This window comes from Streptomyces sp. NPDC023723, assembly GCF_040639815.1.
In the GTDB taxonomy this organism is placed as follows: Bacteria; Actinomycetota; Actinomycetes; order Streptomycetales; family Streptomycetaceae; genus Streptomyces.
On sequence record NZ_JBFAAP010000015.1, the window covers coordinates 115344 to 165135 of the forward strand.

Here is a 49792-nt window from a genome sequence, read left to right on the forward strand (position 1 = left end):
CGGGCGCCACCCATGGGCAACGGGCGCCACCCTCTGGGCCAGGTGTCCGGTTAGGCTCTGGCCAGGACGACCTTGATCCAGGACGACCTCGATTCAGGACGACCTCGACCGACAGGAGGCCGGGATGACGGCGCCGGGACGCAGGAGCAGTACCTTCACACGGCTGCTGCGGCACGGCTTCACGGACGCCTCCGCCGCCGAGCGGCTGCTGGACAGCGTGGAGCTGACCCCCGTACGCAACGACCCGGTGCTGCTCGACGCCCTCGGTGCCACCGCCGACCCCGACCTCGCGCTGCTCGCTCTGGTGCGGCTCCTGGAGGCGCAGCCCGCGCCCGCCGGGCGCCGCGAACTGCTCGACACGCTGACCGCGTCCAAGCCGCTGCGCGACCGGCTGCTCGGTGTGCTGGGCGCCTCCGAGGCGCTCGGTGACCACCTCGCCCGGCACACCGGGGACTGGCGGGCGCTGGTCACCTACGAGCCGCGGGACCTGCACCCGGGGGTGGCGGAGTTCGAGGAGTGCCTCGGCGGGGCCGCCGACCCGGTCGCGCTGCGGGTCGCCTACCGGCGCTGCCTGCTGTCGCTGGCCGCCCGGGACGTGTGCGGCACGATCGACGTCGCCGAGACCGCCGCCGAGCTGGCCGACCTCGCCACCGCCACGCTGCGGGCGGCGCTGCGGATCGCCGCCGGGGCCGCGCCGGAGGACGCCGCGCTGTGCCGGCTGGCGGTGATCGCGATGGGCAAGTGCGGTGGTCACGAACTGAATTACGTGTCCGACGTCGACGTCATCTTCGTGGGCGAACCGGTCGAGGGGGCCGACGAGACGGCGGCGGTGCGGGCGGCCACCCGGCTCGCCTCGCATCTGATGCGGGTGTGCTCGGAGACCACGGTGGAGGGGTCGATCTGGCCCGTCGACGCCAATCTGCGGCCCGAGGGGCGCAACGGGCCGCTGGTGCGGACGCTGAGCAGCCATGTCGCGTACTACCAGCGGTGGGCCAAGACCTGGGAGTTCCAGGCGCTGCTCAAGGCCCGGCCGGTGGCCGGCGACCTCGCGCTGGGCGAGGAGTACGTCGCCGCGCTCCGGCCGCTGGTGTGGCAGGCCGCCGAGCGGGACAACTTCGTCACCGACGTGCAGCAGATGCGGCGGCGGGTCATCGAGAACATCCCGGTCGCCGAGGTCGACCGGCAGATCAAACTGGGGCCGGGCGGGCTGCGGGACGTCGAGTTCGCGGTGCAGCTGCTCCAGCTGGTGCACGGGCGGGCCGACGCGTCGCTGCGCAGCGGTACGACGCTGGACGCGCTGAAGGCGCTGGCGGCGGGCGGGTACGTGGGACGGGTGGACGCGGCTCAGCTGGACGAGGCGTACCGGTTCCTGCGCTCCCTGGAGCACCGCATCCAGCTGCACCGGCTGCGGCGGACCCATCTGGTGCCCGAGGACGAGGCCGATCTGCGGCGCATCGGGCGGTCGCTGGGGCTGCGCACCGAACCGGTCGGCTCGCTGCTGCGGGAGTGGCGGCGGCACGCGGCGGTGGTGCGGCGGCTGCACGAGAAACTGTTCTACCGGCCGCTGCTCGACGCGGTGGCCGCGCTGGCGCCGGGGCAGGCGCGGCTGAGCCCGGAGGCGGCGCGGGAGCGGCTGGTGGCGCTCGGGTACGCCGATCCGGCGGCCGCTCTGCGGCATCTGGAGGCGCTGGCGTCCGGGGTGACCCGCAAGGCGGCGATCCAGCGGACGCTGCTGCCGGTGCTGCTGGGGTGGTTCGCGGACTCGGCGGATCCGGACACCGGGCTGCTGAACTTCCGGAAGGTGTCGGACGCGCTCGGGAACACGCCCTGGTACCTGCGGCTGCTGCGGGACGAGGGGGCGGCGGCGGAGAACCTCGCGCGGGTGCTGTCGGCCGGGCGGCTCGCCCCTGACCTCCTGATGCGGGCGCCGGAGGCGGTGGCACTGCTCGGCGAGGGCGACGGGGGCGGACTCGCGCCGCGCGGCCGGGAGCAGCTGGAGGCGGAGATCCTCGCGGCGGTCGGGCGTGCGGAGGGGGCCGTGCAGGGGGTGACGGCGGCGCGCGGAGTACGGCGGCGGGAGCTGTTCCGTACGGCGGCGGCGGACATCGTGGCGTCGTACGGCACGGAGGCGCAGCCGGTGGTGGCCGATCCCGGGGCGCTGGTGGACCGGGTGGGGGCGGCGGTGTCGGACCTGACGGCGGCGACGCTGGCGGGGACCCTGCGGGCGGTGGTGCGGGAGGGCTGGGGCGATGAGCTGCCGACCCGGTTCGCGGTCATCGGGATGGGGCGGTTCGGGGGGCACGAGCTGGGTTACGGGTCGGACGCGGACGTCCTGTTCGTGCATGAGCCGCGGGACGGGGTGGGGGAGCGGGAGGCCGGGGAGGCCGCGAACCGGGTGGTCGCGGAAATGCGCCGGCTGTTGCAGGTGCCGAGCGCCGATCCGCCGCTGATCGTGGACGCGGATCTGCGGCCGGAGGGGAAGTCCGGGCCGATGGTGCGGACGCTCGGGTCGTACGCGGCGTACTACCGGCGGTGGTCGCTGGTGTGGGAGTCGCACGCGCTGCTGCGGGCGGAGCTGGTGGCGGGAGACCCGGAGCTGGGGCGGCGGTTCCTCGAACTGGTCGATCCGCTGCGGTACCCGAAGGCGGGGCTGGGCGAGGACGCGGTGCGGGAGATCCGGCGGCTGAAGGCGCGGATGGAGTCGGAGCGGATGCCGCGCGGCGCGGATCCGAAACTGCACGTGAAGCTGGGGCCGGGCGGGCTGGCGGACGTGGAGTGGACCGTGCAGTTGGCGCAGTTGCGGCACGGGCACGAGGTGGCGGGCCTGCGGACCACGCGGACCCGGGCGGCGCTGGTCGCCGCGCGGGAGGCCGGGCTGGTCGGGGAGGAGGAGGCGCGGATCCTGGACGAGGCGTGGGTGCTGGCGACGCGGGTGCGCAACGCGGTGATGCTGGTGCGGGGGCGGGCCGGGGACACCTTCCCGAGCGAGAGCCGGGAGCTGGCGGCGGTGGGGCGGTACCTGGGGTACGGGGACGGGCACGCCGGGGACATGCTGGACGCGTACCGGCGGTCGGCCCGGCGGGCCCGGGGGGTCGTGGAGACGTTGTTCTACGGGGGATGACGACCGTGACGGGGCCGGTGCGAGCGTCACGCGGCAGGTGCGGGGGCGGGTCGAAGGTGCGGGGGTGCGGCGAGTCCGCCGCGGGACGGGCGGGCTTCCGTCGGCCGACCGTCCCGCCTCTCGCGCCCGGCTAAGCGGCGGACCGCGCCGCACCCCCGCACCCCGCTCCGCCCGGTGGGCGAGTGCGGGTGTGTTCCAACGGGGAGGGCGGGCGCGGCGGCACCCCGGCAGTGCCGGGCCGCGCCCCCGGGAGGCGCGGAGAGGGCGTCCCGTCAGCGCCGGGCCGCGCGGCCCGGCGCCGGGACAGTCGCGGTGCCCCGCGAAACCCCCGGCACCCGCGGCAGCGCGTACGGCACCTTCCCGTACCACGCCGAAGCCACCAGGAACCCGAAGCACAGGCACAGCACACCCCCCACCGCGTCCAGCCAGAAGTGGTTGGCCGTCGCGACGATCACCACCAGCGTGAGCGCCGGGTAGAGCAGCCCCAGGACCCGCACCCACGGCACCGAGGCCAGCGCGAAGATCGTCAGCCCGCACCACAGCGACCACCCGATGTGCATGGACGGCATCGCGGCGTACTGGTTGGACATGTTCTTCAGGTCGCCGGACGCCATCGAGCCCCACGTCTGGTGGACCATGACGGTGTCTATGAAACCGCCGCCGTTCATCAGGCGGGGCGGGGCGAGTGGGTACAGGTAGTAACCGGCCAGTGCGACGCCGGTGGTCGCGAAGAGGGCCAGCCGGGTCGCCGCGTACCGGCCGGGGTGGCTGCGGAAGAGCCAGACCAGCACGGCCAGGGTGATCACGAAGTGCAGGGTGGCGTAGTAGTAGTTCATGCCCACGATCAGCCAAGTCACCGAGTTCACGGTGTGGTTGACCGACTGCTCGACGGCGATGCCGAGTTGGTGCTCCAGGCGCCAGATCCAGTCGGCGTTGCGCAGTGCCTGGCCGCGCTGTTCGGGTACCGCGTTGCGGACCAGTGAGTACGTCCAGTAACTGATCGCGATCAGCAGGATCTCGAACCACAGGCGGGGCCGGCGCGGGGTGCGCAGCCGGCTGCCGGGACCGGGCCGGGCCGGGGCCGTGACCGGCTGCGGAACGGCCTCTTCGCGCCCTTCCGTCGTCGTCACGGTCGTGTCACCCATAGGCACAGAGTCTGCCAGAAAAGCCCTCTTGGACCGATCATCCCTCCGTCGGGTTCTGGACGCACGTTCTACGCCGGTCGGAGGGTGCCCGCTCCGCCCTGAGAAGGAGTCAGTCGCGCCGGCGGCCCTGGGGCGCCGAGGCCGTCGAGCCGCGGACCACCAGCTCCGGCATGAAGACGAACTCGCTGTGCGGGGCCGGGGTCCCGCCGATCTCCTCCAGCAGCGTGCGTACGGCGGCCTGGCCCATCGCCGGGACCGGTTTGCGGACCGTGGTGAGCGGCGGGTCGGTGAAGGCGATCAGCGGGGAGTCGTCGAAGCCGACCACCGAGATGTCCTTCGGGACGTCCAGGCCGCGCTGCCGGGCCGCCCGTATCGCGCCCAGCGCCATCATGTCGCTGGCGCAGACCACGGCGGTGCAGTCCCGTTCGATCAGGGCGAGGGCGGCGGCCTGGCCGCCCTCCAGGGTGTACAGGGAGTGCTGGACGAGTTCGGATTCGATCTGCGCGGTGGGCAGGTTCAGCAAGTCCTGCACGGCCCGGACGAAGCCCTCGATCTTGCGCTGCACCGGGACGAAGCGCTTGGGGCCGAGCGCCAGGCCGATGCGGGTGTGGCCGAGGGACGCCAGGTGCGTGACGGCCAGGTTCATCGCCGCGCGGTCGTCGGGGGAGATGAACGGGGCCTGCACCTTCGGGGAGAAGCCGTCCACCAGGACGAACGGCACGCCCTGCGCGCGCAGCCGCTCGTAGCGCTGCATGTCCGCGTTGGTGTCGGCGTGCAGCCCCGAGACGTAGATGATGCCGGCCACCCCGCGGTCGACCAGCATCTCCGTCAGCTCGTCCTCGGTGGAGCCGCCGGGGGTCTGGGTGGCGAGCACCGGGGTGTAGCCCTGCCGGGTCAGCGCCTGGCCGATGACCTGGGCCAGCGCCGGGAAGATCGGGTTCTCCAGCTCCGGGGTGATCAGGCCGACCAGGCCCTCGCTGCGCTGGCGCAGACGTACCGGGCGCTCGTAGCCGAGGACGTCCAGCGCGGCGAGTACGGACTGACGGGTGGTGGCGGCGACGCCCGGCTTGCCGTTGAGGACGCGGCTGACGGTCGCCTCGCTCACCCCCGCCTGGGCGGCGATGTCGGCAAGCCGTGTGGTCACAGGGGTGGACTGTACCGGGCGGTGCGCCGCTTGCCCACCGATCGGTCGCCGTGGGCGACTTGTCGGACGCCCCCGCGCGGGCTGCTGCGTCATCGCGCTCCCTCAAGATATTGACAGCAAGAACTTGCAGAGTCTTGCACAACCGGCCGCCGAGTGGTCGACCCCCGCAAACAAGCGTCTCACGGCGGTCGCCGACAGGTCACACCCGAATAACGGCGGAGACTTCTTGCACTTTTTTTCTGCAAGGTCTTTCGAAACGCTTTCATCGCTGTTACGTTCTCGTCGCCCGGCGGCGGCGATGGCGCGGTCGGCAAGTCGACAGGAGCGGCGGACGGGACCGCCCCTGCGTACCCGGGCTTTCACCCTCAAGGAGAACTCATGCGGCGTGGCATAGCGGCCACCGCGCTGGTGGCGTCCCTCGCCCTCGCGGCGACGGCCTGCGGCGGGAGCGACAGCGGCGACTCGGCCGACGGACCGGTGACCATCACCTACTGGGACACCTCCAACGCGACCAACGAGGCGCCGACGTACAAGGCCCTGGTCAAGGAGTTCGAGGCGGCCAACAAGGACATCAAGGTCAACTTCGTCAACGTCCCCTTCGACCAGGCGCAGAACAAGTTCGACACCGCCGCCGGCAGCAAGGGCGCGCCCGATGTGCTGCGCGCCGAGGTCGGGTGGACGCCCGCCTTCGCCAAGAAGGGCTTCTTCCTGCCGCTGGACGGCACCGAGGCCCTCGCCGACCAGGACAAGTTCCAGAGCAGCCTGATCGAGCAGGCCCAGTACGAGGGCAAGACGTACGGCGTTCCGCTGGTCACCGACACCCTCGCGCTCGTGTACAACAAGGAGCTGTTCGAGAAGGCCGGGGTCGAGGCGCCGAAGACCTGGGACGACCTGAAGCAGGCCGCCGCCACCATCAAGGCGAAGACCGGCGTCGACGGGTACCTCGGCTCGACGGCCGGGTACTACGGCCAGCCGTTCCTGTACGGCGAGGGCACCGACACCGTGGACGCCGCGGGCAAGAAGATCACCATCGCCTCCGCCGAGGCGAAGAAGGCGTACCAGACCTGGCTGGGCCTGTTCGACGGCAAGGGCCTGGGCAAGGCCGACACCACCGCCGACGCCTACGCGCACAAGCAGGACGCCTTCGTCAACGGCGAGGTCGCCTCGATCATCGAGGGCCCCTGGGAGATCACCAACTTCTACAAGGGCTCCGCCTTCAAGGACAAGAGCAATCTGGGCATCGCGACCGTCCCGGCCGGGTCGACCGGTGAGGCGGGGGCGCCGACCGGCGGCCACAACCTGTCCGTGTACGCCGGCTCCGACGAGGCGCACCAGCAGGCCGCGCTGAAGTTCGTCAACTTCATGACCTCCGCGAAGTCGCAGGAGACCGTCGCCCTGAAGAACTCCACGCTGCCGACCCGGGACGACGCCTACACGGACAAGGTGAAGGCCGACCCGGGCATCGCCGGCTACCAGGGCGTGCTGGCCGCCGCCCAGCCGCGCCCCGCGCTGCCCGAGTACAGCTCCCTGTGGACCCCGCTCGACGACGAACTGCCGCTGATCGCCAGCGGCAAGAAGTCCCTGGACGAGGGGCTGGGCGACGCCGAGACCGCGTTCACCAAGCTGGTGCCCGACTTCAGCAAGTGAGCCCGGGTGACCGCCGGACCACCCGTCCCAGGGGGGAACGGGGACCCGGCGGTCACCGGCCCAGGTGCCGAACCCCTTGATCCGCTTGATCCGCAGGATTCCGAGAAGGTTGTCGAACCATGACAGTCACCATCGACCGCGCCACCGGCAGGCGCCGCGGTGACCAGGCGCCGCGCCCCGGCTGGGGCACGCGACTGAAGAACGGCTACCAGAAACACTGGTACGCCTACGCCATGATCGCCCCGGTCGTCGTCGTGCTCGGCGTCCTGGTGCTGTACCCGCTGGCCTACGGCTTCTACCTCACCCTCACCGACGCCGACAGCCTCAACTCCGCGCGCACCATCGGCGTCAACGAGATCGAGGCCACCTACAAGTTCGTCGGGCTCGACAACTACGCCGACATCCTGTGGGGTGAGACGGCCTACGACCGCTTCTGGTCGCACTTCATCTGGACGGTGGTGTGGACCGCCGCCTGCGTCACCCTGCACTACTGCATCGGCCTGGGCCTGGCCCTGCTGCTCAACCAGAAGAGCCTGCGCGGGCGCACCTTCTACCGGCTGATCCTGGTGCTGCCCTGGGCCGTGCCGACCTTCGTGACCGTGTTCGGCTGGCGGTTCATGCTCGCGGACAGCGGGATCATCAACTCCGCGCTGGAGACGCTGCACCTGCCGACGCCGCTGTGGCTGGAGGACACCTTCTGGCAGCGGTTCGCCGCCATCATGGTCAACACCTGGTGCGGGGTGCCGTTCATGATGGTCTCGCTGCTCGGCGGGCTCCAGTCGATCGACGCCTCGCTGTACGAGGCCGCCGAGATGGACGGCGCGAACGCCTGGCAGCGGTTCCGGCACGTGACGCTGCCGGGGCTCAGGTCGGTCAGCTCGACCGTGGTGCTGCTGGGCATCATCTGGACCTTCAACCAGTTCGCCATCATCTTCCTGCTGTTCGGCAACACCGCGCCGGACGCGCAGATCCTGGTCACCTGGGCCTACCAGCTCGGCTTCGGACAGCAGCCGCGCGAGTTCGCGCAGTCCGCCGCCTACGGCATCCTGCTGCTGGCCGTCCTGATCGTCTTCACCTCCTTCTACCGCCGCTGGCTGAACCGCGATGACCAGCAGCTCGCGATCTGAGGCATCCACCATGACCACCACCACCGTCACCCCGGCCACCGGTCCGGCGGAGCAGGCCGACGCCGCGCGCGGCCCGGCGCGGCGCGGCCGGCGCGGCGCGGGCAACGCCCTCGCCGCGCACGGCGTCCTGATCGTCGCCTCCCTGATCGCCCTGTTCCCCATCGCCTGGCTGGTCTTCCTGTCCCTCGGCCCGGACAAGGACGACTACCTGCACCCCGGCGGGATCTGGGGGAAGATGACGTTCGCCAACTACTCGTTCGTCCTCCAGAACACCAACTTCTGGGAGTGGCTGAAGAGTTCGCTGATCGTCTCGCTGGGCACCACGGTCATCGGCGTCATGGTCGCCGCGACCACCGGGTACGCCGTCTCCCGGATGCGGTTCCCCGGCTACAAGAAGCTGATGTGGGTGCTGCTGCTGACGCAGATGTTCCCCATCGCCGTGCTCATCGTGCCGATGTACCAGATCCTGTCCGAGCTCCAGCTCATCGACAGCTATCTCGGCCTGGTCCTGGTCTACTGCTCGACCGCGGTGCCGTACTGCGCCTGGCTGCTCAAGGGGTACTTCGACACCATCCCGTTCGAGATCGACGAGGCGGGGCGGGTGGACGGGCTGTCACCGTTCGGCACGTTCTTCCGGCTGATCCTGCCGCTGGCCCGGCCGGGCCTCGCGGTGGCCGGCTTCTACAGCTTCATCACGGCCTTCGGCGAGGTCGCGTTCGCCTCGACGTTCATGCTGTCCGACACCAAGTACACCTTCGCGGTCGGGCTCCAGAGCTTCGTCAGCGAGCACGACGCGCAGCGCAACCTGATGGCCGCGACCGCCGTGCTGATCGCCATACCCGTGTCCGGCTTCTTCTACCTCGTGCAGAAGAACCTGGTCACCGGCCTCACGGCGGGCGGCACCAAGGGCTGAGCCGCCCTCAACGGCTTCTTCGACGGGGCGGTCGCGGTGCCCTCCGACCCCGCAGCACCGCGACCGCCTCCTTCTCCTCGTCCCCATCCACGCTTCCCTGTTCCCGTCACGCCTCAAGGACGACATGAGCCAGCAGCACTCCGCAGCCCAGGCCCCCACTTCCCGGACCGCATCGGCCGTCGCCACCGTCACCCGGCGCCGCGACTGGTGGCGCGACGCCGTCATCTACCAGGTGTATCCGCGCAGCTTCGCCGACAGCAACGGCGACGGCATGGGCGACCTGGAAGGCGTCCGCACCCGTCTGCCCTACCTCCGCGACCTCGGGGTGGACGCGGTGTGGCTCAGCCCCTTCTACGCCTCGCCGCAGGCCGACGGCGGCTACGACGTGGCCGACTACCGGGCCGTCGACCCCATGTTCGGCACCCTGCTGGACGCCGACGCGCTGATCCGCGACGCCCACGGACTGGGCCTGCGGATCATCGTCGACCTGGTGCCGAACCACTCCTCCGACCAGCACGAGTGGTTCAAGCGCGCGCTCGCCGAGGGCCCCGGCTCCCCGCTGCGGGACCGCTACCACTTCCGGCCCGGCAAGGGCGAGCACGGCGAACTGCCGCCCAACGACTGGGAGTCCATCTTCGGCGGTCCGGCCTGGACGCGCACCGAGGACGGTGAGTGGTACCTGCACCTGTTCGCCCCCGAGCAGCCCGACTTCAACTGGGAGCACCCGGCGGTCGGCGACGAGTTCCGCTCCATCCTCCGCTTCTGGCTGGACATCGGCGTGGACGGCTTCCGGATCGACGTCGCCCACGGCCTGGTGAAGGCGGCGGGCCTGCCCGACCTGGGAAACCACGAGCAGCTGAAGCTGCTGGGCAACGATGTCATGCCGTTCTTCGACCAGGACGGCGTGCACGACGTGTACCGCCAGTGGCGGCTGATCCTCGACGAGTACAGCGGTGAACGCATCTTCGTCGCGGAGGCTTGGACCCCGACCGTCGAGCGCACCGCCAACTACGTCCGCCCGGACGAGCTGCACCAGGCGTTCAACTTCCAGTACCTCGGCACCCACTGGGACGCCGCAGAACTGCGCGGCGTCATCGACCGCACCCTGGAGGCGATGCGCCCGGTCGGCGCCCCCTCCACCTGGGTCCTGTCCAACCACGACGTCACCCGCCACACCACCCGCTTCGCCAACCCGGCCGGCCTGGGAACCCAGCTCCGCCTGCCCGGCGACCGCGAACTGGGCCTGCGCCGCGCCCGCGGCGCCACGCTGCTGATGCTGGCCCTGCCCGGTTCGGCGTACGTCTACCAGGGCGAGGAACTCGGCCTCCCGGACGTCACCGACCTCCCCGACGACGTGCGCCAGGACCCCGCCTACTTCCGGGGCGCCGGCCAGGACGGGTTCCGCGACGGCTGCCGGGTGCCGATCCCGTGGACCCGTACCGGATCGTCGTACGGCTTCGGGGACGGCGGGAGCTGGCTGCCGCAGCCGGCCGGCTGGGGCGAGCTGAGCGTCGAGGCGCAGACCGGGGTGGCCGGCTCCACCCTGGAGCTGTACCGCGCGGCCCTGGCCGTCCGCCGCGCCCAGCCCGACCTGGGCGCGGGTGACGCGGTGGAGTGGCTGCGCGCCCCGGAGGGCGTACTGGCCTTCCGGCGCGGCGAGTTCGTCTGCGTGGCCAACACCACCGGCGAGTCGGTCACGGTGCCGGTGCACGGGCGGGTGCTGCTGGCCAGCGGCGAGGTGACCGAGGCGGACGGCGAGGCGAAGGTGCCGGCGGACACCACGGTGTGGTGGACCCGGGCCTGACGGCCCTGCCCTGCCGTGGGCCCGCCGCTCCGCACGGGGCGGCGGGCCCACGGCCTACGATCTGACGATGACGTCCGGGGAAACGGTGACATCGGAGGAGCGGGCCGTCGCGGCCGTGGTGGGCGCGGCGGTGGGCGACGCGCTGGGCGCCCCGTTCGAGTTCGGTCCCGCGGGGGCCTTCTCCGAACGGTTCCCCGGGCCGGGGGCCGGCGAGATGTGCGGCGGCGGTGGCTGGGACCCGGGGGAGGCCACCGACGACACACAGATGGCCGTCCTGGTGGGGGAGTCGCTGCTGGCGCGCGGCGGGCTCGATCTCCCGGACATCTTCGACCGCTTCCGGCGCTGGGCGGCGGCCGACCCCAAGGACATCGGGCTCCAGACCGAGGACGTGCTGACCAACGGCATGCCGTGGGACACGGCCGCGGCCGCGCACTTCCGGGTCAACCAGCGCGCGGCGGGCAACGGCGCGCTGATGCGGGCGGCCACCTCCGCGGTCCACTTCGCCCGGGCCGGGCAGGCGGCCACCATGGACGCCGCCCGGCGCGTCGCCGCCCTCACCCACGGCGACCGCGCCGCCTGGGAAGGCACCGCCGTCTACCACGAACTGATCCGGCAGGCCCTGGCGGGCGGTGACCCGATCGCCGCCGTTCCCGAGGCGCTGGCCCTGGTCCACCCCGACCACCGTCCGCGCTACGCCACCGTCCTGGACCCCGGCTGGCACCCCGACGACGCGACCGAGTTCAACGGTGCCGTCTGGCCCTGCCTGGGGTCGGCCGTGTGGGCGGTGCGCAGCACGGACGGGTTCGCGGCAGCGGTCCGCGCGGCGATCGACCTCGGCGGTGACACGGACACCGTCGCCGCGGTGACCGGCGGGCTGGCCGGCGCCGTCCACGGGCTGGACGCGATCCCCGCCCGCTGGACCGAGCCGCTGCACGTGCCGCTGCCGGGTTTCGGCGGGCGGGTGCTGCGGCTCGACGATCTGATCGGGCTGGCCCGGCGCCTCGGCGACGGCCCCGGCGGAAATCCTGCCGCGACTTCCGCCCGACCACTGCCCTTTCCGGCCGCGGGCCCTTAACATCTGCGTCACCGCAAGGTTTCAGAAACCTTGCAGCAAGAACCTTCAACGAAGAAGGGTCCCCCCATGGCACGCAGATCCCTCCTCCTCGGCGCCGCCGCCCTCACCACGGCCGCCCTTGTCATGAACCCGTCCACACCGGCCCAGGCGTCGCCCCCCGGCACCAAGGACGTCACCGCCGTCCTCTTCGAGTGGAGCTTCGCCTCGGTCGCCAAGGAGTGCACGAACACCCTGGGCCCGGCCGGCTACGGCTATGTGCAGGTCTCCCCGCCCGCCGAGCACATAGCGGGGTCCCAGTGGTGGACCTCGTACCAGCCCGTCAGTTACCGGATCGCCGGTCGGCTCGGGGACCGGGCCGCCTTCCAGTCCATGGTGAACACCTGCCACGCGGCCGGCGTCAAGGTCGTCGCCGACGCGGTCGTCAACCACATGTCCGCGGGCAGCGGCACCGGCACCGGCGGGTCGTCGTACACGAAGTACAACTACCCCGGGCTGTACTCGTCCCCCGACTTCGACGACTGCACCGCGCAGATCAGCAACTACGCCGACCGCGCCAACGTCCAGAACTGCGAACTCGTCGGCCTCGCCGACCTGGACACCGGCGAGAGCTATGTGCGCGGCGCCATCGCCGGGTACCTCAACGACCTGCTCTCCCTCGGCGTGGACGGCTTCCGGATCGACGCCGCCAAGCACATCCCGGCCGCCGACCTCGCCAACATCAGGTCCCGGCTCAGCAACCCGTCCGTGTACTGGAAGCAGGAGGTCATCTACGGCAGCGGGGAGGCCGTCCAGCCCACCGAGTACACCGGCACCGGGGACGTGCAGGAGTTCCGGTACGCCTACGACCTCAAGCGGGTCTTCAACAACGAGAACCTCGCCTACCTGAAGAACTACGGGGAGGGCTGGGGGTACCTGAGCAGCGGCGTCTCCGGTGTCTTCGTCGACAACCACGACACCGAGCGGGGCGGCTCCACCCTCAACTACAAGGACGGCGCCAACTACACCCTCGCCAACGTCTTCATGCTGGCCTGGCCCTACGGCGCCCCGGACGTCAACTCCGGCTACGAGTGGTCCAGCACGGACGCCGGGCCGCCCAACGGCGGCACGGTGAACGCCTGCTGGCAGGACGGCTGGAAGTGCCAGCACGCCTGGCCGGAGATCAAGTCGATGGTGGCGTTCCGCAACGCCGTGCGCGGTGAGTCCGTCACCAACTGGTGGGACAACGGGGGCGACGCGATCGCCTTCGGCCGGGGCGCCAAGGGCTTCGTCGCCATCAACCACGAGAGCGGCTCGCTGGCCCGGACCTACCAGACGTCCCTGCCCGCCGGGACGTACTGCGACGTCCAGCGGAGCACGACGGTGACCGTGAACGGCTCCGGCCAGTTCACCGCCACCCTGGGCGCCAACACCGCGCTCGCCCTCTACGCGGGCAAGTCGAGCTGCTGAACGGCGGCCCCGGGCAAGGGTCGTGAAATGTCTTTCCGTTACTTTCGCGACCCTTGCTGCAAGCCTTGCGGCGGGGCTACCGTCTCGCCGGGGTCGGACCCGCGAACGAGCCGCCAGCAGCAAGGAGTTCCCTCCGGTGATACCGAGAATCCCGGCGCCAGGCAGGCGCCGACCCTCCCGTGCCCGACGCGTCGCGGCCGTGGCCGTCGCCGCCCTCACCGCGACGCTGGTCCAGCCGCTCGCCGCCACCGCCGCGAGCCCGCCCCCGCCCCCGTCGGACGCGACGCTCGCGAAGACCGCGGCCCGCAACGACCTCACCCGCGAGCAGTTCTACTTCGTGCTGCCGGACCGGTTCGCCAACGGTGACACCGGCAACGACCGGGGCGGCCTCACCGGGTCCCGGCTCGCCACCGGCTACGACCCCACCGACAAGGGCTTCTACCAGGGCGGCGACCTCAAGGGCCTGACCAAGAAGCTCGACTACATCAAGGGCCTGGGCACCACCTCCATCTGGATGGCGCCCATCTTCAAGAACCGGCCCGTGCAGGGGACGGGAACCGACGCCTCGGCCGGCTACCACGGGTACTGGATCACCGACTTCACGCAGGTCGACCCGCACTTCGGGACCAACAAGGACCTCGAAACCCTCATCACCAAGGCGCACGCCAAGGGCATGAAGGTCTTCTTCGACATCATCACCAACCACACCGCCGATGTCGTCGACTACGAGGAGAAGTCCTACGGCTACCTGTCCAAGGGCGCGTTCCCGTACCTGACGAAGGACGGCGAGCCCTTCGACGACGCCGACTACGCGGACGGCGACCAGCGCTTCCCGGCCGTCGACGCCGACTCCGCCCCCTACACCCCCACGGTCACCAGCGACACCAAGGTCCCCGCCTGGCTCAACGACCCCACCATGTACCACAACCGCGGCGACTCCACCTGGGCCGGCGAGTCCGCCACCTACGGCGACTTCAACGGCCTCGACGACCTGTGGACCGAGCGTCCCGAGGTCGTCAGCGGCATGGAGAAGATCTACCAGCGCTGGGTGCGGGACTTCGACATCGACGGCTTCCGGATCGACACCGTCAAGCACGTCAACATGGAGTTCTGGACCCAGTGGGCCACCGCGCTCGACGCCTACGCGGCCAGGCAGGGCCGGGACGACTTCTTCATGTTCGGCGAGGTCTACTCCGCCGACACCTCCGTCACCGCCCCGTACGTCACCGAGGGCCGTCTCGACGCCACTCTCGACTTCCCCTTCCAGGACGCCGCCCGCGCCTACGCCTCGCAGCGCGGCAGCGCCCAGAAGCTCGCCGCCGTCTTCGGCGACGACTACAAGTACACGACCGGCCGGGCCAACGCCTACGAACAGGTCACCTTCCTCGGCAACCACGACATGGGCCGGATCGGCTCCTTCCTGAGGCAGGACGACCCGGACGCCACCGACGCCGAACTGCTGAAGAAGGCGAAGCTCGCCAACGAGCTGATGTTCCTCAACCGCGGCAACCCGGTCGTCTACTACGGCGACGAACAGGGCTTCACCGGCGCGGGCGGCGACAAGGACGCCCGCCAGCCGATGTTCGGCTCCCGCACCGCCGACTACCTCGACGACGACCAGCTCGGCACCGACCGCACCCACGCCGAGGCCGCCTACGACACCAGCACCCCGCTGTACCGGCAGATCAGCGCCCTCGCCAAGCTCCGCGGCGCCAACCCGGCGCTCACCGACGGGGTCCAGACCGAGCGGTACGCGGCCGACGGCGCCGGGGTCTACGCGGTGTCCCGCACGGACGCCACCACCGGCATCGAGTACGTCGTCGCCTTCAACAACGCGGCCCAGGAGAAGACGGCCACCTTCGCCACCGGCTCCGCCCGGACGGCCTTCCGGGGCATCTACGGCACCGACGCCACCGCCCGCACGGACGCCGGCAAGAAGCTCACCGTCACCGTCCCGGCCGGCTCGGCGGTCGTCCTCAAGGCCACCGGCGAGCTCCCCGCCCCCGCCGCCGGGCCCACCGTCAGCCTCACCGCCCCCGACCCCGGCGCCACCGGCACCGTGGCGCTGACGGCGGACGTCACCGGCGGCCGGCTCAACCGGGTGGTCTTCGCCGCCCAGACCGGCGACGGCAAGTGGCGCACCCTCGGCTCCGCCGACCACGCCCCCTACCAGGTCACCGACACGATCGACGCGGACACCCCCGCCGGCACCGCCCTGCGCTACAAGGCGGTGGTCGTCGACTCCGCCGGGCGGACCGCGAGCGCCACGGCCGCCTCCACCACCGGCACCCCGCCCACCGCGCAGCCCCCCACCGCCACCTCCCGGGACTACGCGATCGTCCACTACCAGCGCCCGGACCGGAACTACGCCGACTGGAACCTGTACGCCTGGGGCGACCTGGCCGACGGCGAGGCGACCACCTGGCCGGCGGGCCACCCCTTCACCGGCCGGGACGCCTACGGCGCCTTCGCCTACGTCAAACTGAAGCCCGGCGCCGCCAGTGTCTCCTTCCTCGTCGTCGACAAGGACGGCACCAAGGACGTCGCCGCCGACCGCACCATCGACGTCACACGGACCGGCGAGGTCTGGATCAAGCAGGGCGAGGAGCAGGCCGTCACCGAACGGCCGGACTACCCGGCCCAGGACACCACCAAGGCCGTACTCCACTACCACCGCGCGGACGGCGACTACGACGGCTGGGGACTGCACGTCTGGTCCGGCGCCGCGAACCCCACCGACTGGTCCAAGCCCCTTCAGCCGGTGGACACCGACTCCTACGGCGCGGTCTACGAGGTACCGCTCACCGAGGGTGCCACCAGCCTCAGCTACATCCTCCACAACGGCGACGAGAAGGACCTCCCCACCGACCAGGCCCTCGACCTCACGGCCAACGGGCACGAGGTGTGGCTGATGAGCGGCGCGGAGCAGTATCTGCTGCCGCAGCCGGCGGGTTCGGCCGCGGCCGTCGACCTGTCCACGTCCAAGGCGGTCTGGATCGACCGGAACACCGTCGCCTGGACCGGCTCGGACGCCGCCGCCTCCACCCAGCTGCGCTACTCCGCCACCGGCTCCTTCAAGGCCGAGAACGGCGTGCTGACCAGCACCGACGAGCGCTGGCTCCGGCTGACCAGGACCACCCTCACCGACGCCCAGCAGGCGAAGTACCCGCACCTGAAGGAGTACACCGCCTGGTCCGTCGACCCCCGTGACCGCGACCGGGTCCGCGAGGCCCTGCGCGGCCGGCTCGTCGCCTCGCAACTGGCGGCCAATGGTGGCGTCGTCGCGGCGACCGGAGTGCAGCTCGCGGGCGTACTCGACGACCTGTACGCGGGGGCCACGGACGCGGACCTCGGCCCGGTCTTCGACCGCGCGGGCCGCCCCACCCTGTCGGTGTGGGCGCCCACCGCGCAGAGCGTCTCCCTGGAACTGGACGGGAGACTCAAGGCCATGCACCGGGACGACACCACCGGCGTCTGGTCCGTAACCGGCCCGAGGTCCTGGCGGAACAAGCCCTACCGGTACGCCGTGACGGTCTGGGCACCCGACGCGGGCGAGGTCGTCACCAACAAGGTGACCGACCCGTACTCCGTCGCCCTCACCGCCGACTCCGAGCGCAGCCTCGTCGTCGACCTCGCCGACCAGTCGCTCGCCCCGGCCGGCTGGACCACGTACCAGAAACCGAAGGCCGTCGCCCCGCGCGACGCCCAGATCCAGGAACTGCACGTCCGCGACTTCTCCGTCGCGGACCCGACGGCGTCCGACCCCGGCACCTACCTGGCCTTCACCGACCAGGACAGCGACGGCTCGAAGCACCTGCGGGAACTGGCGGAGGCCGGCACCTCGTACGTGCACCTGCTCCCCGCGTTCGACATCGCGACGATCCCGGAGCGGACGTCCGACCAGGCCACCGTCGACTGCGACCTCGCCGCCCTGCCCGCCGACTCGGCGAAGCAGCAGGAGTGCGTGGCGAAGGCGGCGGCCAAGGACGCCTACAACTGGGGTTACGACCCGTACCACTACACGGTCCCCGAGGGGTCCTACGCCACCGACCCGGACGGCACGGCCCGGACCGTCGAGTTCCGCGAGATGGTCAAGGCGCTGAACGAGGACGGGCTGCGGGTCGTCATGGACGTGGTCTACAACCACACCGCCGCGAGCGGCCAGGCGGCGACCAGTGTGCTGGACCGGATCGTGCCCGGCTACTACCAGCGGCTGCTGGCCGACGGCTCGGTGGCGAACAGCACGTGCTGCGCGGGCACCGCCACCGAGAACGCCATGATGGGCAAGCTCGTCGTCGACTCGATCGTCACCTGGGCCAAGCAGTACAAGGTCGACGGCTTCCGCTTCGACCTGATGGGCCACCACCCCAAGGCCAACATCCTGGCGGTCCGCAAGGCCCTCGACGCGCTCACGGTGGAAAAGGACGGCGTGGACGGCAAGAAGATCATCCTGTACGGGGAGGGCTGGAACTTCGGCGAGGTCGCCGACGACGCCCGCTTCGAACAGGCCACCCAGCGGAACATGGCCGGCACCGGCATCGCCACCTTCTCCGACCGGGCCCGCGACGCCGTACGCGGCGGCGGGCCCTTCGACGAGGACCCGGGCGTCCAGGGCTTCGCCTCCGGCCTGTACACCGACCCCAACGGCTCAGCCGCGAACGGCACTGCGGCCGAGCAGAAGGCCCGCCTCCTGCACTACCAGGACCTGATCAAGGTCGGCCTGACCGGCAACCTGGCCGGCTACACCTTCACCGACACCGCCGGCCGGCAGGTCAAGGGCTCCGACGTCGACTACAACGGCGCCCCCGCCGGCTACGCGGCGGCCCCCGGCGACGCCCTCGCCTACGCCGACGCGCACGACAACGAGTCCCTGTTCGACGCCCTCACCTACAAACTGCCGGCCGATACCCCGGCCGACGACCGGGCCCGTACGCAGGTGCTCGCGATGGCCACCGCCGCCCTCTCGCAGGGCCCGGCGCTCTCCCAGGCCGGCACCGACCTGCTGCGCTCCAAGTCGCTGGACCGCAACTCCTACGACAGCGGCGACTGGTTCAACGCCATCCACTGGAACTGCGCCGACGGCAACGGCTTCGGCCGCGGCCTGCCGATGGCCGCCGACAACGAGTCCAAGTGGCCGTACGCCGGGCCGCTGCTCGGCTCGGTCCGGGTCGGCTGCCCGGAGATCGAGGGCACTTCGGCGGCCTACCAGGACCTGCTGACCATCCGGACGACGGAGCCGGACTTCTCCCTCGCCTCCACCGGGCAGGTCCAGTCCCGCCTCGCCTTCCCGCTGTCCGGCACGGCCGAGACCCCCGGCGTGCTCACCATGACCCTCGGTGACCTCGTCGTGGTCTTCAACGCCTCCCCGGACACCCAGGACCAGCGGATCGACGCGGCGGCCGGCACCGACTACCGCCTGCACCCGGTCCAGGCGGCCGGGTCGGACCCGGTCGTGAAGGACGCCGCCTACGCCGAGGGCACGTTCACCGTCCCGGCCCGCACGGTGGCCGTCTTCACCCGGGCCGGCTGACCGGTCCTGCGGTTAGGGTGCTCCTGTCCCGTACGCCAGAACAGGAGCACCCATGCCGCAGATCACCGTCGAGCGTTCCCCGGGCCTCGACCACGTCGACTGGGCGGAGTTCGCGCTCGACCTGCACACGGTGGTCGTCGAGACGGCGGCGGCCCAGCCGCAGGCGTGCAAGACCCGGGTGCTGCGCACCGAGGACGAGGTGGTCGGCGACGAGCGGGAGCGGCACGCCATCGTGAACGTCACGATCGCCCTGCTCCCGGGCCGGACCGAGGAGACCAAGGCGCTGCTCACCGAGCGAGTCGTGGAACTGCTGCGCAAGCACGCGCGGTCGACGACCGGGGACACCCTGCACCTGTCCGCGGAGGTGCGGGAGCTGGACCCCTCCTACCGCAAGGCCGTGGTCTAGCGCCTGGTGCGGCGACCGGCCCTAGGCGATCAGCCCGGCCAGCCGGCCGACGAGTTCCGCGAACGGGCCGTCGGCCGGCTCGCTCGCCAGGACGCGGCGCAGCAGCGCGGCCGTCGCCTCGTCGTGGGCGGCGCTCACCGCCAGCAGGGCGCCGAAGTCGTGGACGAGCTGCACCTCCAGTTCGGCCCGCGGCACCCGCCGCCCGTCCAGCCACAGCAGCGCCGTCGACTCGGCCAGCGAGATCCAGGACCGGACCACCAGTTCCAGCCGGGCGGGCGGCTCGGGGACGCGCAGATGGGCGATGATCTGCTCGTACGCGGCCTGCCGGACCGAGTCGATCAGGGCGTTGGTGGTGGACGCCGTGGTGATGGCGCAGGCTTCGCCCGCGGGGGCGGCCGGGCCGCCGCGCATCAGGGCCGAGAAGCCCGGACCGTGTTCCGCCACGAAGTCGAAGAAGCGGCCCATCACCCGCAGCAGCCGGGCGCCCAGCGGGCCCTCGGGCGGTTCCACGAACCGGCCCGCCAGGTCGTCGGCGGCGCGTCGCAACGCGGCCTCGTACAGGCTGAGTTTGCCGGGGAAGTAGTGGTAGACGAGCGGGCGCGAGATGCCCGCGGCCGACGCTATCTCGTCGATCGAGACCTCGTCGGGCGAGCGGCGGCTGAAGAGTTCGAGGGCGACCCCGATCAACTGCTGCCGCCGCTCCTCGACGCCCATCCTGCGGCGTACCCCGGTAGTCATACGAACACCTTACCGATCGGATCCGGCCGAGAAACGGGCCGGACCGGACAGCGGTGTTCACATGTCCAGTACGAGACGCTCACCTCGCGCGCGCGAGACACAGATCAGCATCGAGTCACCGCGCTCCGCGTCCGTCAGCAGCTCGTCCCGGTGGTCGATCTCGCCCGCCAGCACCCGCTGTTGGCAGGTCCCGCACCAGCCCTGCTCGCAGGAGTAGGGGGTGCGCGGCAGCTCCGCGCGCACGGCGGTCAGGATGGAGGTGCCGGGGCGCACCGTCAGGACCTGGCCGGTGCGGCGCAGCTCCACCTCGAACTCCCCGCCGCCCGCCGCGCCGCGTGGCGCGAACCGTTCCAGGTGCGGTGCCCGGCCGGCCGGCATCCGCTCGGCGACGGCCGCCATCATCGGCTCGGGGCCGCAGCAGTAGACCTCGGTGTCCGCCGGCCGGCCGGTGAGGAACCCGTCGAGGTCGGGCAGTCCGTCCTCGTCCTCGGCGACCACGGTGATCCGGTCGCCGTCCGGGTCCAGCTCGGCCAGTTCCGCCAGGAACGGCATCGAGGCCCGCGACCGGCCGCCGTACAGCAGCCGCCACCGGGTGCCCTCGGGCAGCGACCGCACCATCGGCAGCAGCGGTGTGATGCCGATCCCGCCCGCCACGAACCCGTACGAGGCCGCCTCGACCAGCGGGAAGCGGTTCCGGGGCCCGCGCACCCGCAGTTCGGTGCCCACCCGCACCTGCTCGTGCACCTCGCGCGAGCCGCCGCGCCCGTCCGCCACCAGCCGGGTGGCGACCGTGTAGCAGGAGGTGTCCGCCGGGTCGCCGCACAGCGAGTACTGCCGTACCAGCCCGGACGGCAGCACCAGGTCGAGGTGGGCCCCGGGGGTCCAGCGGGGCAGGCCGGGCCCCTCCAGGCGCAGCAGCGCCACCCCGTCGGCGATCCGCTCGTGCGCCGTGACCAGCAGGGACAGCTCACCGGGCACCGGTGCGGGCTCCGGGGCCCGCGGGGCAGTGGGTGATCTGCGTACCCGGCGCCGCAGCAGCAGCGCGGCACCGGCACCGGCCGCGGCGGCCACGACCGTCATCGTCATCCGCTTGTTGGACATCGCGTCAATGTACTGACGGGTAGGGGGACCGGGAACCCCTGGAGCAAGACTTGTTGACGTCGCTGTCAGCAAGACGCGGTGGCCGGGGCTACCGCAGCCCCTTCACCGTCCGGCCGTCCGCCAGCGTGCCCGTCAGCTCGGCATGCGCCCCCTGCCCGGCCTCGGTCTCCAGTACGTGGCCGTCGGCCTCGGCGTCGATGCCGCCGGCCGCCCGGACCGAGGTCAGGTCGTCGCTGCCGGCGCTCAGCAGGTACCAGCCGTGCTTCGCCGACTTCCACAGCACCCCGGCCAGCACCTGCGGCGCGCGCTCGCCGCACGCCGGGACGTCCTGGGCCTTCGCCACCACCGTCCCGTACCGGCCGCCCGGCGTGTGGAACTGGGCCAGCACCCGCGCCCCCGTGCCCCGCCAGGTCTCCGCCCGGGTGCACACCCAGCTCGCCGTTCCGGTCGCGTGCGGCAGCGGCTGCTCGGCGAACTCCCAGGCGTTCACCGCCCGCACCCCCTGCCCGCGCACCGTCCCCAGCGAACAGGCGTACGGCGACCAGGCCTCGCGCGCCTTCGCGCCGGACACGTCCCGCGCCGCGCCGGGCCGGCCGGTGGTGAGCCGGGCCGGGACCAGTTCGCCGAGGTCGCTGAGCAGCCGGGTGGTGGAGTCGTCGGTCAGCTCCAGGGCGGTCCAGGAGCCGCAGTCGCCGGGCCGCTGGACCGGGCTGGCCAGCGGTGCGGTCACGCCGTCGGTCAGGGCCAGGCCGCGCGCGCCGGAGTCCGGCTCGGTCAGGTCCCGCTCGGCGGCCTTCGTCACCCAGGGCGCGGTCAGATAGCGCACGTTGCCGTCCGCCCGGCCCAGGACCACCGCGGTCGCCGCGTCCCGCCCGGCCCCGTCGGTGCGCGCCAGGTCGAGGGCGGCCCCGGCGGTGCCGTCCTTCGGCTCGGCGTAGCGGACGACGCGCAGACCGTCGTGCAGGATCACCACCCGGGCGGCGTCCACGGTGCCGGCGTAGAGGAGCTGGGGCGGGCCGGCCGGGCCGCCGGTGGGGGTGCCCGGCGTGGCGGAGACGCGTACCTTCGCGCCGGGGCGGGCCCAGACGGCCAGGGCGCGGCGCAGCAGGGCACGGTCGCCGGTGCGGTCGCCGCGCGCCGGCCACACCGAGAAGTCGGTGCGGGCGGACGTCCGCCAGGCGGTGGCGGAGACCTTGGTCAGCCGGGCGGGGTCGAGGGCGGCCCGCGCCGACTCGTTCTGCGCGTACGGCGGGGCGGCGGCGCCGTCCGGGCCCCAGCCGTCACCGGGCAGGGCGAGCAGCGCCCCGCCTACCGCCAGCACCGCACCGGCGGCCAGCGCGACCCGCAGCCGCTGCCGGCGCCGCATCAGATCGGTCGGCCGGGCCTGGAGGGAACAGGGGTCGAACTCGGTGGAGGAGAGCAGCGCGTGCCGCTCCGGACCGGCCGGGACGGAGTCGGCCTCGGTGAGCGCGGCCGGTACGTCGGGGACACCGGCGGCGGTGAGCACCTGCCGTACCTCGGGGTCGGCCAGCCCCTCCAGGCCGCGCAGGGCGTACGCGGCCCGCCCCGGGCCGGTGAGCGCGGACAGGGCGCGGTCCAGGGCGAGTTCGTCGGCGCCGCCGGGGCGCGGGAAGACCCGCAGGCCCCAGACCCCGGGGAGCAGCGGCGGCAGCTGGGACCGGTTGGGCCAGGCCCGGCGGCGCAGCGGCAGGCCCGCCGCCAGCGCCGTGGTCACCACCCGCAGCCGGACCAGGGCGTACCCCGGGTCGCCGGCCCGGCCGGCGGCCTGCGCCGGGATCGCCGGGGCCGCGGTGCGGCCGCGCGGCAGCGCCCGCTGGACCAGGGCGTGCGCGGTCAGGACCCGCCGGGTGCGGCCCAGGTCGGGCGGCAGCACCAGGTAGGCGAGCCGGACCAGCCGGGGATAGTGCTCGACGAGCGCGGCCTCGGCCTGTTCGACGTCGACGACCGGGTCGTCGGCGGGCGGTGCGGGGCGCGGGGCGAGATCCTGTGACTGCACACCCAGCGCAACGAGCGATCCGGCGGTTGGTCACCGGGGGCCGGAGGGACCGTGGTCGGAGGGGGCAGGGGCGGGGGCGGGGGACTACGGGTTCGCGGGCGCGGTGAGCTGTCGCGCGTAGTTCGCCATCGAGCGGCGGTAGCGCGGCAGATGGGGGGCGAGGGCGCCCAGTACCAGCGCCAGGCCCTCGCGGTCGCGGCCCAGCGCGGACAGGCACAGGGCCAGTGTGGCCCGTACCGCGTCGTCCAACTCGTCGGATTGGGCGTCGAGTTCGGGCGTCAGCAGCTCCACGGCCTCCGCCGCCCGGCCGGTGTTCCGCAGCGAGCTGGACAGCTGGATCTTCGCCCGGCGGCCCCGGTAGGGGCTCAGCTCGCTCAGGCCGCCGGCCAGTGCCTCCCGGTACAGCGGTACCGCCCGGTCGGAGTGGCCGGTCGAGTCCCAGGCGCAGGCCCGCTCGAAGGGGACCAGCGGGCTGTCCGCGGGCAGTTCGCGGACGAGCGCCTCGATCACCGCGCGGAAGGCCGCCGGGTCCTGGCCGGGATCGGCGTCGAAGGCGGCCCAGGCGGCGGTGGCACGGTCGTCCCAGTCGGCGTTCATCGCCCCACTCTCGCACGAAGCCGGCCGGGTCCCTGAGTACTTCGGGCCGCGCAGCCGTACCGATGGCGAGAGCCCCGGCCGGGGGCTCCGTGCGGCATGTCGCCGGAAGGGACCGGAGGAACACATGAGGCTGACCCGACGACCGGCGCTCGCGTGCGCCGGAGCGGTGGCGCTGCTGGCGCTGGCCGGCTGCGGCGAAGGCACGGACGGCGCGGCGGCCGTGCCACCGACGGCGACGGGGAGCCTTGAGCACCTGGCCGCCGAGGCGAGCTGCGAACCCGACCTCCAGACCGACGCCGACGAGATCCGGCAGGCCATCTGCGAGCAGGGCGCGGAGCGGTACGTCCTCGCCACCTTCGCCACCGACCGCGGCCAGCGGGAGTGGATCAACACGGCCAAGGACTACGGCGGTTACTACCTCGTCGGCCGCAAGTGGGTGGCGGTCGGCCACCAGGACGTGGTGGCCGGCCTGCGCGCCGCCCTCGGCGGCACCCTGGAGCAGGGCGCCGACCACAGCGGGCACGCCGGGCACGCGGGGCACGGGAGCTGAACGCCGGGCGGGCCGGTGACGGGGGGAACCCGCCACCGGCCCGGGAAGGGGGCGAAGGAGCTGCTACTCGCAGTCCTCGCCGCTGTTGACGCACCGCACGACCTCGTTCATCAGGTCCTCGTCCATGACGTTGATGAAGTCGTTGTGGTCGGTGATCGGCTTGTGCAGCTGCTCCGGGAAGCCGTCCACCGCGTACGGGGCGCGCACCTGGCCGTTCTCCACGGTCGGGGTGGGCACGTCGTACACCAGGCGGACCTGGAGCTGCGGAATGGCCTGGAAGCCGCTCGGGCAGCTGCCGTCGGCCTGGACGAAGGCGACGTGGTCGCGGTGGTTGGCGCTGTCGATGTTCTGGCCGTCCCAGCAGCTCTGGAAGTTGGCCGTGCGCACCACCTGGCTGTCGTCCGGGCACAGCGGGTACTTGTCGGTCAGCTGGCGGTCCTCGAAGCCGGTGCAGCTCCACGCCGTGTTGGCGTTGGCCAGACCGTTGGTGAACGCCTTGGCGTCGCCGGTGATGACGCGCAGGAACTTCGGCATCGCCACGACGTCGCCCTGCTTGTTGCCGACGAACTTGATCTCGGCCTGCTGGGCCTTGAGGATCTTGCCCACGTTCCCCTCGGCGCCACCGCCGAGATCACCGGCGTCGAACTCCGCGGTGCCGTCCTGGAGCCGCAGCACCGGCCAGTAGTAGGTCGACCGGTCGCCCTGGTTCTGGCACGAGGTGTCGGCGGCGGCCAGGTCGTCGTCGCCGGCGAAGGCGTCGTTGCCCTGGTTGCCGACGTAGTCGTGGGTGTGGTGGGCGCCGTTGTCCACGCCCGGCGCGACGATCAGGTTGTCGCTGTTGTGCAGGTCGTTCTCGTTGACCCCGCAGACGGTGGTGAAGCTGCCGGTGGAACCGGTGTCCCCGTTGGCGGCCAGGCCGTTCGGGCCCTGGATGCCGTTCGGCTGCACGGTGGTGATGTCGACGAAGTCGGCGGCGACCGGGCCGGCCGCGCCGTTGCCGTTGTCACCGGGGTCCTGGCCCTCGCCGGGATCCTGGGTCTCCTCCGGCGCCTCGGTCTCCTCCGGGTCCTGGGTCTGGCCGCCGCCGCCCTGGCCGCCGCCGTTGTCGTCCGGCTGGTCGGCGTTCATGCCCTTGCAGCCGGAGAACCGGTCCAGGCCGCGCGGGGCCTTGCCGCCGGCCCGGCGGATGTTGCTGCCGATCCGGTCCAGGGCCGCGGTCCGCTTGGACTTCAGCGGGCTGAGGATCGCGTTCTGCACGTATCCCGAGTCGCCCTCCTGGGCCTGCCGGGTGGCGGCGAGGCGGGCGTACGCCTCGGTGATCTGCTGGTCGAGCCGGGCCAGTTCCTTGTCGACCCCGGCCCGCGCCCCCCTCGGCACGTTGCGCAGTCTCTGCCCGACGTCCGGGCACTTGATCGTGGCCACCTGGGCGGCCGCGGCCCGCGTCCGGTTGTGACCGCTGTTCTTCTCGTGCGCCGAGGCGTAGAAGTTGGCCCAGACCAGCCCGCCCCCGCCGAGTGCCAGGGCCGCTGTCCCGGCCATGACCTTGGTGGCCAGCGGCATACGGCGTTTTCTTGTATTGCGTCCCATGAGACTCCTCTTGGCTTCCTTGCGGGGCATCGAGGCGCCCGACAGGAGTGAAGCGGCGCCCTTCCATACGCAAGGCGTCCCACGGGTGTTCAGCCGTCCCGGGAATTGAGGTTTGCATCCCCGGTCACCGGTTCAGGTCCCGGTCACCGGTTCGGGTTCTGGTCACCGGTTCAGGCCCCGGTCACCGGTTCGGGTTCTGGTCCCGGTCACCGGTTCTGGTCCCGGTCCCGGTCACCGGTCCCGGTCGAGGAAGGCCAGTACCGCCAGGACCCGCCGGTTGTCGTCGTCGGAGACCTCCAGGCCGAGCTTGGCGAAGATGTTGGCGGTGTGCTTGGCGACCGCCCGCTCGGTGACCACGAGCCGGCCGGCGATCGCCGCGTTGGTCCGGCCCTGCGCCATCAGCTCCAGCACCTCCCGCTCCCGGGGCGTCAGCCGGGACAGCGGCCCCGCGCCGGCCGCCCGGCGGCTGAGCAACTGCTGGATGACCTGCGGGTCCATCGCCGTACCCCCGGCCGCCACCCGCCGTACGGCATCGGTGAACTGCGCCGCGTCGAACACCCGGTCCTTCAGCAGATAGCCGACCCCGCCGGTCCCGTCCGCCAGCAGTTCCCGGGCGTAGAGCTGTTCCACGTGCTGCGAGAGGACCAGTACCGGCAGCCCGGGCCGGGCGCGGCGGGCGGCCAGCGCGCACTGCAGCCCCTCGTCGGTGTGCGTGGGCGGCAGGCGTACGTCGACCACGGCGACGTCCGGGTCGAGTTCGGCCAGCGCCCGGGTCAGCTCGGGGCCGCTCTCGACCGCCGCCGCGATCTCGAACCCGTGCGCCTGAAGGAGCCGGACCAGGCCGTCGCGCAGCAGGAACAGGTCTTCGGCTAGGACAACGCGCACGGCAGCTCCAGGGTGACCAGGGTGGGGCCGCCCACCGGGGAGCTGACGGCCAGCACACCGTCGAAGGCGGCGAGCCGCCGCTCCACCCCGCGCAGCCCGGACCCCGCGCCGAGCGCCGCGCCGCCCTTGCCGTTGTCGGTGACCGTCATCCGCAGGAAGCCGTCCGCGCGGTGCAGGTCGACCCAGATCCGGTCGGCGCCGGAGTGCTTCACGGCGTTGGTGAGCAGCTCGCTCACCGCGAAGTACGCGGCCGACTCCACCGGCGCCTCGGCCCGCCCCGGCAGCTCCACGGTGACCTCGGTGGCGACCGGCAGCCGCAGCGCCAGGGCCCGCACCGCGTCGCCCAGGCCGCGTTCGGCGAGCACCGGCGGATGGATGCCGCGCACCAGGTCGCGCAGTTCGCCGAGGGCGTCGGCGGAGGACCGGCGGGCCCGGGCCAGCAGCTCGCGGGCCTGCTCGGGGTCGGTGTCGAGCAGCGCCTCGACGGTGCCCAGGTCCATGCCCATCGCGACCAGCCGGGCCTGCGCCCCGTCGTGCAGGTCCCGTTCGATGCGGCGCAGTTCGGCGGCGGAGGTGTCGACCGCGTCGCGCCGGGTCTCGGTCAGTACCCGGACCCGTTCGGCCAGCGCCTCCTGGTCGGAGCCGAGCACCGCCCGGGTCAGCAGGAAGTGGGCGCCCAGCAGGCGCGCGGCGCGGAAGTGGCCGAGCAGCAGCAGGACGAGGGCGAGCGCCCCGGCGCCGAGCGCGGACGCCGGTCCGTCCACCGGCACGAACCCGTACCAGTACCCGTCGGGGAAGACCCGCCACAGCCCGGCCGCGAGCGCGAGCCCCTCCAGCGGGTAGAGGACCAGCGCGGCCGGCAGCAGCGCGGTGACGAAGCCCGCCGTCATGTCCACCGGCAGCCAGCGCAGGTCCCGCCAGGTCGCCGGGTCGCGCAGCGGCGCGACGGTGCGGGTCCACGGGTTGGCGCCGGGCGGCAGCGGCCGGTAGGCGGGCGGTATCCGCACCCCGCCCCACTCGGCGGCCAGCACCCGGCGCCGGTTCGCGTACGTCCGCACCCCGGCCAGGACGTGGGGTGTGGTGACCAGGCCGACGCCGACCGGGATCAGCGCGAGGGACACCGCGGTCAGTACGAAGCACAGCAGCGACCCGGGGAGCGCGATCAGCGCCAGTGCCAGTCCCCGCGCCGCGGCCCGCCCGGCTCCGTATGCCTTGCTCCGCTGCCTGCCGTACCGCGCCGCTGTGGTCATACCGGCAGTCTGGCCCAGCCGGCGGCGCCCGGTCACTGGGCCGGACCCCCGGCCGGGGGTGGTGTCAGGTACACCCCCGGACCGGGCCCGCCGCGGGTCAACGCGCGGTCGGTGGCGTGTACTTGTAGCCGACCCGGCGGACCGTCTGGATGGCGCCGCGGTGTTCGGCGCCGAGCTTGCGGCGCAGCCGGGCGACGTGCACGTCGACGGTGCGGCCGTCGCCGACGTGGCCGTACCCCCACACCGTGGACACCAGCTGGTCCCGGGTGTGCACCCGGTGCGGGTGGGCGACGAGGTGGGCGAGCAGTTCGAACTCCAGGTACGTCAGGTCGAGCCGGCGGCCGGCCACGCTGGCGGTGCGGCGCGCGGGGTCGACGCGGACCAGGGTGCCGTCCGCGGTGGTCTCCGGGTCCGGGTCCGGGGCGGGGTCGGGGTCGGGGTGGGGGGCGTGGCCCGGGTGGCCCGGCGCCGGGAACCGCGGCTGCCGGTCGGCCGGGACCAGCACCAGGTACCCGACCATCGGCGGCCGGCCCGGCAGGGCGGGCAGGGTGTGCGGCGGGGCGGGCAGCCAGGTGGCGCCGGGCGGCAGCAGGTCCGCGACGTCGATCGTCTCGTCCCGGTCGACGGCCCGCAGCCGGTACCGGGAGCCGTTCGGGACGGAAGCGAGGGAGGATGAGGTGGTCGCCATGAGAGGTCAGCTCTTTCGCGCGAGGGTTCGTCGGAAAGGGCGACGGGCGCGAGTTGGTGGTGGCGCGCGTCGCGGACGTACGTCGTGCGCGCTGGCCGAAGGCCGGAACTACGGCTCGGAGGCCGGAAGTACGGCTCGGAAGGCCGGGTTACGGCTTCACAGGGCCCGCGCGAGGGACGCGCGACAACACACCCGGTCGAAGTCGTGGTGCTGACGGGAAGGCCAGAAGGGCTCTAGGTCATGGCGACCCGGCGCGTGGTGCTTCTGGAGGCTGGCCATGTCTCCATTGAACCACCGAAGGGGCGCCCACCGCGACGGTGGACGCCCCTGTGAGAGGTAGTGCACGGGACCGGTCAGACCTGGCCGGCCTTCTCCAGCGCCGCGCAGCAGGTGTCGACGAGCAGCCGGGTCACCACGTACGGGTCGACGTTGGCGTTGGGACGGCGGTCCTCGATGTAGCCCTTGCCGTCCTTCTCGACCTGCCACGGGATGCGGACCGAGGCACCGCGGTCGGAGACGCCGTAGCTGTACTCGTTCCACGGGGCGGTCTCGTGCAGGCCGGTGAGGCGGTCGTCGATGCCGGCGCCGTAGTTCTTGACGTGGTCCAGCGGCTTGGAGCCCTCGCCGAGCGACTCGGCGGCGGTCACGATCGCGTCGTAGCCCTCGCGCATCGCCTTGGTGGAGAAGTTGGTGTGCGCGCCCGCGCCGTTCCAGTCGCCCTTGACCGGCTTGGGGTCGAGGGTGGCGGCCACGTCGAAGTCCTCGGCGGTGCGGTAGAGCAGCCAGCGGGCCACCCACAGGTGGTCGGAGACCTCCAGCGGGGAGACCGGGCCGACCTGGAACTCCCACTGGCCGGGCATCACCTCGGCGTTGATGCCGGAGATGGCCAGGCCCGCCTTCAGGCAGTTGTCCAGGTGGGCCTCGACGACGTCGCGGCCGAAGATCTCGTCGGCGCCGACACCGCAGTAGTAGCCGCCCTGGGGGGCCGGGAAGCCGCCCTTGGGGAAGCCGAGCGGGTAGCCGTCCTTGAAGAAGGTGTACTCCTGCTCGATGCCGAAGATCGGCTCCTGCGCGGCGTACCGCTCGGCGACCTCGGCCAGCGCGGCGCGGGTGTTGGTCGCGTGCGGGGTCATGTCCGTGTCCAGGACCTCGCACAGCACCAGCACGTCGTCGCCGCCGCGGATCGGGTCCGGGCAGGTGAAGACCGGCTTGAGCACGCAGTCCGAGGAGTGGCCCTCGGCCTGGTTGGTGGAGGACCCGTCGAAGCCCCAGATCGGCAGCGCCTCGAGGCCGCCGGGCGCGCCCGTGATGATCTTCGTCTTGGAACGGAGCTTGGCCGTCGGCGCGGTGCCGTCGATCCAGATGTACTCGGCCTTGAAGGTCACGGGGACACATCCTTCGGGGTGGGTCTGGGCGCACTTGCGGGTGCTGCGGCGCTACTGCACCGGAGCGCCGCGGGTGATGCCCGGCAGCCTGTCAACGGGCGATTTCCCGGCCATTGCCCGTTTGTGAACCCCGTGTTACCTGGGCGTGGTGTGGCGGGATTCACGGTGTGAGGACACGCCCCTCGGGCACGACGCCGCCGGGCATGCCTCGAACGCGACCCCGCCGGGCGCGCCGGGGCCCGGCCGCCGCGGCCCGTACGGCGGTCGGAAAGCCCTCGACCGCGCCGCACTACGCCCTGTGTGCCGTACCCGGCCGGGTACGGCGTCTGGTGGCCGGCCGCCTCGCCGGCTTCCCGCCCCGAGGAACCGAGGGCGCGGTGCCGCCGCCGGGCGCGGTGCCGCGGGGCGCCGCCCGTCGTGTCCGGCCCGGCTAGCGGGAGATCGCCTCCCGGACCGCCTCGTCGGTGCGGGCGACGACCGCCGTGCCGTCGTCCGCGGTGATGATCGGCCGCTGGATCAGCCCGGGGTGCGCGGCCAGCGCCGCGATCCAGCGGTCCCGGGACGCGGCGTCGCGGGGCCACTGGGCCAGCCCGAGTTCCTTCGCGGCCGCCTCCTGGGTGCGGGTGATGTCCCAGGGTTCGAGACCGAGGCGGGCCAGGACGTCGCGGATCTCGGCCGCGCTCGGTACGTCCTCCAGGTACCGGCGGACGGTGTACTCGGCCCCCTGCGCGTCGAGCAGACCGATCGCGCTGCGGCACTTCGAACAGGCCGGGTTGATCCAGATCTCCATCCCGCCACGGTATCCGGAGGGCCCCGCGAACCCGTCTTCCCCACCTGTCCCTGCACCCCCTGAAGCCCTGCTGGCCAGGGGGTTTTGTCAGTGCCGGGCAGTAGAATAGAAGCAGTGTTCGAGGGTGTTGCCGGGGGTGCCGAAGCCCCCGTGCGCGACCCTGATCGCGACAGGAGGATGCCCGTGCCCGCTGCCGCAGTGAAGCCGAAGTCGAAGTCGAAGTCGAAGCCGGTCCGCAAGCCGTTGCCCACCCAGTCGACCGCCAGGCGACCCGTCCAGCTCGATCTGCCGTACGACCCCGTCGAGAAGAGCCCGCTGCCCGCGGGCCGCCCCCGCGAGTGGTACATCACGCACAACCGCCGGCTCAAGGCGATGCGGCTCGCCATCGCCCTGCTCGACTCCGGCGTGTATCTGCCGAACCAGGCCCGCAACGACAGGATCCGTACGGCGGCGCAGCTGATCGGCGTCCATCCGCCGTCGGACACCACCTGCCACATGGTGCGCGCGTTCATGCGCTACCACCGCTGAGCCCGGCACCGGCACCGGCACTCCCGACGCACGGGGGTCCCGGTGCCGGTGTGCCGCCCGCCGCCCGCGCTGCGGCAGGATGGGCCCGTGAAGGCACCGCTCATACCGCGAACTCCCGCCGCTTCGACGGCACTTGCGCCGCCGGGGCCCGGTCCGGCCCCGTCGGCCTGGCTGACGCTGTCCGGCCGCCCCGGCCGGGTCGTCGCCCTGGCCTGCGACCTCGGCATGGCGCTGGTGGTCCTGGTGGCGGGGAAGTACTACGGCGCCGAGTACGACCTGGTCCTGGGCACGCTGATGGCGCTGTGCCTGCTGGCCCGCAGGCGGTTCCCCGGCACGGTGCTGACGGCCGTCCTGGCGCTGAGCGTCGGCCAGTTCCTCCTGTACGACCTGCCCGAGCTGCCGCTGGCGTCGGCGCCCGCCACGTACGACGTCGCCGCGCTGTTCGCCATGATGTCGGTCGTCCACCATTCCCGGACCACCTGGATGCCGTATCTCGCGGGCGGCGTGGTGCTGCTGGTCCCGGCTGCCGGGACGGTGGGGATGCCGGCCCTCGGGTTCGAGCCGTTCATCGATCTCGACGCCCTCCTGATCCTGTGGGGGCTCACGCTGACGGTCTGGCTGACCGCCTTCGCCCTGCACACCCGGCGGCTCTACGCCGAGAGCCAGGCGGCCCGCGCCTGGCACGCCGAGCGGGAACAGGAGCAGCGCGTCCGGCTGGCCGCGACCCGGGAGCGGGCCGAGATCGCCCGGGAACTGCACGACGTGGTGGCGCACAGCCTGGCCGTGATGATCCTCCAGGCGGACGGCGCCGGGTCGGTGCTGCGCAAGTCGCCGGACCTGGCCCAGTCCGCGCTGAAGACCATCGCCGCCACCGGCCGGGACGCGATCGACGACATGCACCGCATCGTCCGGGTACTGCGCGAGGGCAACCCGGACTCCGACTCCGAACCTGACTCCGACGGCGGCGGTCCGCCGCGGCGCCTGATCACCCTCGACGAGATCGAGGTCGTCGCCGAACGCGCCCGGGCCGCCGGGCTGACCGTGGACGTGTCGGTGCGGGTCGGCGAGGGCCGGCTGGCACCGGCGGAGGAGATGACGGCCTTCCGCATCGTCCAGGAGTGCCTCACCAATGTGCTCCGGCACGCCGGGGCCGGGGCCGGCGTCGACATCCGGCTCAGCGAGGAGCGGGGCACCCTGCTGATCGGCGTGGTCGACGACGGAGCGGGCACCCTGGCCGGCCACGGCGTCGGCGGGCACTCGGGAGGCAACGGTCTGGTGGGGATGCGGGAGCGGGTGGAACTGGCCGGCGGCAGCTTCGAGGCCGGCCCCCGGCTGGGCAGCGGATGGCAGGTCCGTGCCTCGATTCCGACCAGGGCGAACCAGGAACAGGAACAGGCAGGGGCGAAGTGATGACGACACAGACGGGCAGACCGATCCGGGTGGCCGTGGTGGACGACCAGCCGCTGATCCGGGCCGGGTTCGCCATGGTGCTGGCGGGACAGGACGACATCGAGGTGGTGGGTGAGGCGGAGAACGGCGCGGACGCCCTCGACCTGCTGCGCGAGGTCGAGGCGGACGTCGTCATCATGGACGTCCGGATGCCCGTCATGGACGGCATCCAGGCCACCGAGCGGCTGATGAGGCTGGCCGATCCGCCCGGGGTGCTGGTGCTGACCACCTTCGACAACGACGAGGACGCGTTCGCCGCGCTGCGGGCCGGCGCCGGCGGCTTCCTGCTGAAGAACGCGCCCGCCGAGGAGGTCGTCAACGCCATCCGGGTGCTGGCCGCGGGGGAGTCGGTGGTGGCGCCGCGGATCACCCGGCTGCTCCTCGACCGGGTCTCGGACCGGCTGGCACCGGCCAACGGACAGGCCGAACGGCTGGACGCGCTGACCGCGCGGGAACGGGACGTACTCACCCTGGTCGCCCGGGGACGGTCCAACGCCGAGATCGCGGCGGAGCTGTACGTGGCGGAGGCCACGGTGAAGACGCACCTGGGCAACCTCATGGCCAAACTGCACCTGCGGGACCGGGCCCAGGCCGTCGCCTTCGCCTATGAGTCCGGGCTGGTCCGGCCCTCCCCCTGAGGGGGCAGAAACGCCCCCGGGTTCTGCACCCGGGGGTGCAGGAACCGCCCCGTCCGGCGGGCCAGATCCGCCGCCTCCGGTCTCAGATCCGTGGCCGATGTCCGGCGGGCCGCCGAACTCCAGACTTCTCACTGTCGCCGAACGCGGCCGAGAAACCACTGGAGGACCCGATGAACACCACGCCCGCCACCCCCACCGCCCCCGCCCCCACGAAGAACAACCGCAAGCGGAACCGTCTCGTCATCGGCGCGGCCACGGCCGTGATCGCCGCGGCGCTGGTCGCCGGAGCGGGGTACTGGTGGCAGGACCGCGATGAACTCAGCCAGGCGTCCGCCGCGGACTGCAAGTTGGCGCAGCGCATCATCACCGAGGCCGAGAAGATCTCCACCGGTTCCGCCTCGGACGCGCAGAAGTGGTGGGAGAAGACCGGCGACGAGCGCCGCGCGAACATGAAGGACGGCTACCTCGGAGCCAAGATCTCCAACTTCGAGGGGTGGGCGCTCGAGACCGCCAAGAAGTCCTCCGAAGCGCCGTCCGCGAAGGCGTTGAAGGACCTCCAGAAGCAGGCGCAGGGGCACTGCGAGGCCGCCGGCGTCACCCTGACCATGCCGTCGCTCGGCTCCTGACCGGATCGCGGGAACCGCTCTCATGGCTCTCCACGCCGCCACCGCCGCCCGCGGCCACGCGCCGGACGACGACGTCATCACGGCCACCGCCCTGGTGAAGACCTACCGCCAGGGCACCGCCGACGTACGGGCCCTGGACGGGGTGACCGTCGGTGTCCGGCGCGCCCGGTTCACCGCCGTCGTCGGCCCCTCCGGGTCGGGCAAGTCGACCTTGATGCACTGCGCCGCCGGACTGGACACCGTCACCTCCGGCAGCGTCGTCCTGGACGGCACCGAACTCACCGGGCTGTCCGACCGGCGGCTGACCCGGGTGCGCCGCAAGCGGATCGGGTTCGTCTTCCAGTCGTTCAACCTGCTGCCGCAGCTGACCGCCTACGAGAACATCGTGCTGCCGGTCTCCCTGTCCGGCGGGCGCCCGGACCGCGAACTGGTGGACCACCTCTGCGAAGTCCTCGGCATCGCCCACCGGTTGGCGCACCGCCCGGCCGAGCTGTCCGGGGGCCAGCAGCAGCGGGTCGCCGTGGCCCGGGCACTGGTGGCCCGGCCGGCCGTGGTCTTCGCCGACGAACCCACCGGCAACCTCGACTCCCGCTCCGGTGCCGAAGTACTCGGCATGCTGCGCCGGTCCGTCGACGACCTGGGCCAGACCGTCGTGATGGTCACCCACGACCCGGAGGCGGCCCGGTACGCGGACCGGGTGCTGACCCTCGCGGACGGCCGCGTCGTCGGCGACGAGCACCTCACCCCGTCCGCGGGACCCGCCGTACTCGCTCCCGGCGCCCCGGGCAGGCGGCGATGAGCACCCCCAGGAACACCTCCCGCAACGCCTCTCAGAACACCCCCCGGAACACCTCCCGCAGCACCCCCCGGAACACCGCCCGCAACACCCCGTGGCGTGCGACCGTCCTCGGCTCCCAGGTGGCCGAACTCCTGCGGCGGCCCGGCCGGTTCGCGGCGACCGGGCTGTCGCTGCTGATCGCGGCGTTCGTCGTCTTCGGCGCCGTCATGGCCCAGCAGATCATCACCGCGACCGTCGTCGAGAAGTTCCGCGGCACCCCCGAAGCGGTGTCCCTGGTGGTCACGCCCGGCGACGGCGGGCCGGACATCGACGAGGCCGGGCTGCGCGAGATCCGCGAGACGCCCGGCGTCACCGAGGCGGTCGGCCGGATCGACGGCGGCAGCCCGCTGGACGGCAGCGCCGTCGAACGCTACCTCGCGCTGTCCGCCGACCCCGGCACCGGCGCCCTGGCGGAAGTCCGGCTGCTCGAAGGCACGTACCCCGCCGGACCCGACCGGCTCGCCGTCAACACCGAGGCCGCGCGGGCCTACGGGCTCACTCCAGGGTCACCGCTCACCCTGCTTCAGCCCACGGCCGACGGCGACGGCACCCGACGAGTGACCGTCGAGGTCAGCGGCATCGTCCGCAGCACCGCGACGGACGACGCCGAGCCCACCGGGTACGCCCCCGGCCCGCAGCTCGGCGCGCTGCTCGACGCATCGGGCTACTCCCGCGTCGACCTCCGCACCGGGCGGGGGCAGACGGCGGAACCGGCGGAACTGGCGGAACTGGCGGAGCTGATCCGGCAGGCGGTGCCCGGCGCGCGGGTGCGGTCCGGGGACGAGGTGCGGGACCAGGAGGCGAGCGAGGCGGTGGCGGAGGCCAAGGACGTCCTGCAACTGGTCACCGTCTTCCTCGCCGTAGCCGTGGGCGCGGCGGTCCTCGTCGCGACCTCCACCTTCCGTATCGTCTTCGCCCGCCGGGTACGCCAACTCGCGCTGCTGCGCGCCATCGGGGCGACCCCGCGCCGGCTCGCCGCCGCGCTCGTCGCCGAAGGGGCGGTGGTCGGCCTGCTGGCCGGCGCGACCGGTGTACCGGCGGCCTGGGGCTGCGGGCGGCTCGTCCCGCCGGTCGCCGGATGGTTCGGGCACGACCTGTCCGCCCCCGCCCAACTTCCGCCGGCACCGGCGCTGCTCACCGTCGCCGGCACCGGACTCCTGGCCGTCCTCGCGGTCCTGGCCCCGTCCCTGACCGCCTCCCGGGTCTCCCCGCTGGAGGCCCTGCGCGGCTCGGCGTCCGGGGAGGGCGCGGCGAGCGGCCTCGGCCGGACCCTGCTGGGCCTGGTGTGCGCGGCGGTCGCCGCGCTGCTGGCCTGGCAGCAGTACGGCGGGCTGCCGCAGCCGGGCGAGACGGAGTACGACCGGTTCGCGGCGCTGGCCGTGGTGGTGCTCTCGGGCGGGCTGGCCTTCCTCGCTCTGATCGCCCTCGGCCCCCGGCTGGTGAGGCCGGTGCTGTCGGCGGTCGCCGTGCCGCTGCGCCGCACCGGTGCGGCCGGCCGGCTCGCGGTCGCGGGCGTCGGGGGAGCGCCGGGCCGGGCCGCCTCGGTCTCGGTCGTCGTCGCCCTCGGTGTCTGCCTGGTCGGCTCCACCCTGACCTGCCTGGCCTCCCTGAACGCCTACGAGCGGTACCGCCAGGCGGTGGAGTCGCCCGCCGACTTCCGCCTGTACGGACGGGACACCGACGCGCTGGACCGGACGCTGGCCGCCGATCTGGCCGCCCGCCCCGAACTGGCCGACGTGACCGCGTTCCGCACGGCGGAGGTGGTGACGGCTGCCCGCACCGCGACCGTCACCGACCTGGACCTCGCCGCCGTCCGCTCGGGTGTGGGCCTGACCGCCCGCACCGGCTCCCTCGACCACCTGGGACCCGGCCAGGTCGTGGTGGACGCCGACCACGCCGACCGCCTCGGCGTCCGGGCGGGCGACCGGGTGACGCTGGCCTTCCGGGGCCGCCCGGTCCGGCTCACCGTGGCGGCGACGCTGCCCGGCGCCGGCCCCTACGGCGGCAACTTCTTCGTGCCCGCCGCGGAGCTGACCCGGATGGGCGCGGCGGCGGCGCCCACCGCGATCACCGCGAACGCCGCTCAGGACGGCGCGCGGGGGCGGATACGCGCTCAGCGGGCCCTCACCGAGACGCTGACCGGCCCGGTGCGCGGCGCCGGCCGCGTCATCGCCGAGGACACCGCGGCAGCGGCCGGAGCCTCCGACGACCTGCGGACGACGGCCACCGCCGTGATCATGGTCCTGGGGCTGACCGTCCTGGTGGCGGTCGCCGGGGTGGCGACCACGGCGAGCCTCACCGTGGTCGAGCGGACCCGGGAGTTCGGGCTGCTGCGGGCCCTGGGGCTGAGCGGCGCGGCCGTGCACCGCATGGTCACGGTGGAATGCGCGCTGTACGGCGTACTGGGCGGCGTCCTCGGTCTGGCCCTCGGCCTGCCGTACTCGTGGCTGGTGGTCCGCATCGCCCAGACCAGCGCCCCGTTCACCGTCCCCGCGGGGGAACTCACGGCGCTCCTCACCGCCCTCGTCCTGATCACCGCCGCCGCGGGCACGGTCCCCGCGCTGCGCGCCGCCCGCACCTCACCGACGGTCGCCGTCGCCCGAACCGAGTAGCCACCGGGCGGCTGCCGCCGGGGTCGGGGCCGGCCCACCGGCACGGGACGGAGTGCCCGAGCCGGGCGGGCTGGGCCGGGCGGGCTGGGCCGGGCGGGCTGGGCCGGGCGGCCGGGCGAGGCGACCCCGCCGGCTCGGGCCGGAGCAGGCGGGCCGGAGCAGGCGGGGCGGGCGGGACGGGCCGTCGGCGGCGGTAACCGGCAAGGCCGCCCCGCCAATTCCGGACACCTTGGCCGCCGCGGGTCACCCGCGACGGCCACCGTCGACAGCCACCGGCGACGTCATCCCCCCGGCCCCGGACCGGACCGACCAGGCGACGCGGGCCCCGCAGGGGCGGGCCCCCGCCGGCGACGCAGGAAACCCGCGGCCGTCACCGGCAAGGTCACCCCGCCAACTCCTTCTCCAACGGCGTCCGGAATCTTGGCGTCACCCGCGTCGCGCCCACCCAGCCGCGCAGTCGCTCCGCCGCCGCCGCGATCGCCGCCTCCGCCTCGCGCCCCACCCCCGAGCCGTCGAGCACGCGCCAGACGATCTCGCCGTCGGGGCGCTGGGCCCAGCCGCCGATCACCCGGCCGTTCCACCACACCGTCGGCCCCACGTTGCCGCTGCCGTCGAACAGCGCCGGGCGCAGTTCGGGCGCGAGATACCAGTCCCGCTGCTGCCAGCCCATCGCCGTCGGGTCCAGGCCGGGCAGCAGCGCGGCCCAGGGCTGACCGGGCTCGGCCACCGGACCGGCGTCGCCCTCGGCCACGTACCCCGTGCCGCGACCGGTCCCCTCGTCCAGCGCCACCTCCTCCGCGCCGATCGCGGCGAGCGCCCGCCGTACCTCCGTCACCCGCCACCCGGTCCACCACTTCAGGTCCGCCTCGGTGGCCGGACCGCACGCGGCGAGCCAGCGGCGCAGCAACCCGGCCTGTGCCGCGGCCGGTTCCAGCTCGGGGTGGGCGGGGGCGACGGCCCAGCGGAACTGGCTCGACGTCCACGACCCCAGCGGCCGCCCCCGCACCACCTTGCCCTCCACGCCGAGCACCTTCAGCAGCCGGGTGGAGACGGTGTGCACGCCCTCGTAGCGCTTCCCGGCCGCGTATACGAACCGCTCCTTCAACCGGGGCTCGTCCGCGGCCAGTTCGGCCGCCGTCGCCTGGCCGCGCCGGGCCAGCGCGGCCAGCGTCGCGTCCTCGACCTCCTTCAGCCAGACCGCGTCCGGCGCCCCGGCCGCCGCCATGTGCTTCAGCAGCGCGGCCCGCTCCCGGGCGGCGACGGTCAGCCCGGTGGAGGCGTGCACCACCGCGGTGAGGTCCGCCGGAAAGACGAACACGGTGTGCCGCATGCCGTGCATCCGCACCAGCGCGCGGTCCTCGTACAGCGCCCGCTCGGTCAGCCGCACCGTGCGGGACGGGTCCGCGAGCCGCGCGCCCACGGCCAGGTGCACCGTCGCCGGGTCCGTGCCGTGCAGCGCCACCAGCGAGTCCGCGACCTCCACCGGGCCGGGCGCCCGCGCCGCGGCCGTGAGCCGGTGCCGCAGCCCCAGCCGGGCCCGCCGTTCGGCCACCCCGATGTACCGTCCCCCGCCCATGCCCGGCTCCCTCCGGTCGGCTCCCGTCCCAGCCATCCTCCCGCACCCCACTGACAACCGGCCCTTGTCACAAAACCCCGAAATGCGCATGCGCTCGGGGTGGCCGGATCCCTAGTCTGGACGCGCGCCGCGAACGGCGGCGTTTACCCGACCAACCCCCTGGAGGCAGGTGATGGCCACCCTCGTGCTGTCCGGGACCGTCGTCCTGGTGGTCCTGGGATTCGACAACCCGGTCTGGTGGCTGGCCGCCGTCGCGCTGCTCATCCTGTACGTGAGCCAGGCGGGCGGCCGGAGGGGGACGTCCACGACCCCCTCCGGCGGCAGCGGCGGCGGGGGCGGTTCGCCCTCCTCGTACCAGGCCTACCGGGAACGCCGTGACCAGCAGGCCCGCTGGGAGCGCCGCTACCGCCGCGAGCGCCCGCTCGAGAGCCGCCGGCAGGAGCGGCACAAGAGCGCGGGCCGGGGCAAGAGCAAGTGAGCGACCGCGCCCGGTCACACACCGGGCGCGCCCCACAGGGGGAACCACCGGCCGAGCTCCCGCTCGACGGGCAGGTCCCCGCCCAGCACCGCCCGCACCCGCAGCTCCAGCGGGTTGTCGCGCCGCTGCCCCGCACCGGGCAGCGGCGCGAACGGGTAGAACGTGCCGCGCTTGTAGAGGTAGACCAGCGCCAGCCGCCGCCCGTCCGCCGGGTGCCGAAAGCCCGCCAGCGAGCACAGCAGCTGCGGGCCGAAGCCGTTGACCTCCATCGAACCGTTCACCGCGTGCAGGTCGTTGACCAGGTCCGGCAGCTGCTCGGGGGAGCGTTCGGAGACCAGCCAGGAGTAGCCGTACTCGTCCCGGCGCAGGTCCACCGGCGGACCCTCGCGGCCGGCGTCCGCGTCCAGCAGCGCCTGCACCTCGCGGTGCGTCTGCTCGAACGCGGCGCCCTCCACGGTGGCGAAGCACACCGCGCCCTGCCCGGTCGGCGCGAACCCGGTCGCGGCCTGGAGGGTCACCGCCGCCGACGGCAGCGCGAACAGCCGGTCCAGATCGGGCGCGACCGGTTTCGTCCGGCCGAGCAGGATGTCCAGCAGCCCCATGCTCAGGCCCCTCCGGGCGCCGCCGGCTCACCCAGCTCGGCGGAGATCCGGCCCAGTTGCGCCAGCCGCTCCTCCAGGCTCGGGTGGGTGGCGAAGAACCGGGACAGACCGGGCTTCGAGCCGAGTGCCGGGGTGAAGTAGAAGGCGTTGAACGCCTGCGCGGTCCGCAGATCCCTGGTCGGGATGCGGGCGATGTCGCCGCAGACCTTGGTGAGCGCCGACGCCAGTGCCGAGGGCCGCCCGGTGAGCAGCGCCGCCGCCCGGTCCGCCGCCAGCTCCCGGTACCGGGACAGCGTCCGGATCAGCAGGAAGCTGAGCGCGTACACCGCCGCGGACACCCCCATCACCCCCGCCAGCACCACCGCCGTGTTCTGGTCCCGCCGCCCGCCGAACAGCTGCGAGTAGAACGCGAACCGGACGATCAGCCCGGCGATCACGCCGAGGAACGAGGCGACCGTCATCACCGCGACGTCCTTGTGCGCCACGTGCGACAGCTCGTGCGCCAGTACGCCCTCCAGCTCGGCCGGCTCCAGCCGCCGCAGCAGCCCGGTGGTCACACAGATCACCGCGTGGTCCGCCGTCCGCCCGGTCGCGAACGCGTTCGGCAGGTCCAGCTCGGACACGGCGACCACCGGCTTCGGCAGGCCGGCCAGCGCGCTCAGCCGGTCGACCACCCCGTGCAGCCCGGGATACTCGTCCGGCTCCACCACCCGCCCGCGCATCGCGAACAGCGCGATCCGGTCGGCGAACCAGTACTGCGCCCCGAGCACCAGCGCCGCGATCACCACGACCAGCACCCAGGACTTCAGCAGCACGATCAGCGCGGCCACGAAGGCCACGTACAGCAGTCCGAGCAGGAACAGCGTGAGCCCCATGCGCACGGTCAACCGCCGGTCGCTCCGGAACCGACTGGGCATCTGCACCACCCCGCAGTCAGGCACTCGTCCCGCTGTCCAGTGTGCACCCGGGCCACCCCGCGAACAGGTCGCGATCAGTTCAGAAAGCGGCAAAACCAGCCCCGAGAACGGCAAAGTCGATCAGTGCGGCGCCCGGAAATTGATGTACCCCAGCAGCACGACGACGGCGGCGACACACCCCAGCACCACGGCCGTCGACCCCCACGAGGACCGCCGCCCCCGCCGCACCGGTTCCGGACCGGCCCGGAACGGAACCGGCCCGGGCGGATTCTCCTTCCACCGCGCGGCGAGCATCCGGGCCCGCGCCGACGGCTCCTTGTGCGCGGCCTCGGCCGCCCATCTCCAGTCGAACTCGCGGTCCCGGCCGTCCTGTTCGGACATCCCCGTCTCTCCCCGTGCCTCGAACAACAGTGCCAGGCACCATACGACGACGCCCCCGCCACCGGGAAACCGGGGACGGGGGCACCGAAAGGATCACGCCTGGCGCAGGCGGGGTCCGGTCACACGTCGAAGTACAGCTCGAACTCGTGCGGGTGCGGACGCAGCTGGAGCGGGGCGATCTCGTTGGTGCGCTTGAGGTCGATCCACGTCTCGATCAGGTCGGAGGTGAAGACGTCGCCCTGGAGCAGGAACTCGTGGTCGGCCTCCAGGCGGTCCAGGACCGCGCCCAGCGAGGTCGGGACCTGGGCCACGCTCGCGTGCTCGTCGGGCGCCAGCTCGTAGAGGTCCTTGTCGATCGGCTCGGCCGGCTCGATCTTGTTCTTGATGCCGTCCAGGCCCGCCATCAGCAGCGCCGAGAAGGCCAGGTACGGGTTGCCGGAGGAGTCGGGCGCGCGGAACTCGACGCGCTTGGCCTTCGGGTTCGAGCCGGTGATCGGGATGCGCATCGCGGCGGAGCGGTTGCGCTGCGAGTACACCAGGTTGATCGGCGCCTCGAAGCCCGGCACCAGACGGTGGTAGGAGTTCACCGTCGGGTTGGTGAAGGCCAGCAGCGACGGGGCGTGCTTGAGGATGCCGCCGATGTAGTAGCGGGCGGTGTCCGACAGGCCCGCGTAGCCCTGCTCGTCGTAGAACAGCGGGTCGCCGTTGCTCCACAGCGACTGGTGGACGTGCATGCCCGAGCCGTTGTCGCCGAAGATCGGCTTCGGCATGAAGGTCGCAGTCTTGCCGTTCTTCCAGGCCACGTTCTTCACGATGTACTTGAAGAGCTGGAGGTCGTCGGCGGCGGCGAGCAGCGTGTTGAACTTGTAGTTGATCTCCGCCTGGCCGGCCGTGCCCACCTCGTGGTGCTGGCGCTCCAGCTGGAGGCCGGACCGCTCCAGCTCCAGGGAGATCTCGGCGCGCAGGTCGGCGAAGTGGTCGACCGGCGGGACCGGGAAGTAGCCGCCCTTGTAGCGGACCTTGTAGCCGCGGTTGTTCTCCACCGCACCGGTGTTCCAGGCGCCGGCCTCGGAGTCGATGTGGTAGAAGGACTCGTTCGCGCCGGTGGCGAAGCGGACCGAGTCGAACACGTAGAACTCGGCCTCGGGCCCGAAGAACGCGGTGTCGGCGATGCCGGTGGAGGCGAGGTACGCCTCGGCCTTCTTCGCCACGTTCCGCGGGTCGCGGGAGTACTGCTCGCCCGTGATCGGGTCGTGGATGAAGAAGTTGATGTTGACCGTCTTGTCCCGGCGGAACGGGTCCACCCGCGCGGTCGACAGGTCGGCGCGCAGTGCCATGTCCGACTCGTGGATGGCCTGGAAGCCGCGGATCGAGGAGCCGTCGAAGGCCAGCTCCTCGGCCGGGTCGAAGGCCGAGGCCGGGATCGTGAAGTGCTGCATCACGCCCGGCAGGTCGCAGAAGCGGACGTCGACGAACTTGACGTCCTCGTCCGCGATGAACTTCTTGGCCTCGTCGGCGTTCTGGAACATCCAGCTCCTCCTACTCCCGACCGTCCCGCCGGGGTGGTAGATCGTTCGTGCGGCCAGTGCGGGTGGCACACGCTGCACCCGACCCTAGGGACGGGTGATTTCTCGGGCGTGACCCATTTGTTTCGCAGAAGTTAACCGGCCTCCTTCCACCGTAGTACCGTCCCACCCCGGCCGACACCGGTCCGAAACGTGCGCAGTACCGTGTATGCGTGGACAAGAGGCAAGCAATCGGATCATGGCTGTCCGGGCCCCGCGCGGCCATGGAGGACGCGGGCGCCGACTTCGGCTACCGGGGCAAGGACCTCGGCCTGCCGGAGGAGGGGCCGGGCTCGATCGCCCCTCCGGGACGGCGGCTCGGCGCGCTGGTCGTCGACTGGGCGCTGTGCCTGCTGATCGCATACGGCCTGATCACCGACGGCTATGGACAGGCCACCTCGAACTGGGCGCTGCTCATCTTCTTCGCCCTGAGCGTGCTGACCGTCGGCACCCTCGGCTTCACCCCCGGCAAGCGGATCTTCGGGCTGCGCGTGGTGGAGCTGGGCTCCGGCCGGGTCAATCCGCTGCGCGTGCTGCTGCGCTCGGTGCTGCTGTGCGTCGCGATCCCCGCGCTGATCTGGGACCGCGACGGCCGCGGCCTGCACGACCGGCTGGCCCGCACGGTCGAGGTCCGGGTCTGAACAACGTCTGTACGTGAGCGGGGGCGCCCGGACATACGTGAGTGGGGGGCGCCCGGATTCTTTCCGGGCGCCCCCCACTCTCACGTATCCGCGGTGCGTGGCTAGCGCGGGCGCTGGCCGCCGCCCCTCGGCATCCGCATCCCCTTGGGCATCGGGCCCTTGGGCAGCGGCATGTTGCTCATCAGGTCGCCCAGCGCGCGCAGCCGGTCGTTGGTCACGGTGACCTGCGGGCCGGTCAGCACGCGCGGCAGCTTGAGCATGGTGGTGCGCAGCTTCTTCAGCGGCACCTGGCCCTCGCCGTCGCCCACGATCAGGTCGTGCACGGGGACGTCGGCGACGATCCGGTTCATCTTCTTCTTCTCGGCGGCCAGCAGGGACTTCACCCGGTTCGGGTTGCCCTCCGCGACCAGCACGACGCCGGCCTTGCCGACCGCCCGGTGCACCACGTCCTGGCTGCGGTTCATCGCCACCGCCGGGGTGGTCGTCCAGCCCCGGCCGACGTTGTCCAGCACCGCCGCCGCCGCGCCCGGCTGGCCCTCCATCTGCCCGAAGGCCGCCCGCTCGGCCCGGCGCCCGAACACGATCGCCGTCGCGAGGAAGGCGAGCAGCAGGCCCAGGATGCCGAGATAGATGGGGTGACCGATCAGGAAACCGATCGCGAGGAAGACACCGAAGACGATGATTCCGACAGCCGCGAGTACAAGACCGATCTTCTTGTCGGCCTTGCGGGTCATCTTGTAGGTCAGAGCGATCTGCTTCAGTCGCCCGGGGTTCGCGGCGTCCGCCGCGTTGTCCTTCCTCGCCATGCAGCGCAGTCTACGTGTCCGCCACGGCGCCGACGAAGGCAGTGCCCCGGCGGGAGCGCGCGGCGGCGTCAGAGGCGGGCGTCAGAGGCGGACGGAGGAGACCGGCTGGCCGGCCTGGCCGAGGATGCGCTCGGCCTCGACCCGGTCCTTGGCCCGGCGGCGGTCCTCCAGGACGGACGTCCAGGCGTTGCGGCGGGCGGTGCGCTGGCCACCGCTCATCAGCAGTGACTCGACGGCGCGCAGGGCGTCGGTGAACGACGGGATGGCGGTGGCGCGTACGGGCGCGGCCTGCATCTGGAGGTCCCCCCTCGGGATGGCGTGGATGGCCTGGATGGTGTTGGGCAAGGCTGTACGTGGCGTGAGTCCAGCGTCACTGATTGGTGTTACCAGGGCGTGACCCGCCGGTCAAACACCCATGAAGCCCGGGAGTCGGGGCGCGAAACCCCGACGCGGCCCCGACCGTGGTCCTCAACTGCGAGGACGGTCGGGGCCGCGTCGTACCGGCCACTACTGGCAAGTAGGTTCTTGTGCGCGAATTCACACAGCGCTGGCCGTGGACTTACACCGCCTGGGCGGCGACGAAGGACCCCCGCTTCTCGATCGCCATCTGGTAGAGCCGCCCGGCCCGGTAGGAGGACCGCACCAGCGGGCCCGACATGACACCCGAGAAGCCGATCTGCTCGGCCTCGTCCTTCAGCTCCACGAACTCGTGCGGCTTGACCCAGCGCTCCACCGGGTGGTGGCGCACCGAGGGGCGCAGGTACTGCGTGATGGTCACCAGCTCGCAGCCCGCGTCGTGCAGCTGCTTCAGCGCGTCGCTGACCTCCTCGCGGGTCTCGCCCATGCCGAGGATCAGGTTGGACTTGGTGACCAGGCCGTAGTCGCGGGCCTCGGTGATGACCTTCAGGGAGCGCTCGTAGCGGAAGCCGGGGCGGATCCGCTTGAAGATGCGCGGCACCGTCTCGACGTTGTGCGCGAAGACCTCGGGGCGGGACGCGAAGACCTCGGCGAGTTGCTCCGGGACCGCGTTGAAGTCGGGGGCCAGCAGCTCGACCTTGGTGCGGCCCTCGGCGCGCTCGGCGGTCTGCTGGTGGATCTGGCGCACCGTCTCGGCGTACAGCCAGGCGCCGCCGTCGTCCAGGTCGTCACGGGCGACGCCGGTGATGGTGGCGTAGTTCAGGTCCATGGTGACCACGGACTCGCCGACCCGGCGCGGCTCGTCGCGGTCCAGCGCCTCGGGCTTGCCGGTGTCGATCTGGCAGAAGTCGCAGCGCCGGGTGCACTGGTCGCCGCCGATGAGGAAGGTCGCCTCGCGGTCCTCCCAGCACTCGTAGATGTTGGGGCAGCCGGCCTCCTGGCACACCGTGTGCAGGCCCTCGCCCTTCACCAGGTTCTGCATCTTGGTGTACTCGGGGCCCATTTTCGCCCGGGTCTTGATCCACTCGGGCTTGCGCTCGATGGGGGTCTGGCTGTTGCGGACCTCCAGGCGCAGCATCTTGCGTCCGTCGGGTGCGACTGCGGACACGACCGGCTCCCTAGCGTTGATTCTTCGGCGTCTTCAGGGTACGCCCGTGATTTCGAAAGCCCATGCCGCGTCTCAGGCGGCCGGTGTCTTCTCGATCACGCGCGGCCTGAGTTCCGCGTTCTCCAGCACGTCCCGCAGGTGCCGCTCGACGACCGGCAGCACCTCGTCGATCGTGACGTCCCGGCCCAGTTCGTTCGCCAGCGAGGCGACGCCCGCGTCCCGGATGCCGCACGGGATGATCCTGTCGAACCACTTGTTGTCGGGCTGCACGTTGAGCGCGAAGCCGTGCATGGTGACGCCCTTGGCGACCCGGATGCCGATCGCGGCGATCTTGCGGTCCTCGCGGCGCTGCCCGGCGTTGGAGGGCGCGTACTCCGGGCCGTCGAGCCGGGGGTCGAACTCCTCGTCGGTGAGCCGGGGGTCGAAGTCGAGGGAGAGCCCGCCGAGGGCCGGCCGCCGCTCGACCGGGTCGCCGAGCACCCAGACGCCGCTGCGGCCCTCCACCCGGCTGGTCTCCAGGCCGAACTCCGCGCAGGTGCGGATCAGCGCCTCCTCCAGGCGTCGTACGTGCGCGACGACGTCCACCGGGCGCGGGAGCTTCTGGATCGGGTAGCCCACCAGCTGGCCCGGGCCGTGCCAGGTGATCTTGCCGCCGCGGTCCACGTCGATGACCGGGGTGCCGTCCAGCGGGCGCTCGTTGTCCGCCGTGCGCCGGCCGGCCGTGTACACCGGCGGGTGCTCGAGCAGCAGCACGGTGTCGGGAATCTCGTCGGCGAACCGCGCGGCGTGCACCCGGCGCTGCTCGTCCCACGCCTCCTGGTACTCGACCGCCTCCGCGCCGAAACCCATACGGACGAACCGCAACCCACTCACGGCAAGCGCCTCCCTGGACGTCGTAAGGCACGACCCGTGCCCACGCCACTGTACGTCCGCCCCTTGAGGCAGCGGCGGGCGGCGGCGGACGACGACCCGGACCGGGGGCGTCAGCAGAGAGGTGGATGCTCACACGATCGGATGAATGGAAGTCGAAGTGTGCGATGAAGTGCTTACTCTCCGCTACATTCGCGCCGTTCACGAGGCCATAAGGGCTGCTCACAGGCAATCCGGGCACTTCGCACGCCCCGGAAGGCAGGAGACCGCACCGCACCATGACGGAACGACCCGCGCAGCGCACCCCCAACCGCCAGCTCGCCGCGCTCATCGCCGAGGCTGGGTTCTCCAACGCGGGTCTCGCGCGTCGCGTCGACCAGCTCGGCCTCGAACACGGCCTCGATCTCAGATACGACAAGACGTCCGTCACCCGATGGCTGCGCGGTCAACAGCCGCGCGGCACCACCCCCGCCCTGATCGCCGAGGTCTTCACCCGCCGCCTCGGCCGCCGGCTCACCGCCCAGGACCTCGGTCTGGACGCCTGCGCCCCGGTGTACGCGGGGCTGGAGTTCGCCGCCACCCCCGAGGAGGCCGTCGACATCGTCAGCGGCCTGTGGCGCAAGGACTCCGGCAGCCACGCCGAGCTCCGCAAGATCGCGTTCACCCCGGCCGGGCTCGTCGTGCCCAGCCGGGACTGGCTGATCGGCCGCGCCGACGACAAGGTGGCCCGCGCCGAGGCCGCCGCCCGCGTCCCCGCCCAGGGCCGCCCGGCGCTGCCCGCCATCCCGGCCCAAATGGAGGCGGCAGGCCGGCGCCGCTCCCCGGTCGACCGCGGCCCCGGCCTGCGGGTCGGCGCCGGCGACCTCGCCGCGCTGCGCTCGGTGGGCGAGCTCTTCCGCAGCCTGGACGACCGGTACGGCGGCGGCCACGCCCGGCAGGCCCTGGTCCGCTACCTGGAACACGAACTGGAGCCGATGCTGCGCGGCGGCTACGGCGAGCAGACCGGCCGCCGGCTGTTCGCCGCCGCCGCCGACCTCACCCGGCTGGCCGGCTGGACCTCGTACGACATCGCCGCGCACGGGCTCGCCCAGCGGTACTTCGTGCAGGCGCTGCGGCTCTCGCAGGCGGCCGGCGACCGGGCGTACGGGTCCTACGTGCTGGCCACGATGAGCCGGCAGGCCGTCTACCTCGGGCACGGGCGGGAGGCGGTGCAGCTGGCCCGGGTCGCCCAGCAGGGCGTCGGCAGCACCGCGCCGCCGGTGGTGCAGGCGCTGCTGCACGTCTGCGAGGCGCGCGGGCACGGGGTGCTCGGCGAGGTGCGGGCCTGCACCTCGGCGCTGGTGCGGGCCGAGCGGGCGATGGAGGCCGCCCGGCCCGGTGACGAGGTGCCGCACTGGGCGCGGTTCTTCGACGACGCGCAGTTCGCCGACGAGCTGGCCCACTGCCACCGCGACCTCCAGCAGTTCCGGGTCGCGGCGCAGCAGGCGGAGCGGTCGCTTCAGCTGCGCGCCCCGGCGCAGGCGCGCAGCCGGCTGTTCTGCCGGGTGGTGCTGGCGACCTCGCGGCTCGGGCTCGGGGAGCTGGACGCGGCGTGCCAGCTGGGGGCGGAGGCCGCCGCGCAGGCCGCCGAGATGCGGTCGGCGCGGGCGGTGGAGTACGTGCGGGAGTTCGAGCGGCGGCTTGAGCCGTATCGGGACGCGGCGCCGGTTCGGGGGTACCGGGACAAGGTGGCGGCTCTGGGGTAGCCCCTTGGGGTTCGCGGCCGGGTGCGGCTCCGTCGTGGTTGTCCGCGCCCACGCGGCGGAGCCGCATATCGATACAGCCCCGCGCCCCTGCGGGGGCGCGGATCGTCACGCCGCCCGGGAAGTGACGTACGGCCCCCTGGCCCCCAGGTCCGTCAGGATGGCCGCCGCCGCCCGGTGGGCCGAGTGGAGGGCGCCCTGCGGGGTGCCGGCGTCCCGGTGGTCGCCGCAGACGTACAGGCCCGCCAGCAGCCGTACCGGGCGGCGCGGGTCGTGCGGCGGGCGCATCGCCGGGACCGCCTCGGGCGTGTGGTGCACCGCCAGCGTCTCCCAGCGCGCGGTGGAGGTGCCGTGGAGGCGGGCGAGGTGGGCGCGGACGGCGGTGTCCACGTCGGGCGGGGGCGGGCCGAGGACGGTGGAGGAGATCAGCGCGCGGCCGGCCGGGGCGCGGGCCGGGTCCACCTCGCTGATCACGGCCGTGTGGGCGACCGGGCCGCCGCGGTCGGCGTCCAGCAGCAGCGCCGCGCCGGTCGCCGGGGGCTCGTCGGTGGTGTGGTGCACCACCGTCACCGGGTGGAAGTCCGGCACCCGCAGCCCGGGCAGCAGCTCGGCGGCGGCCCGGGCGTCGGTGGCCAGCAGCACCGCCCGGCAGCGCAGCACCCCGTGCTGGGCGGTGGTCACCGCGTTGGTGGCGACCGCGGTGACCCGTACGCCGGTGCGCACGGTGCCCGGCGGCAGCGACCGGGCCAGCAGCTCCGGCAGCACCTCGGCGCCGCCCTCCGGCAGCCCCAGCCGCCCGCTCGCGAAGGCGCGCAGCGCCAGGTCGGCGCAGCGGCTGGAGGTGGTCAGGTCCGGGTCGCACAGCAGCGCGGCGAGCAGCGGACGCAGGAAGCCGTCGATGGTGCGGGCGGGCAGCCCGCGGACGGCGAGCGCCTGCCGCGCGGGCAGCTCGGGGCGGGCCAGCAGCCGTTCGACCGGTGTGGTCGCCAGCCGGGTGAGCGCGGCGGTGAGGCGGGCCTGGTCCACGGCGCCGCCCAGCGGGGTGCCGGCCC

General features: G+C 72.9%; 42 protein-coding genes. 20 read left to right on the forward strand and 22 right to left on the reverse strand.

Features of this window, described 5'->3' with window-relative positions:
* Window positions 1-124: 124 nt before the first annotated feature.
* The gene (locus AB0G32_RS18610) at window positions 125-3121 is read left to right on the forward strand and encodes a bifunctional [glutamine synthetase] adenylyltransferase/[glutamine synthetase]-adenylyl-L-tyrosine phosphorylase (RefSeq protein ID WP_361163907.1); all 2997 of its coding nucleotides are present in this window, start codon (window positions 125-127) and stop codon (window positions 3119-3121) included.
* A 272-nt stretch (window positions 3122-3393) separates the two neighbouring features.
* Here the strand turns inward: AB0G32_RS18610 and AB0G32_RS18615 are convergent, their stop codons facing one another.
* Together AB0G32_RS18615 and AB0G32_RS18620 are read right to left on the reverse strand one after the other, a co-directional pair.
* Window positions 3394-4266 (reverse strand): phosphatase PAP2 family protein, encoded by an 873-nt coding sequence (locus tag AB0G32_RS18615; protein WP_361163909.1) that lies wholly within the window; start codon window positions 4264-4266, stop codon window positions 3394-3396.
* 109 nt (window positions 4267-4375) lie between these two features.
* Window positions 4376-5410, reverse strand: a complete 1035-nt coding sequence (locus AB0G32_RS18620) for a LacI family DNA-binding transcriptional regulator (protein ID WP_361163911.1) — start codon at window positions 5408-5410, stop codon at window positions 4376-4378.
* Between the two features lie 378 nt (window positions 5411-5788).
* Between AB0G32_RS18620 and AB0G32_RS18625 the strand changes: the two genes are divergently transcribed.
* From AB0G32_RS18625 to AB0G32_RS18660, 8 genes are all read left to right on the forward strand, one after another.
* A complete protein-coding gene (locus AB0G32_RS18625) occupies window positions 5789-7057 on the forward strand; it encodes an extracellular solute-binding protein (protein WP_361163913.1) in 1269 nt (422 codons plus the stop codon).
* Window positions 7058-7176: 119 nt separating this feature from the next.
* Window positions 7177-8184 carry a sugar ABC transporter permease gene (locus AB0G32_RS18630; protein ID WP_361163915.1) on the forward strand — a complete coding sequence of 336 codons (1008 nt, stop codon included), beginning with the start codon at window positions 7177-7179 and terminating at the stop codon, window positions 8182-8184.
* A 10-nt stretch (window positions 8185-8194) separates the two neighbouring features.
* Window positions 8195-9097: an ABC transporter permease subunit gene (locus AB0G32_RS18635; RefSeq protein ID WP_361163917.1), complete on the forward strand. Its 903-nt coding sequence runs from the start codon at window positions 8195-8197 to the stop codon at window positions 9095-9097.
* A 124-nt stretch (window positions 9098-9221) separates the two neighbouring features.
* Window positions 9222-10901 carry a glycoside hydrolase family 13 protein gene (locus AB0G32_RS18640; RefSeq protein ID WP_361163919.1) on the forward strand — a complete coding sequence of 560 codons (1680 nt, stop codon included), beginning with the start codon at window positions 9222-9224 and terminating at the stop codon, window positions 10899-10901.
* Window positions 10902-10968: 67 nt separating this feature from the next.
* Window positions 10969-11976: an ADP-ribosylglycohydrolase family protein gene (locus AB0G32_RS18645; RefSeq protein WP_361163921.1), complete on the forward strand. Its 1008-nt coding sequence runs from the start codon at window positions 10969-10971 to the stop codon at window positions 11974-11976.
* Between the two features lie 66 nt (window positions 11977-12042).
* Complete coding sequence (locus tag AB0G32_RS18650; RefSeq protein ID WP_361163923.1) at window positions 12043-13422, forward strand: alpha-amylase family protein; 1380 nt, start codon at window positions 12043-12045, stop codon at window positions 13420-13422.
* 136 nt (window positions 13423-13558) lie between these two features.
* Window positions 13559-18952: a pullulanase-type alpha-1,6-glucosidase gene (gene pulA / locus AB0G32_RS18655; protein ID WP_361163925.1), complete on the forward strand. Its 5394-nt coding sequence runs from the start codon at window positions 13559-13561 to the stop codon at window positions 18950-18952.
* A 52-nt stretch (window positions 18953-19004) separates the two neighbouring features.
* Complete coding sequence (locus AB0G32_RS18660; protein ID WP_361163927.1) at window positions 19005-19358, forward strand: isomerase; 354 nt, start codon at window positions 19005-19007, stop codon at window positions 19356-19358.
* 21 nt (window positions 19359-19379) lie between these two features.
* On the opposite strand, the gene AB0G32_RS18665 is transcribed toward AB0G32_RS18660, so the two are convergent.
* The 4 genes from AB0G32_RS18665 to AB0G32_RS18680 form a co-directional block, all read right to left on the reverse strand.
* Window positions 19380-20096 carry a TetR/AcrR family transcriptional regulator gene (locus AB0G32_RS18665; protein ID WP_361163929.1) on the reverse strand — a complete coding sequence of 239 codons (717 nt, stop codon included), beginning with the start codon at window positions 20094-20096 and terminating at the stop codon, window positions 19380-19382.
* 57 nt (window positions 20097-20153) lie between these two features.
* A complete protein-coding gene (locus AB0G32_RS18670; RefSeq protein WP_361163931.1) occupies window positions 20154-21197 on the reverse strand; it encodes a PDR/VanB family oxidoreductase in 1044 nt (347 codons plus the stop codon).
* An 88-nt stretch (window positions 21198-21285) separates the two neighbouring features.
* On the reverse strand, window positions 21286-23214 hold the full coding sequence (locus AB0G32_RS18675; RefSeq protein ID WP_361163933.1) for a hypothetical protein: 1929 nt from the start codon (window positions 23212-23214) through the stop codon (window positions 21286-21288).
* Between the two features lie 84 nt (window positions 23215-23298).
* A complete protein-coding gene (locus AB0G32_RS18680) occupies window positions 23299-23811 on the reverse strand; it encodes a tetratricopeptide repeat protein (RefSeq protein ID WP_361163935.1) in 513 nt (170 codons plus the stop codon).
* Window positions 23812-23935: 124 nt separating this feature from the next.
* Here AB0G32_RS18680 and AB0G32_RS18685 point away from each other — a divergent pair, with 124 nt between their 5' ends.
* Window positions 23936-24361: a hypothetical protein gene (locus tag AB0G32_RS18685; RefSeq protein WP_361163937.1), complete on the forward strand. Its 426-nt coding sequence runs from the start codon at window positions 23936-23938 to the stop codon at window positions 24359-24361.
* A 63-nt stretch (window positions 24362-24424) separates the two neighbouring features.
* Here AB0G32_RS18685 and AB0G32_RS18690 read toward each other — a convergent pair whose 3' ends face one another.
* The 5 genes from AB0G32_RS18690 to glnII form a co-directional block, all read right to left on the reverse strand.
* Window positions 24425-25948 (reverse strand): DUF1996 domain-containing protein, encoded by a 1524-nt coding sequence (locus AB0G32_RS18690; protein WP_361163939.1) that lies wholly within the window; start codon window positions 25946-25948, stop codon window positions 24425-24427.
* 231 nt (window positions 25949-26179) lie between these two features.
* The gene (locus AB0G32_RS18695) at window positions 26180-26833 is read right to left on the reverse strand and encodes a response regulator transcription factor (protein ID WP_361163941.1); all 654 of its coding nucleotides are present in this window, start codon (window positions 26831-26833) and stop codon (window positions 26180-26182) included.
* Complete coding sequence (locus AB0G32_RS18700) at window positions 26818-28083, reverse strand: sensor domain-containing protein (RefSeq protein WP_361163943.1); 1266 nt, start codon at window positions 28081-28083, stop codon at window positions 26818-26820. Before AB0G32_RS18700 ends, AB0G32_RS18695 begins: the two co-directional genes overlap by 16 nt.
* Before the next feature lie 97 nt (window positions 28084-28180).
* The gene (locus tag AB0G32_RS18705) at window positions 28181-28771 is read right to left on the reverse strand and encodes a winged helix-turn-helix domain-containing protein (RefSeq protein ID WP_361163945.1); all 591 of its coding nucleotides are present in this window, start codon (window positions 28769-28771) and stop codon (window positions 28181-28183) included.
* 353 nt (window positions 28772-29124) lie between these two features.
* A complete protein-coding gene (gene glnII / locus AB0G32_RS18710; RefSeq protein WP_361163947.1) occupies window positions 29125-30156 on the reverse strand; it encodes a glutamine synthetase in 1032 nt (343 codons plus the stop codon).
* 203 nt (window positions 30157-30359) lie between these two features.
* Between glnII and AB0G32_RS18715 the strand changes: the two genes are divergently transcribed.
* Window positions 30360-30590 carry a hypothetical protein gene (locus tag AB0G32_RS18715; RefSeq protein ID WP_361163949.1) on the forward strand — a complete coding sequence of 77 codons (231 nt, stop codon included), beginning with the start codon at window positions 30360-30362 and terminating at the stop codon, window positions 30588-30590.
* Here AB0G32_RS18715 and AB0G32_RS18720 read toward each other — a convergent pair.
* A complete protein-coding gene (locus AB0G32_RS18720) occupies window positions 30587-30946 on the reverse strand; it encodes an arsenate reductase family protein (RefSeq protein WP_361163951.1) in 360 nt (119 codons plus the stop codon). The genes AB0G32_RS18715 and AB0G32_RS18720 overlap by 4 nt on opposite strands.
* A gap of 177 nt (window positions 30947-31123) precedes the next feature.
* On the opposite strand from AB0G32_RS18720, the gene AB0G32_RS18725 reads away from it, so the two are divergent.
* The 6 genes from AB0G32_RS18725 to AB0G32_RS18750 all read left to right on the forward strand — a co-directional run bounded on the left by AB0G32_RS18725 (window position 31124) and on the right by AB0G32_RS18750 (window position 37637).
* Window positions 31124-31474, forward strand: coding sequence for a hypothetical protein (locus AB0G32_RS18725; protein WP_361163953.1), 351 nt, complete (start codon window positions 31124-31126; stop codon window positions 31472-31474).
* Between the two features lie 87 nt (window positions 31475-31561).
* Entirely contained in the window at window positions 31562-32884 is a 1323-nt protein-coding gene (locus tag AB0G32_RS18730) for a sensor histidine kinase (RefSeq protein ID WP_361163955.1), read from the forward strand.
* Entirely contained in the window at window positions 32884-33561 is a 678-nt protein-coding gene (locus AB0G32_RS18735; protein ID WP_361163957.1) for a response regulator transcription factor, read from the forward strand. The genes AB0G32_RS18730 and AB0G32_RS18735 overlap by 1 nt, the downstream gene beginning before the upstream one ends.
* 170 nt (window positions 33562-33731) lie before the next feature.
* The gene (locus AB0G32_RS18740) at window positions 33732-34187 is read left to right on the forward strand and encodes a hypothetical protein (RefSeq protein WP_361163959.1); all 456 of its coding nucleotides are present in this window, start codon (window positions 33732-33734) and stop codon (window positions 34185-34187) included.
* A 22-nt stretch (window positions 34188-34209) separates the two neighbouring features.
* Entirely contained in the window at window positions 34210-34986 is a 777-nt protein-coding gene (locus AB0G32_RS18745) for an ABC transporter ATP-binding protein (RefSeq protein WP_361163961.1), read from the forward strand.
* Entirely contained in the window at window positions 34983-37637 is a 2655-nt protein-coding gene (locus tag AB0G32_RS18750) for an FtsX-like permease family protein (protein ID WP_361163963.1), read from the forward strand. Before AB0G32_RS18745 ends, AB0G32_RS18750 begins: the two co-directional genes overlap by 4 nt.
* A gap of 382 nt (window positions 37638-38019) precedes the next feature.
* On the opposite strand, the gene AB0G32_RS18755 is transcribed toward AB0G32_RS18750, so the two are convergent.
* Window positions 38020-39213, reverse strand: a complete 1194-nt coding sequence (locus AB0G32_RS18755; RefSeq protein WP_361163964.1) for a winged helix DNA-binding domain-containing protein — start codon at window positions 39211-39213, stop codon at window positions 38020-38022.
* 172 nt (window positions 39214-39385) lie between these two features.
* On the opposite strand from AB0G32_RS18755, the gene AB0G32_RS18760 reads away from it, so the two are divergent.
* On the forward strand, window positions 39386-39691 hold the full coding sequence (locus AB0G32_RS18760) for a hypothetical protein (protein ID WP_361163966.1): 306 nt from the start codon (window positions 39386-39388) through the stop codon (window positions 39689-39691).
* A gap of 14 nt (window positions 39692-39705) precedes the next feature.
* On the opposite strand, the gene AB0G32_RS18765 is transcribed toward AB0G32_RS18760, so the two are convergent.
* The 4 genes from AB0G32_RS18765 to glnA all read right to left on the reverse strand — a co-directional run bounded on the left by AB0G32_RS18765 (window position 39706) and on the right by glnA (window position 43120).
* Window positions 39706-40293: a hypothetical protein gene (locus AB0G32_RS18765; RefSeq protein WP_361163968.1), complete on the reverse strand. Its 588-nt coding sequence runs from the start codon at window positions 40291-40293 to the stop codon at window positions 39706-39708.
* A 2-nt stretch (window positions 40294-40295) separates the two neighbouring features.
* Window positions 40296-41210 carry a zinc metalloprotease HtpX gene (gene htpX / locus AB0G32_RS18770; protein WP_361163970.1) on the reverse strand — a complete coding sequence of 305 codons (915 nt, stop codon included), beginning with the start codon at window positions 41208-41210 and terminating at the stop codon, window positions 40296-40298.
* 120 nt (window positions 41211-41330) lie between these two features.
* A complete protein-coding gene (locus tag AB0G32_RS18775; protein ID WP_361163972.1) occupies window positions 41331-41591 on the reverse strand; it encodes a hypothetical protein in 261 nt (86 codons plus the stop codon).
* A gap of 119 nt (window positions 41592-41710) precedes the next feature.
* A complete protein-coding gene (gene glnA / locus AB0G32_RS18780; RefSeq protein ID WP_361163974.1) occupies window positions 41711-43120 on the reverse strand; it encodes a type I glutamate--ammonia ligase in 1410 nt (469 codons plus the stop codon).
* A 209-nt stretch (window positions 43121-43329) separates the two neighbouring features.
* Here glnA and AB0G32_RS18785 point away from each other — a divergent pair, with 209 nt between their 5' ends.
* The gene (locus tag AB0G32_RS18785) at window positions 43330-43797 is read left to right on the forward strand and encodes an RDD family protein (protein WP_361163976.1); all 468 of its coding nucleotides are present in this window, start codon (window positions 43330-43332) and stop codon (window positions 43795-43797) included.
* 101 nt (window positions 43798-43898) lie between these two features.
* Here the strand turns inward: AB0G32_RS18785 and AB0G32_RS18790 are convergent, their stop codons facing one another.
* From AB0G32_RS18790 to lipB, 4 genes are all read right to left on the reverse strand, one after another.
* Complete coding sequence (locus tag AB0G32_RS18790; protein ID WP_361163978.1) at window positions 43899-44603, reverse strand: DUF4191 domain-containing protein; 705 nt, start codon at window positions 44601-44603, stop codon at window positions 43899-43901.
* 81 nt (window positions 44604-44684) lie between these two features.
* Window positions 44685-44897, reverse strand: a complete 213-nt coding sequence (locus tag AB0G32_RS18795; RefSeq protein ID WP_361163999.1) for a hypothetical protein — start codon at window positions 44895-44897, stop codon at window positions 44685-44687.
* Between the two features lie 265 nt (window positions 44898-45162).
* Entirely contained in the window at window positions 45163-46128 is a 966-nt protein-coding gene (gene lipA, locus AB0G32_RS18800; RefSeq protein ID WP_361163979.1) for a lipoyl synthase, read from the reverse strand.
* A gap of 72 nt (window positions 46129-46200) precedes the next feature.
* A complete protein-coding gene (gene lipB / locus AB0G32_RS18805) occupies window positions 46201-47001 on the reverse strand; it encodes a lipoyl(octanoyl) transferase LipB (RefSeq protein ID WP_361163981.1) in 801 nt (266 codons plus the stop codon).
* Between the two features lie 275 nt (window positions 47002-47276).
* Between lipB and AB0G32_RS18810 the strand changes: the two genes are divergently transcribed.
* Entirely contained in the window at window positions 47277-48743 is a 1467-nt protein-coding gene (locus AB0G32_RS18810; RefSeq protein ID WP_361163983.1) for a regulator, read from the forward strand.
* Window positions 48744-48848: 105 nt separating this feature from the next.
* Here the strand turns inward: AB0G32_RS18810 and AB0G32_RS18815 are convergent.
* Window positions 48849-49792 (reverse strand): FAD-dependent oxidoreductase (locus AB0G32_RS18815; protein WP_361163985.1); only part of this gene is annotated, 944 nt, incomplete at its 5' end.

What these genes read in the sequence shown, in the direction of transcription:
- AB0G32_RS18610 (WP_361163907.1), top strand. Translation starts at nt 125, where the DNA reads ATGACGGCGCCGGGACGCAGGAGCAGTACCTTCACACGGCTGCTGCGG.
- AB0G32_RS18615 (WP_361163909.1), bottom strand. Translation starts at nt 4,266, where the DNA reads ATGGGTGACACGACCGTGACGACGACGGAAGGGCGCGAAGAGGCCGTT.
- AB0G32_RS18625 (WP_361163913.1), top strand. Translation starts at nt 5,789, where the DNA reads ATGCGGCGTGGCATAGCGGCCACCGCGCTGGTGGCGTCCCTCGCCCTC.
- AB0G32_RS18630 (WP_361163915.1), top strand. Translation starts at nt 7,177, where the DNA reads ATGACAGTCACCATCGACCGCGCCACCGGCAGGCGCCGCGGTGACCAG.
- AB0G32_RS18635 (WP_361163917.1), top strand. Translation starts at nt 8,195, where the DNA reads ATGACCACCACCACCGTCACCCCGGCCACCGGTCCGGCGGAGCAGGCC.
- AB0G32_RS18640 (WP_361163919.1), top strand. Translation starts at nt 9,222, where the DNA reads ATGAGCCAGCAGCACTCCGCAGCCCAGGCCCCCACTTCCCGGACCGCA.
- AB0G32_RS18645 (WP_361163921.1), top strand. Translation starts at nt 10,969, where the DNA reads ATGACGTCCGGGGAAACGGTGACATCGGAGGAGCGGGCCGTCGCGGCC.
- AB0G32_RS18650 (WP_361163923.1), top strand. Translation starts at nt 12,043, where the DNA reads ATGGCACGCAGATCCCTCCTCCTCGGCGCCGCCGCCCTCACCACGGCC.
- AB0G32_RS18660 (WP_361163927.1), top strand. Translation starts at nt 19,005, where the DNA reads ATGCCGCAGATCACCGTCGAGCGTTCCCCGGGCCTCGACCACGTCGAC.
- AB0G32_RS18665 (WP_361163929.1), bottom strand. Translation starts at nt 20,096, where the DNA reads ATGACTACCGGGGTACGCCGCAGGATGGGCGTCGAGGAGCGGCGGCAG.
- AB0G32_RS18670 (WP_361163931.1), bottom strand. Translation starts at nt 21,197, where the DNA reads ATGTCCAACAAGCGGATGACGATGACGGTCGTGGCCGCCGCGGCCGGT.
- AB0G32_RS18680 (WP_361163935.1), bottom strand. Translation starts at nt 23,811, where the DNA reads ATGAACGCCGACTGGGACGACCGTGCCACCGCCGCCTGGGCCGCCTTC.
- AB0G32_RS18685 (WP_361163937.1), top strand. Translation starts at nt 23,936, where the DNA reads ATGAGGCTGACCCGACGACCGGCGCTCGCGTGCGCCGGAGCGGTGGCG.
- AB0G32_RS18690 (WP_361163939.1), bottom strand. Translation starts at nt 25,948, where the DNA reads ATGGGACGCAATACAAGAAAACGCCGTATGCCGCTGGCCACCAAGGTC.
- AB0G32_RS18700 (WP_361163943.1), bottom strand. Translation starts at nt 28,083, where the DNA reads ATGACCACAGCGGCGCGGTACGGCAGGCAGCGGAGCAAGGCATACGGA.
- AB0G32_RS18705 (WP_361163945.1), bottom strand. Translation starts at nt 28,771, where the DNA reads ATGGCGACCACCTCATCCTCCCTCGCTTCCGTCCCGAACGGCTCCCGG.
- AB0G32_RS18715 (WP_361163949.1), top strand. Translation starts at nt 30,360, where the DNA reads ATGCCTCGAACGCGACCCCGCCGGGCGCGCCGGGGCCCGGCCGCCGCG.
- AB0G32_RS18720 (WP_361163951.1), bottom strand. Translation starts at nt 30,946, where the DNA reads ATGGAGATCTGGATCAACCCGGCCTGTTCGAAGTGCCGCAGCGCGATC.
- AB0G32_RS18725 (WP_361163953.1), top strand. Translation starts at nt 31,124, where the DNA reads ATGCCCGTGCCCGCTGCCGCAGTGAAGCCGAAGTCGAAGTCGAAGTCG.
- AB0G32_RS18735 (WP_361163957.1), top strand. Translation starts at nt 32,884, where the DNA reads ATGACGACACAGACGGGCAGACCGATCCGGGTGGCCGTGGTGGACGAC.
- AB0G32_RS18740 (WP_361163959.1), top strand. Translation starts at nt 33,732, where the DNA reads ATGAACACCACGCCCGCCACCCCCACCGCCCCCGCCCCCACGAAGAAC.
- AB0G32_RS18745 (WP_361163961.1), top strand. Translation starts at nt 34,210, where the DNA reads ATGGCTCTCCACGCCGCCACCGCCGCCCGCGGCCACGCGCCGGACGAC.
- AB0G32_RS18750 (WP_361163963.1), top strand. Translation starts at nt 34,983, where the DNA reads ATGAGCACCCCCAGGAACACCTCCCGCAACGCCTCTCAGAACACCCCC.
- AB0G32_RS18755 (WP_361163964.1), bottom strand. Translation starts at nt 39,213, where the DNA reads ATGGGCGGGGGACGGTACATCGGGGTGGCCGAACGGCGGGCCCGGCTG.
- AB0G32_RS18760 (WP_361163966.1), top strand. Translation starts at nt 39,386, where the DNA reads ATGGCCACCCTCGTGCTGTCCGGGACCGTCGTCCTGGTGGTCCTGGGA.
- AB0G32_RS18765 (WP_361163968.1), bottom strand. Translation starts at nt 40,293, where the DNA reads ATGGGGCTGCTGGACATCCTGCTCGGCCGGACGAAACCGGTCGCGCCC.
- htpX (WP_361163970.1), bottom strand. Translation starts at nt 41,210, where the DNA reads ATGCCCAGTCGGTTCCGGAGCGACCGGCGGTTGACCGTGCGCATGGGG.
- AB0G32_RS18775 (WP_361163972.1), bottom strand. Translation starts at nt 41,591, where the DNA reads ATGTCCGAACAGGACGGCCGGGACCGCGAGTTCGACTGGAGATGGGCG.
- glnA (WP_361163974.1), bottom strand. Translation starts at nt 43,120, where the DNA reads ATGTTCCAGAACGCCGACGAGGCCAAGAAGTTCATCGCGGACGAGGAC.
- AB0G32_RS18790 (WP_361163978.1), bottom strand. Translation starts at nt 44,603, where the DNA reads ATGGCGAGGAAGGACAACGCGGCGGACGCCGCGAACCCCGGGCGACTG.
- AB0G32_RS18795 (WP_361163999.1), bottom strand. Translation starts at nt 44,897, where the DNA reads ATGCAGGCCGCGCCCGTACGCGCCACCGCCATCCCGTCGTTCACCGAC.
- AB0G32_RS18810 (WP_361163983.1), top strand. Translation starts at nt 47,277, where the DNA reads ATGACGGAACGACCCGCGCAGCGCACCCCCAACCGCCAGCTCGCCGCG.